This is a genomic window from Sphingomonas bacterium, from assembly GCF_028289855.1.
GTDB lineage: Bacteria > Pseudomonadota > Alphaproteobacteria > Sphingomonadales > Sphingomonadaceae > Sphingomonas.
Genome location: NZ_JAQGKZ010000067.1, coordinates 1 through 57671 on the forward strand (window position 1 = coordinate 1; position 57671 = coordinate 57671).

Genomic DNA, 57671 nt, shown 5'->3' on the forward strand with positions numbered 1-57671 from the left:
TGCGACCAAAATTGTTGCCGATGCCCGCTCGTGAAGCGGACCGGGCGCGGATTGGCGAGCGGGGTACCTTCGACATTGGCGAGCAGCAACGCGCTCGCCTCATCGACCGACATGAATTCGGAGCAGAAGACGTGGCCATTGCCGGTCCGGTGTTGCAACGGGATGCGCCATTGCCATCCCGCTGGTCGCGCGAGCGATTGGGTGTAAGGCCGAAGCGTGGGAGGATTCTCGCTCGGCACGGCCAGCGCGGTGTCGCACGGCAGCCAGCGACGCCAGTCGACGAACGGCACGCCGAGCGTGTCGCCCAGCAGCAGGCTGCGAAAGCCCGTGCAATCGATGAACAATGCGCCTTCGACGGTTCGGTCGCGGTCGAGCCGCAGCGCGCGGATGTCGCCGCTTTCCGCATCGCGTTCGACGCTCTCGATCAGCCCCTCGACGCGTCGCACGCCGCGATCTTCCGAATAACGCCGCAGCATTTGCGCAAACAGCGTTGCGTCGAAATGATAGGCATAAGCGAGATCAGGCTGGACGCCCTCGCCATTGGCGATCGCGAAGCGGCCAAGTCGCATCGCGGCGATATTCACGCTGTAATCGCCGTAATCCCCTGCCTGGCCCAGCGCCCGCGCGCGTAGCCAGAGCTGGCGGAACGGAATCAGCCCGACGCCGCGGCCGACTTGCCCGAAACTGTGAATGTAGGAGTGGCCGGGGCGGAGCCAATCGACGAATTCGATGCCGAGTTTGAAGGTGGCGTTGGTCGCCCTCAGGAACTCGGCCTGGTCGAGACCCAGCCCAACGATCAGGTTGTGGATCTGCGGGATCGTCGCTTCGCCGACGCCGACGGTGCCGATCGCGTCGGATTCGACGAGCGTGATCGTCGCGTGATTGCCGAGGAACCGGGCGAGCGTCGCCGCTGCGGTCCACCCGGCCGTCCCGCCGCCCGCGATGACGATCTCGAGGGGGGGCCGCTCACTCATTGACTGCCTTCACAACCGACGTGCCTCGCCGGTTACCCGGCGAGGCGGTTCGTGTCATCAGAACTTGAAGGTCGCCCCGGCGACGAAGCGGCGACCGTAGGTCTGATATTTCAGGTAAGACAGCGGTTGGGTGACGATGCCCAGCGTCGCCGACCGCGTGTTGGTCAGGTTCTGACCCGACACGTAGACAGACAGACCCTTGAGCGAGCCGGACGAGAAATCGTACCCGACCTGTGCGTCATAGGTCGTCTCGCCCAGCACGGTCTGGCGATCCAGCCCGCCGCTGTAGAGCGAGAAGTCACCAAGGAAGGACGACCGGTAGCGCATGCTGCCGCGCGCGCTGAAGCCGCTCTTTTCGAAGAAGGCGGTGATACTGCCGACCCACTTCGAATAGCCCGGGATGACCGTCACGTTGTGGTTGAAGTCGTAGACCTTGGTCTGGGTATAGCCGACGCCGCCGGTGATGCCGAAGCCGGACAGCGCGCTGGAGAATACCTCGAACGGCAGGGTGCCGGCGAACTCGGCACCATACATATGGCCACCGTGGGTGTTCGCGTTGCCGTTGATGATGCCGATCGGCGTCGACGGAACGATCTGGTTGGCCGGTACCGGCAGGCCGGAGAAGTCGAAGATGCCGTTCCCGTTCGCGATATAGGTATCGATGTTCTTGTAGAACAGCTGCAGCGCGACATAGCCCTTCGTGCCGAAATACTTTTCGAAGTTCAGGTCGAACGCGGTCGCGCGATACGGCCGCAGCTGCGGGTTGCCGCCGCCGCCCGAGTAGATCTTGAGCTGTGGGTCGTACCCGAACGAGATCACGTTGTTGAGGTCGGGCAGGCGCGGCCGCATCATTTCCTTTGATGCCGCGAAGCGGATGACGAAGTCGCTGGTCGTCCGCAGGTTGAGGTTGAGGCTGGGCAGAACCATCCAGTAATTGTCGCGGACCGTCGGGAAGAGGACGCTGCTGGATGCGATGCTGGTGTGAACACCCTGCACGCCGATATTGCCCGTCAGCTTCGCCCCGCCGAGATCGCCATCGAGCGTGAGCATCGCATAGGGCGTCCAGACGTTCTCGGTGACGTTATAGCCCTTTTCCGTCCCGTAATTGACGCCTTTGGCGCCGTCGATATTGGGCGAAAAGACCAGTATGCCGTTACTGACGATGGCGCGGGGATCATAGGCGATGATCCTCCCCAGGCCGCGGTCGAGCGTGACTGGTGCCAGAAGCAAATTCGACGGGATGGCCGCGGTCGCCGCGCCACCCGGCGGGCTCAGGAAACCTTCGAACCCACTCAGCGCCTTGGTGCGCGACGTGTAATCCGCGCCGACCTTGATCGACTTGAGGAAACCGCCGATGTCGCGTTCGATCTCCGCCTTGGCTTCGACCAGGTCGTCCTTCGTTTTGCGAATGTTGTCGTATCCGGCCTGAACCGGCGAACCGCTCCAACCCTCGACGTCGGTCAGCACGAGCGCGGAGTTCGTGCCGTTGTAATTGCTAGTGAACTGCGGCCCGGTCGGGGTCGCCGTGTAGCTGACGACGCCGGTCGCGTTGGGCAAGGCGCGGCCAAGGCCAGCGGTCGTCTGGATCGACGTGTCCGTGCGATCGGTGCGCGACCAGCTGAAGTCGCCCATCACACGCCAGCCGTTGGCGTTCTTCCACGTCGCGTTCCAGCCGACCGAATATTGGTCGGCCGTGCGGTCGTTGGCGTAATTCTCGATGATCGGCGTGCCCGCGATCGTCGCGGCGGTCACCAGACCGTTCGACGCGGTGACGTTGCTGATCGCGTCATGCCCGCAGCCGCCGCCGCAGTTGAACGGCATTTCGAACCCGCGCTGGTCGATCCGGTCGATGAAGCGCGAATAGAAGGTATCGATCGTCACCGTCAGATTGTCGTCGGGGCGCACCTCGAACGTCCCGTTGAGGCCGAAGCGCTTGAGCTTGTCGGTTTCGGACCACGTCTTGATGCCGTTCATGCCCTGCGCGCCGCCGGGATAGCCGCCAAAGCCCCACGCGTTGAAGTCGCGGGTCTGATACGGGTCGTCGGTATAGGCGGCGGACAGCGCGATGCCGGCCTTGCCGTCGGCGAAGGTGTCGATGTAGGTCGCGAAGGCGTTATAGCCCTTGTCGCTCGAATTCGGATCGATCTTCTGGTCGACATAGGTGCCGCGCACGCCGACCGCGAAAACGCGCTTGCCGACATCGAGCGGGCGAACCGTGCGCAGGTCGATGCTGCCGACCACGCCGCCGGCGGTCTTGTCCGCCTCCGCCGATTTGTACACGTCGACCCCGGCAAGGATCTGCGACGGATATTGGTCGAATTCGACCGCGCGGCTGTCGTTGGTCGTCGTCTGCTGGCGGCCGTTCAGCGTGGTGGACGAGAAATCGGGGCCGAAGCCGCGGATCGAGATGATCGTGGCACGGCCGGCGTTGCGTTGCGCGGCCAGGCCGGGCAGGCGCGCTATCGATTCACCGATGCCGTTGTCGGGCAGCTTGCCGATATCTTCGGCCGACACCGATTCGACGATCTGTTCCGAATTCTTCTTCTTCGCGGTCGCGGTGCGCAGCGCATTGCGGAAACCCGAAATGACGATGTCGGTGCTGCCGTCGTCGGCGGCCGCTTGGTCGCTCGGCGTGGGGGCTGGCGTCGTCGCGGTCTGCGCGAAGGCGGGCGAGCCAGCCACCGCCAATGCCCCGGCGAGTGCGATGCCGCTCACGCGCAGCGCGAGATCGGTACGACGGAGCGAACGAGAAGCAGTCATGAATTCCTCCCCTTGCGACCGCGCCACGTTTGGCCACGGCTCGCGCCCACACGGCGCGTTGCAGATATGTTGCGCTCTATGGTGCGCGCGATAAGCGGCCAAGGCGGCCACATACGTATTCAACGATATGCATCCCCGGTGTTGCGCGGCTGCATCGCTGCCGATTCAACGCGGTGCCGCCAAGATGCGATAACTCCACGGCGCGAGCTTGATGCTCGTGGCCCGCGAGATGGCGATCGGCGCGCTGTCGGCGAAATCGACATAGGCGCCATCGCTCGGGCCGTCGGTGAAGCTGACCGTCTGGCTGTCGCCGGAGAGGTTGAACAGCGCGAACACCTTGTCGCCGTCCTTCGCGCGGACGAACGACAGCACCTTCGTGGGCGCGGTGTTGACCACCGGCGTCATCGCCGCGCCCCAGGGTGCATTCCATAACGCCGGATGGCTCTTGCGAAACGCGATCAGCCGCTTGAACAGATCGTTGTTGGGATGGTCGCGCCACTCGATCGGGTCGCGCTCGAAGAATTTGAGGCGCTTCCGGTTGCCCGCTTCCTGGCCGTTATGGATCAGCGGGATGCCTTCGCCGACGAACGACAGCACGATCGCGTCGGGGAGTGCCTTGCCAAAACGTTCGAACTCGGTGCCTTCCCATGCATTCTGGTCGTGGTTCTCGGTATAGGTCATCCGCATCGCTTCGCGCGGCCAGGCGCTGTCGGTTTCGGAATAGTATCCGAACAGCGCGCCGACATCGGCCTTGCCCGCCGCGATGTCGGCCAGAGCGTTGTTCCATTTCCACGCATAGCTCGCGTCGAACGCCGCGCGGTGGACGTCGCGCTGGTCGAATTCGGCGAGCATGAAGACCGGCTTGATGCGGTCGAGCTCGGCGCGCGCATTCTCCCAGAAATCAAGCGGGACATAGCCCGCGACGTCGCAGCGGAAACCGTCAATCCCGGCCTCGCGCACCCAATATTTCATCGCGTCGGTCATGTAGCGGCGCAGGCCCGGCTTCGCATAATCCAGGTCGATGATGTCCGACCAGTCCCACCACGGCGTCGGCCGGTTCGCGCCCTTCCAGTCGTGCTCGTACCAATCGGGGTGCGCCTTGTGGATCGGGTTGTCCCAGGCGGTATGGTTGGCGACCCAGTCGAGGATGACGTGCAACCCGAGCTTGTGCGCGGTTGCGACGAACGATTTGAGGTCGGCGAGCGTGCCGAACTCCGGGTTCACGCCCAGATAGTCCTTCACCGAATAGGGGCTGCCCAGCGTGCCCTTGCGGTTCTCCACCCCGATCGGATTGATCGGCATCAGCCAGATGATCCCGACGCCGAGCGCCTTCAATCGCGGCAATTGCGCTTCGGCCGCGCGGAAGGTGCCCTCGCGGGTGAACTGGCGGGTGTTGAGCTGGTACAGCACCGCGTCCTTCGACCAGGTGGGATGCGTGATCGTCACGTACGGTTTGGGTGTGTAAGGGTCGGGCGCCTTAGTCGCCGCCGTCGCGGGCGTCGTCGTCAGGCTCGCCAGCAGCGCCAGCACGATCGGTTTCAGCATCGCCCTCTCCCTTTTGCCGCCCCTGTGCCACGCCGCGGCGGCCGCGCCTCCCGAATACGTATGCGGCGGCGTATCGGGTCGCGACAGGCTCGCCTAGCATCGCCGCGACCGCTCCATCCAGCGAGGGCGGATGGAGGGGAAAGTGTCAGACACCCGTTTCGCGCGCGAACCCTATCGCCGCGCCGACCGCCCGGCTACACATGGCCCCCACTGGCCGCACCAGACGGCCGCCAGCGGGAGAATCCGGCGCGCGATGCTGACCGACAAGCCGACCTCGTTCGACATCGCGCAGCGCGCCGGCGTTTCGCAGCCGACGGTCAGCCGGGCGTTGCGCGGCGACCCCACGGTCAGCGAGGCGACGCGCAAGCGGATCGAGGCGATCGCCGCGCAGCTCAATTACAAGGTCGACAAGAACGCCTCGTCGCTGCGCAGCCGGCACACCAACACGCTGGCGCTGCTGTTCTTTGAGGATCCGACCCCCGACGATTCGCTGATCAACCCGTTCTTCCTGTCGATGCTGGGGTCGATCGCACGGACCTGCTCGCTGCGCGGGTACGATCTGCTGACGTCGTTCCAGCAGCTCTCGTCGAACTGGCACGTCGATTACGAGGACAGCCACAAGGCGGACGGCATCATCCTGCTCGGCTATGGCGATTACGAAACCTATCGCGCGCGGCTCGAACAGCTCGAGGCGCAGGGCACGCATTTCGTGCGCTGGGGCTCGGTCCAGCTGGGCCAGCCGGGGACGACGATCGGCTGCGACAACGCGCGCGGCGGGCGCGATGCCGCCGAGCATCTGATCGCGCTCGGACGGCGGCGGATCGCGTTTCTCGGCGAGGCGTCGAGCCATTCGCCCGAACTTGAGGAACGCTATCGCGGCGCGTGCGAGGCGATGGCCGAGGCCGGGATTCAGCCCGATGTCGGGCTTCAGGTCGATGCCATTACCACCGAAGCCTCCGGGTACGAGGCGGCGCAGCGATTGCTGGCGCGCTGCGTTGCCTTCGACGCGATCTTCGCTGCGAGCGACCTCATCGCGATCGGCGCGATGCGCGCGCTGGAGGAAGCCGGGCTCGACGTGCCGCGCGACGTGTCGATCGTCGGGTTCGACGACATTCCCGCCGCCAGTCTGTCGCACCCGCCACTGACGACGATCGCGCAGGATTACCGCAAGGCCGGCGAGATGCTGGTCGACACGTTGCTGCGCCGCGTCCGGTCCGAGCCGACCGAGGCGGTGGTGCTGCCGCCGCGGCTGATCGTCCGCCGCTCGACCGCCGAGGCCAAATAATGGACGCGGTGACAACCGCCAAGCCGCGGCAGAGCTGGCGCGGGTTGTGGAATATCTCGTTCGGCTTCTTCGGCATCCAGATCGCGTTCGGGCTGCAGAACGCCAACGTCAGCCGCATCTTCCAGTCGCTCGGCAGCGACGTCGGCAGTCTGGCCTTGCTGTGGATCGCGGGCCCCGTGACGGGGTTGCTGGTGCAGCCGATCATCGGGCATTTCAGCGACCGCACCTGGGGGCGGTTCGGGCGGCGACGGCCCTATTTCCTGGCGGGCGCGACACTCGCCGCGCTGGCGCTGATCGGTATGCCCAATGCGGGTGTGCTGCTTGCGGCGGCGCTGATGCTGTGGATGCTCGACGCGTCGATCAACGTGTCGATGGAGCCGTTCCGCGCCTTCGTCGGCGACATGGTCGCACCGTCGCAACGCACCGCCGGTTACGCGTTCCAGACCGCGTTTATCGGTGCGGGCGCTGTCATCGGAAGTTTGGCGCCGTTCGCGATGGCGAAACTGGGCGTCAGCAACGTCGCAGCGGCGGGCGGCATCCCGGACTCGGTGCGCTATTCCTTCTATCTCGGCGCGGTCGCGATTTTCGGCGCGGTGCTGTGGACCGTGCTGACGACCTGCGAATATCCGCCCGAGCAAATGGCGGCGTTCGGCGATGCGGCGGACGACCATCGCGCAGGCCTTGTCGCGGGCGGCCTACCGACCGTGCTGATCCGGGCCGGCATCGCGCTGTTGGTGCTGGGCGTCGCGCTGATTGCGGCGATCTATCATTGGTCGCTGGAGCGCGATCTCTACGTGCTCGGCGGCATTCTGAGCGGGGCCGGAACGCTGATGTTGATCGCCGCCGCGATGATCCGGGGCGGGCAGGACAATGCGCTGGTCCAGATCATGAGCGATCTGGTGCGGATGCCGGGCCAGATGTGGCGATTGGCGCTGGCGCAATTCTTCTCGTGGCTCGCGCTGTTCATCCTGTGGATCTACACGACGCCGGTCGTCGCGCAGTATGTGTTCCATTCCACCGACACCGCGGCAAAGGCGTATAACGACGGCGCCGATTGGGTGGGGGTGCTGTTTTCGGTCTATAACGGCGTCGCGGCGCTAGCGGCGTTCGTACTGCCGCTGTTCGCCAGGCGGATCGGGACCGCGCGGACACACATGGTCTGCCTGCTGATCGGCGCTGCGAGCTTCGCCTCGCTGCTGGTCATTCGCGATCCGCAGATGCTGTTGCTGCCGATGGTCGGGATCGGCCTGACCTGGGCATCGATCCTGACGATGCCGTACGTGATCCTGGCGAGCGTGCTGCCGCCGCGGAAGTTCGGCATCTACATGGGCATTTTCAATTTCTTCATCGTGCTGCCGCAGCTGGTCGTGGCGACGGTGATGGGCGCGATCATCCGTGCCTTCTTTCCGGGCGAGCCAATCTGGACGATGGCGGTGGCGGCCGGGGTGATGGTGCTGGCCGCGGCGGCGATGCTGCTGGTAACGGAAACGCCCGCCGCCTGATCAGCGCGGCGTCTGGTTCTGGCGTTCGAGCGCGGCGATGATCGACCGGCGCATTTCCGAGAGGTCCGCAGGAGAGTCGGCGCCGAGGATACCGCGAAATGTCTCGGGCAAATGCGCGGCTGGATCGCTGTCGGTCATGAACACGTAATGGTCGAACATCGCCCGCCATGCCCGGCGTTGATCGGACGGCAGCTGGCGGAGCGCAACCATCCCGTGCATCAGCGCGTCCCACGGCGAGCCGACGTCGCGGCGCGCCGGGTTCCACCAGTAATTGACCAGCAGGTTGAGCGGCGCGAGCGCCTCGACATGGTGATACCAGCCGTACGGAATGTAGATCGCATCGCCGGGCTCCAGCTCCGCGGTCCGCGCGGCGGCCAGGGCGTCGGCAAAACGGGGAAAGCGGTCGAGATCGGGGTCAGTGATATGCACCATGCTCACCGCCGTCCCGGCCGGCGTGAGATGGAACGGGCCCATGTAAAGGTTGGCGACTTGCTCGGGCGGAAACAGCGTGAAGCGCCGCCGGCCCGCCGCGATGCAAGCGATATTCTCCACCGTGTCGTGGTGCGTCGCAACGACAGCCGGCGTGCCGAGCCAGAAGCGCGGCTCGACATCGTCCGGCAGCAACGGCATCGGGTGCGACCGCGCGAAATCGGGCACGACCTGCGCGGCGGGCAGCGCTTGAATCGCGAGCGTGTCAGGGGCGAACAGATCGGCCTGCCGTGCGGCGTCGGCAAGAAAGCCGGCGATCGTGACCGGTTCGCGATCGAAATTCGGGCGGTCAAGGGCGGGCGCGTAATGTAGCCGTCCATGCTCGGCCGCCGCGGCGCGTATCATCGGCACTTGGTCGTTGCTCGCGCGTGCCGAAAGCCACTCGGCGAACGTTCCCGCCCGCGCAGCTTCGACTATCGGCCAGTCGGCGACCAGACCGCGCATGACGACCGGCTCAGCAGCCTGCCGGATCAGGGCAAAAGCGGCCTCGTCGGGAGGCGAACACTCGGCGATCGCGCGCATCGTCGCCGGGTCAGCCTTTGCCGACGCGCTGTCAAGCAGGCGGGTCTTTCCATTGAACGCGCGAAGCGATCAGGGCTAAGCCTTGCTTGCCATGCCGGGCAAAGCGTCATCAGGAGGCAGAGTGCATGACTGGCCTGTTGCGGACCGCCGCGCTCGCGATCGCCTTCGTTCTGACGCTGCAACCCGCCGAAGCGCAGGATCAGGGGCGCTTTGTCGAGATCGCCGCGGCGCCATCGACCCAACCCGAGATCAAGCCGCCGCACGTCGTCGTCTGGCTGCCGCCCGATTACGACCGCAGCAAAGAGCGCTATCCGGTCGTCTATATGCACGACGGGCAGAACGTCTTCTTTCCGCAACGCTCGGCCTTCAACAAGGTGTGGGCCGCGGACAAATCGGCGCTACGGCTGATAGCGGCGAAGAGGGTCCGGCCGTTCATCATCGTCGCGATCGATAACCCGCTCGGCGCGCGCTATCGCCAGTATTTCCCGCAGGCGATTTACGATTCAGCGCCAGCCGGTGTTCGGGCGGTATTCGATGCCAGCGCGAAGGGAGCGATCACCGGGGATGCCTATCTGCGCTTCCTCGCGCGCGATCTGAAACCGCTCATCGATCGCAGCTACCGCACGCGGAGCGATGCCGCGCATACCGCGATCATTGGCTCAAGCATGGGCGGGCTGATCTCGTGCTACGCGTTCGTGCAATATCCCCGCACCTTCGGCCGGGCGGCCTGCGTATCGACGCACTGGCTGCTCGCGATGCCCAATGAGTTGCCAAAGGATGCCAACGTGCTCGGCCTGTGGGAAAGCTTCTTCTCCGCCCACCTCGGCAAACCCGCCGGGCGCAAGCTGTGGATGGACCATGGCACCGAAACGCTCGATGCCAATTACGGCCCGTGGCAAGACGTGATCGACGCGCGGCTCGTGAAGCTCGGCTGGCGGAAGGGCCGCGACTTCGAGAGTCGGACCTATCCCGGCGCGGCGCATGAGGAGAATGCCTGGGCGGCCCGGCTCGACGACATGATCGGCTGGCTGCTGCGATGAGCATGGACCAGCGCATCGTCGTCCTGGGCGGCGGCACCGCCGGCTGGATGGCGGCCTGCCTGTTCGCGCACGCCTGGCCGCGCACGTCGGTGACGGTGATCGAAAGCCCCGACATCGGCATCATCGGCGTCGGCGAAGGATCGACGCCGCAACTGCGCGCCTTCTTCGCGAAGCTGGGCATCGCGGAGGCCGAGTGGATGCCGGCGTGCAACGCCACCTACAAGGCCGGGATCGAGTTTCGCGGCTGGTCCGACCGGCCCGGTCACGATCGCTATTTTCACCCGTTCGCGAGCGAGCTCGACGTCCACACGCAACCGCAATTCCACTACAATACGCTGGCGCGCCGCCGCGGCGCCGATGCGCCGGCGCATCCCGACCGCTTCTTCGTCAACACCGCCATCGCGCGCGCTGCGCTCGCGCCATTACCGGCGGACAATTTTCCGTTCGACATCGGCTATGGCTATCATTTCGACGCGCATCTGGTCGGCGCGTTCTTGAGGACGCACGCTGCGACACTCGGGGTTACGCATGTGCCCCGCCGCGTTGTGGAGGTGGCCGTCGACGAGGCCGGCGACGTCACGCAGCTCGTCATCGAGGACGACGCGGCGATCGGCGGCGATCTGTTCGTCGATTGCAGCGGTTTCCAATCGGTCATTGCGCAAAAGGCGCTCGGCGTGCGCTTTCTGCCGTTCGCCACAAACCTGTTCAACGACGCCGCGGTCGTGATGCCAACGCCGCGCCCCGAGCGCGCGATCGCGCCGCAGACCGTCTCCACCGCGCTGTCGAACGGCTGGGCGTGGTCGATCCCGCTGACCAATCGCACCGGCAACGGCTACGTCTATTCGACCCGCTATTGCAGCGCGGAAGCGGCCGAAGCCGAATTGCGCGCGCATCTCGGGCTGGGAGAGGAGGTCGCGGCCCGGCATCTGACGATGAAGGTCGGGCGGGTCGAGCATAGCTGGTCCGCCAACTGCCTGGCGGTCGGGCTGGCGCAGGGCTTCATAGAACCGCTCGAAGCAACCGCTTTGCACATCGTCGAAGCCACCGTCGAAACGTTCATCCGCGCCTATGAGGAGGGCGGCTTCACCGCTGCGCACCGCGATGCCTTCAACACGCGCATCGCGCGCCGGTATGAAGGCGTACGCGATTATATCGTCGCGCATTACAGGCTCAATCGGCGCAGCGACACGCCCTATTGGCGCGAGAACGCCGCCCACGACCATTTGTCCGACGACCTCAAGGCCATCATGACCGCGTGGTTCACAGGCGGCGACGTGCCCGCGCTGATCGTCGAGCGCGATCTCGCCGCTTACTATGCGCCGGCATCGTGGGAATGCCTGTTGGCCGGCTATGGCACCTTCCCCGACAACGCACAGCTCACGCCCGCGCGCGACCAGGTCGATCTGCCGCGGCTCGACGATTTCATCGCACGATGCCTGCTCAATTTTGGCGATCACGGCGAAGCACTCGATCGGCTCTCGGAAGGCTGAATACGCCGATCATTAGAGCTGGCAGGCGACGCTGGGACTCGGCACTGGCCCGACGGCGGCGCAAGTGACAGCGTGTTCGTCATTCCGACGATGGGGTGATAGGTTTCGAAGATCGGCGACGGACCGGGTAGACGGGGAGAGAGATGTGCTGAAGGCATTCGCGACGGGCCCCGACCTGCCGGTCAGGACGGATATCGACATCGACGCCACGTATCGCCGTCAGCGCCTGCGCACGATCATCGCGATCACGCTGGGCTATGGCCTTTCCTACACGTGCCGCTTGTCGATCGACATGGTCAAGAAGCCGCTGATCGACGCACACATCTTCACCGCGACCAACCTCGGCACGATCGGGTCGGCGTTCTTCTTCAGCTATGCCGCCGGCAAGCTGATCAACGGTTTCGTGTCCGACCATGCCAATCCGCGCAAATTCTTCGCAATCGGGCTGATCCTGTCGGCGCTGTGCAACATCTGGATGGGATTTTCGGTCACCTTGATCGCCGCGACGATCGGCTGGGGGCTCAACGGCTGGTTCCAGAGCTATGGCGCGCCGGGCAGCGTGGTTGCGCTGGCGGGCTGGTTTTCCAACCGCGAGCGCGGGCGGTTCTATGGCATCTGGTCGACCTCGCATTCGATCGGCGAGGGACTGACCTTTTTCGTCGTCGCGGCGCTGGTCGGCTGGTTCGGGTGGCAATGGGGGTTTTGGGGTCCGGCGATCGTCGTATTGCTGGCGGCGGTGGCGAGCTATGCGATAATGACCGACCGGCCCCGCACGATGGGCTTGCCTGCGGTCGCCGACTGGAGGCACGACTATCTTTCGCCCGCCGCAGCCGAAGCGCTCGCAGCGCAACCGCCCAGAAGCGTGCTCAGGACGCAATTATCGATCCTGGCGATCCCGTCGATGTGGGTGATCGCGCTGTCGAGCGCGTTTATCTACGTCACGCGCTACGCGATCAACAGCTGGGGCATCCTCTATCTGCAGGAAGCGCGCGGTTACAGTGTGCTTCAGGCCGGATCGCTACTGACCGTCAACACGCTCGCGGGGATCGTCGGCGCGGTCGCGTTCGGCTTCATTTCCGACAAGATGTTCGGCGCGAGGCGGCCGCCAGTAAACTTGTTGTTCGGCGTCGTCGAGATCATCGGTTTGCTGCTGTTCTTTTACGGACCGCAAGGGTTCGGCTGGGAGATATTGGCGATGATTCTGTTCGGGCTGGGCATGACCGGGCTGGTCACCTCGGTCGGCGGGCTGTTCGCGATCGATATCTGTCCCAAACGCGTCGCCGGCGCGGCGCTCGGCATGGTCGGGGTGTTCAGCTATGTCGGCGCGGGTATCCAGGACCAGGTCAGCGGCATCCTGATCGACGCCGGCAAGACGACCGTCAACGGCGTCGTCCACCACGATTTCACCGCAGCGATCCTGTTCTGGGTCGGCGCGTCGTTCGTCTCGCTGGTGCTTGCCGCAAGTCTGTGGCGCGCGAGGCTGCGCGACTGAGAAAACATGCTTGGTAAGTTGCCTCGGACGCGCGGCGGCGATCATCGGCACCGCAGGCCGTGCATCAAAATCAACGCAAGTTGATATGGATCAACCGGCAAATGCGCTACACGACATGCCAACGTTAGGCGATTGAACGTCGCCGCACGACGCAATATCATGGATTCTTAAGGCCTTGCAAAGAAGGGTATGATGACAATTCTCAGCGCGGAGCGGTTGCGTGAGCTCGATACGGTGCTCGGCCCGGAGCAGCGCAACCAGCTATTATCTGCGCTCGCTACGCAGGCTGCGGAGGCGCGTGGCACGCTGCGCGGGCATCGCAATGGTGGCGACGATCGTGTGTTGCGGCGCGACGTGCATCGATTGAAGGGCGCGGCGCAGATCGTTGGCGCGGACGATTTGATCGAGGCGCTTCGCGCGATCGAGCAATGCCAGCCCGGCGGTGTCAGCGAAAAGCTGTTCGACGCAGCGGACGCGCAACTCTCCGCGCTGATCGACGCGACGTCCCTTCTCGGCGCGCGCTAACGACCGATAGGTTCCAGTTCGCGCAACGCCAGCACTGCCTGCGTGCGGTTCGACACGCCCAGCTTGCGAAAGATCGCGTTCAGATGCGACTTGATGGTCGGCTCCGACAAATTGAGCGCGTGCGCGATATGCTTGTTCTGACCGCCATCGGCGATCGCGCGCAACACGCGTAATTGGGCGATCGACAACTCGCCGATCCTGGTCGAGATGTCGGGTCCGGCGTCGGCATTCGCAAGCGCGCGATCGGGGAACCATTGCCCGCCGGCGAGCAGCACCCGCAACGCGGCGACCATCTGATCGATCGACGACGCCTTTGAAATGAACCCGCGCGCGCCAAGGCCGATCGCCTTGCGGATCGTATCGTCGTGGTCGAGGCTGGACACGATCGCGATCGGCGTGTCGGGGCGGATTGCGCGGATCAGCGCCAAGCCGGCAAACCCCTCGACATCGGGCAGCAGCAGATCGAGCAGGATCAGCGCGAGCGGGCCGCGCCGCGCGATGTCCTCCGCTTCCTGCAATGTTGCCGCGGTTTCCGCGATGATGGCGGTGTCGGCAACGTTGACCGCCATACCCAAGGCAGCCGAACACATCGGATGATCATCCGCGATTAAAATCCGTCGAATCATGTACTCCCCCCGCCGCCCCAATAGCATCGAATCGACCGGATTCTACCGTCGGCGAGTCTCACTTTGGGTCGGCGCCCCAAACAGCTCTACTCAACCTAAAGTACGGCGGGGGCATCGGGTCGGGTTCAACTCTTGGTATGAAGCAAGAACTTGCTTAGCCTCAGATTAACCCAAGCGCCCCTGCATAAGGGGCATGAACACGCAACCGACCCTGTTTGGCCACCACTTGCCGCTGTTGCTCGCTGGAGCCGCGGCGGTGACGTGCATCGCCGCGTCGCCCGCCGCCGCATCCGGCGTGCGTGCCGGCACGGTGATCCGTAACGTCGCCACCGCGACGTTCGACGACGGCGGCGGCACCCGCACAGTCAACTCGAACTCCGTCGATCTGACCGTCGAAGAGGTGCTCGACGTCACCGTCGCATCGCGCGACAGCGGCTATGCCAGCGTCAGCCCCGGCGGCACCGGCCAAATCCGCTCGTTCACGCTCACCAATGCCGGCAACGGCCAGGAAGCGTTCTCGCTCGCGGGCGTCGGCGCGGTGAGCGGCAACGATTTCGGTCCCGCAGTGACCAGCATCGCGATCGATACCAACGGTAACGGCATCTACGATGCGGGCGTCGATCAAGTGATCGCAGCCGGCGCGACGTCGCCACTGCTCGATCCCGATGCGGCGATCACGGTGTTCGTTCTTTCGACTATTCCAGCCGGCGCGGGCGATGGCAAACACGGCCAGGTTCGGCTGACCGCGACCGCGGCGACCGGCACCGGCGCGCCAGGCACGGTATTCACCGGCCAGGGCACCGGCGGCGGCGACGCGATCGTCGGCGCGACGCACGCCCAGGCCAATGCGACCGGCGGCTTCGTTGTGCAGGCGGCCACGCTGGCGCTCGTCAAGACGGCGACCGTCGCCGATCCCTATGGCGGGACGCGCGCGGTGCCGGGGGCGCTGATCACCTATCGCCTGGTCGCGACCGTCGGCGGGTCGGGCAGCCTCGCGGGGGTGCACCTGAAAGACGCTATCCCAGATGGCTCGATGTACCAACTCGGTTCGCTCACGTTGGACGGCGCCGCACTGACCGATGCCCCCGATGCCGATGCTGGGGTCGCCGCCAACGCGACCGGCATCGACGTGACGCTCGGCACGCAAGCCGCTGGCGCCAACCATGCCGTTACCTTCATCGTCAAGATCAACTGAGGAGTACGATCGTGAACAAATATCTCATGCTGCTGTCCGCGCCGATGGTGCTGGCGGCGACGCCTGCGCCGCAGGCGGTGCAATTGTCGAGCACCGTGATGGTCGAAAAGACCGTCAGCGTCGGGGGGCGCGAGCAGGTCGAGTTGCAGAAACCGACCAACGTGCTGCCCGGCGACAAGCTAATCTTCCAGACCAATTATCGCAACGCGGGCGGCCAGCCGGCGACGCAATTCGTTGTGACCAACCCGGTCCCCGCCGCGGTCGCCTGGACCGGCGAAGCGACCCCCGGCGCGGTCGAATCGGTCGATGGCGGGCGCAGTTATGCACCGCTCAGCCAGTTGAAGGTGAAGGGCGCCAACGGCGCGCTTCGCCCCGCGCAACCGGCGGATGTCACGCACATCCGCTGGACCCTCGCCTCGATCGCGCCCGGCGCGTCGGGTCTCGTCAAGTATCGCGGCATGGTTCGGTAACCGCGGCCCGTCGCGACGCGCCGGCGACCGAAGCGCGTCATCAAAACACTGAGATTGGAGCAAATCATGAAACGTGTCAGCCATTGGCTTGGCGCGGCGAGCATCCTTGTGCTCTCCGGCCTGGCCGCCACTCCCGCATCCGCCTCCGGCGTCACCGCGGGCAGCACCATCACCAATACCGTTACCGTCAACTACAATGTCGGCACTGTCGCCCAGACGGCGATCTCGGCGTCGGATACTTTCACGGTCGACCGCAAGGTCAACGTGACGGTCACCGAAGTCGGCAGCACGACGACGAGCGTGTCGCCGGGCCAGCTGGCCGCGGTCGAGGCCTTCACCGTCACCAACCTGTCGAACGCGACGCTCGATCTGGCGCTGACCGCCGCCCAGCAAACGGGCGGTGCCGGCGCGCATTCGAACACCGACAATTTCGACGTGACCAACGTGCGCATCTATGTCGATACCAACGGCAACGGCAGCTACGACGCCGGCGATACGCTGGTGACCTATCTCGACGAACTCGGTGCGGATGCGTCCAAGACCGTGTTCATCGTGTCGGACATCCCGCTCGGCCGCGCCACCGGTGACGTCGCCGCGGTCACGCTGACCGCGACCGGCCGCGAAGCCGGCACGTCGGGCAGCATGGGTATCGCGCTGGTCCAGACCGCCGGCGCCAATACTTCCGGCATGGACACGGTGTTCGCCGATGGCGCCGGTGCAACCGACGCCGCGCGCGATGCGGCGTTCTCGGCGAAGGGCGACTATACTGTCCTGGCCGCGGCGTTGACTGTGACCAAGGTCAGCTCGGTGATCAGCGATCCGTTCAACGGCACGACCAATCCCAAGATGATCCCGGGGTCCGTGGTGCAATATTGCATCACGGTGAAGAATGCTGCCGGCGGCGCGTCCGCCTCCGGTGTGGCCATCTCCGACTTGCTGCCGACGACGACGACCTATCAGTCGGCGTTCGGCATCCTGCTCAACGGTACGGTCACCGGCACTACCTGTAACCTGGATGGTACAGCGGGCGGCGCCTATGCGTCGGGTACGGTCTCCGCGACCATCCCGACCGTCGTGGCGGGCGATTCGCGCACCGTCGTGTTTCGCGTCACCGTGAACTGATCGGAGCGTCGGCGGCCCCTCCCCCCATTTGGGACCGCCGGCCCCGTCGGGCGCCATGATCCGTCAACTCTCCTCATTGTTGCTGACGATCATGGTCGTCGCCGCGCTGGTGGGTGTGCTCGTCACGCCCGCCAGCGCGGCGACACTCATTTCCAACACCGCGCACGCAACGTGGACCGATAACGGCACGCCGCGCACCACCGATTCGAACCCGGTCGATATCGAGGTCGATCCGGCGACCTATCCTCCCGCGACCATCACCGCGTACCGCCCCGATCCTGGGCCCGGCCAGATGACTTCGATCCGCCTGCCGGGCTGCCAGCGCGGCGGAACGCAGACGGCGAGCGCGGGGCCGCTCACGGGAACCGTTTCAACCTATTCTAGCGTGATCGTGCACACCGATATGGTTCGTTCCGGCGATCAATTCATCTTCAGCATCGATGCCGCCGCGGCGAACCGCGATCCGGCCGCGATCGATACCGTCCTCGCGACGATCACGACTCCCGGAGGGGATCGCGAGACGCTGACGGTATACGAGACCGACGTCAATTCGGGCATCTTCAGCGGGACGATCGCCACGCGAACGATGAATGTCGTGACCGGCGATTGCATCCTAGCGCTCGCCTCCGGCGACACCGTCACGATCGACGGCCGCATGCCCGGTCAGAATGCGATCCTCGTTACGAAGACGTTGGCAGTCCGCGTCGAAACGCAGGCCATTGTATTCGACAGCGGCACCGGCGCACCGGTATCGGGCGCGCGCGTCAGCCTGATCGATGCCGATACCGGCCGCCCCGCCACGGTCTACGCCCCCGATGGCGCGACGCCGTGGCCGTCGACGGTGACGACCGGGCAAAGCGTGACCGATGGCAACGGTGCGGGCTATGCGCAGGCGGCGGGCGAATTCTATTTCCCGACAGTGCTGCCCGGGCGCTACCGGCTGATCGTCCAACCGCCGTCGCCCTATGGGGCGCCGTCGGTTACGACCAACGCGCAACTCGCCGGGCTGACACGGCCCGACGGGTCGGCGCTCGCGCTGGCGAGCGGATCGCGTGGCGAGATCTTCACGCTGACCGCGCCGACAATCCTGCGGATCGACGTGCCGGTCGACCGGCCCGCCGGCGCGCTCGGCCTGACCAAGACCGCGTCGCTGGCGGTCGCTCAGCCCGGCGACCAAATTCTCTATACGGTTGCCGTGACAAACCCCGACGGCTCGCGATTGCGCCGCGGCGTCGCGATCACCGATACGCTACCGATCGCGATGCGTTTGCGAACCGATACGGTTCGCATCGATGGTTCAAAAAACCCGACCTCGGTCACGACCTCCGCAGATGGCCGTCGGCTCACAATCGCGCTCGGCACGCTGGCGCCAGCGGCGAGCCACATAGTCAGCTATGTCCTTACCGTCCTCCCCACCGCGCAGGCTGGTCAGGCGATCAATCGCGCGAGCGTCACCGATGCGCTCGGCGTCGAGACCAACGCCAGCGCGACCGTGCGGATCGATCGCGACACGATCGCCGCGCGGATGACGCTGGTCGGGCGGGTCGTCGCGGGACCGTGTACCGCGGATTCCGCCAAGGCCCCCGGCATCCCCGGGGTTCGCGTCATGCTCGAAGACGGCGGCTACGCGATTACCGATCGCGACGGGCGGTACCATTTCGAAGGGCTGATCCCGGGCAGCCACGTCGTTCAGGTCGATCCCGGCACGCTGGCCTCCGGCGGCACGTTCGTCGATTGCGTCCGCAGCACGCGCTCCGCCGGCAGCGCGACCTCGCGCTTCGTCGAGGGGCAGGGCGGCTCGCTGGTCGTCGCCGATTTCCAGGCGGTTCTGCCCGAGGCCGCCGCGACGGTCGAGACCGACCCCGCCATCCCCACGCCGCTCTCCGACAAAGCGGCCGCCGGCGGCGAGCGCAGCTGGTTCGAAGGCGGCGGCCCGAGCATCGCCTGGCTGTTCCCCGAGGCCGACTACAACCCGCGCCAACCCGCGGTGCGCGTCGCGATCCGCCACCTGGTCGGTCAAAAGATCATGCTATTCCTAGGCGGCAAGCCGGTCGATCCGATCACCTTCGACGGTACACGCAACGATCCCGCCAACAGTTTCACCGTCAGCCTGTGGCGCGGTGTGCCGGTGACCGACGGGCTCAACCGCTTCACCGCCGAGGTGCGCAACGCCGACGGCACCGTCGCCGAAAAGCTGACCCGCGACGTCTGGTACACGACCGCCCCGGCGCGCGCCGAATACCTTCCCGCCAGGTCGCGGCTCACCGCCGACGGGGTCAAGCGCCCGGTCATCGCGGTGCGCTTCACCGACCGTCAGGGCCGCCCGGTCCATGCCGGCACGACCGGCGACTTCGTCCTGCCCGCACCGTACGAGGCGGCGATCGAGGTCGATGCCGAACAGGCGCGGCTCCTGTCGGGGCTCGACCGCGCGGCGCCGGTGTGGCGCGTCGCAGGGGACGACGGCATCGCGTACATCCAGCTCGCCCCGACCACCACCAGCGGCGCGCTGACGCTCGACTTCACTTTCCGCGACCGCGATCAGGTCCGCCGTCAAAAGCTCGAAACCTGGCTATCGCCGGGCGATCGCCCGTGGACGATCGTCGGGTTGGCCGAGGGCCGGCTGGGCTTCGGCAAGCTCGCCAACCGCGTCGAGCCGCTTAATGAGCCGACCGACGACATCACCGCCGACGGCCGCATCGCTTTCTACGCCAAGGGCCGGATCAAGGGATCGTGGCTGCTGACCGCCGCGTACGACAGCGCCAAGCGCCGCCGCGATCAGCGGTTGACCGGAGAAATCGACCCCAACACCTATTACACCGTCTATGCCGACCGTTCGGAGCGGCGCTACGACGCGGCGAGCACGAACAAGCTGTATCTCAAGCTCGAGACGCGGCAATTCTATGCCTTGTTCGGCGATTTCGAGACCAATTTCGTCGATACCGAGCTCGGCCGCTACGTCCGCTCGGCGACCGGCGGCAAGGCGGAATATCGCGGCAAGCGCATCGCAGCGTCGGCGTTCGTCGCCAAGTTCCCGACCACGCACCGCCGCGACGAAATCCAGGGCAACGGCTTGTCGAGCGGCTACACTTTGTCGTCGCGCGACATCCTCGCCAACAGTGAGGCCGTAACCATCGAGGTTCGCGACCGGCTGCGCTCCGAGCGGATCGTCGAACGCCGCACGCTGGTCCGCTTCACCGACTACGACATCGACTATGCCACCGGCACGATCCGCTTTTCGTCGCCCGTGCTCAGCCGGTCGAGCGCGCTCGACCCGCAGTTCGTCGTGGTCGATTATGAAGTCCTGTCGGCGTCGGGCGGCGACATCAACGCCGGCGCGCGCGCGACCTGGACCAGCAAGGACGATCGCGTCCGGATCGGCGCGACGGCGATCCGCGACAAGGGCGATAACGGCGGCACGATACTGGGCGCCGCCGACGCGCGAATCCGGCTGGGCAAGACGATCGAGATCCGCGGTGAAATCGCCGGCAGCCGCCGCGACGGCAAAAGCGACATCGCAACCGCTTGGCTGGTCGAATACGAACAGCATACTCAGCGCCTCGATCTGCTCGCTTACGCGCGCAGCATCGCCGCCGATTACGGCACCGATCAGCAGAACGGCGTCGAGCTCGGCCGCCGCAAGGTGGGCATCGACGCCCGCTATCGCCTGTCCGACCGGCTGGCAATCGCGACCAGTGCTTGGGTGGACGACGACCTGACGGGCGACGCGCGCCGTCGCGCGGTACGCGCGCGCGTTGAGTATAAGGGCGACAAGACCGATTTCCGGCTGGGCGTCGCCTACGCGCAGGATCGTACCGACAGCGTCTCCTCGGCGACCTCGACGCTGATCGAGGGCGGCGCGACGCAACGACTGTTCGGCGGCAAGCTCGAAATCGACGCCGCCGCCAGCGTCGCGATCGGCAAGGCGCAAAGCGTCGATTTCCCGGCGCAATACCGTTTGGGCGCGCGCTATCAACTGTCGTCCGACGTGATCCTGACCGGCAGTTACGAGATCGCCAAGGGCGAGGGCCTCAACGCCCGCACCGCTCGTGTCGGGTTCGACCTCAAGCCATGGGCGGGCGCGCGGCTGACCACCGGATTGGGCAGTCAGAATTCGGTCGAATACGGCCGCCGCGCCTTCGCCGCCTACGGCCTCGCGCAATCGTTCCAACTCGGCAAGCGCTGGTCGGTGGACGCGACGCTCGACGGTAACCGCACGCTGTCGGGCGTGGACGCGTCGAAAATCGTCAACCCGTTTCAGCCCGTGGCATCGGGCGGCAATGTCGGCGCGGGCGACCAGATCACCGAGAATTTCACCGCGCTGACGCTCGGCGCGACCTATCGCGCCACATGGTGGAGCGGTACCGGGCGTGTCGAATATCGCTTCGGCCAATTGGGCGACCGCGCCGGCGCGACCTTCGGGCTGATCCACCGCCTCGGCGAGGGCGCGTCGTTCGGTGCGCTCGCGACCTGGACGCGCGCCGAGCAGAAAGGCGCCGCCACCACCGAGACGCTCGACCTCGCGATGTCGGGCGCGTGGCGGCCCGCGTCCAGCCCGTTCGCGGCGCTCGGCAAGCTAGCCTGGACCGAGGACCGTGTAACCAATGCGGTTGCCGGACAGGCCGGGCCGGTCGGCAATCTGCCGTTGATCGTCACCGGCGACGCCAAGTCGCGGCGGGTCGTCGGCAGTCTCTCGCTCGACTGGGCGCCGCGCGGTCGGGATGCCGACGGGCAATACCAGCGCAGCGAAGTCAGCCTGTTCCTCGGCGCGCGCTACGTGTTCGACCGGATCGACGCCTATGACCTTGCGGGGTTCACGATCATGGCGGGCGCGGATGCGCGGGTCGGGATCGGCAGCAAGGTCGAGGTCGGGGTGTCGGGCACCGTCCGCGGCGCGGTCGGCAAGGGCAATTTCGCTTATGCCTATGGCCCGACGATCGGCGTGCGGCCGGCGAAGAACATGCTGGTCACCGCCGGCTGGAACGTGCGCGGGTTCGCCGACCGCGATTTCGCCGCCGCCCGCACCACGCGCGCCGGACCGTTCGTGTCGATGAAGCTGAAGTTCGACCAGAACAGCTTCGCTTTCCTGGGACTTGGCCGCCGATGACTCGCTTGCTCGCCTTCCTGATGCTCGTGATCGCGACGATCGGCGCATCGCCGGCGGATGCCGGGACGTGTACTGCCGTCAACCAGTTCAACTTCACCTTCGCTAGTCAGGCGGCGGCCAATCTGGCGTACGGATCGAGCTATAACTATACCGCGACGACGAGCGGCGGCGGCAGCCGTGCCTTTACGATGCAGCTCACGCAAAACGGCTTGGCCAGCACCACGGTCAACGGCACGCAATTGCCCGCGATCAGCACGCTCATCACCGGCACCGACACAACGCTGCGCGACCTCGTGCTCGGCGGGATCTTCGGCGGACGCACGGCGAGCATTACCGGCACCACCAACGTCGTGACCGCGACCTTCACCTTCGCGGTGCCGATCCGCGACTTCACGATGACCGTCCATGACATCGACTTCGCGGCGAACCAGTATCGCGACCTGATCCAAGTCACCGGCGTCGGCAGTGCGGTGACCTACACGCCCGCCCTGTCGAGCCCCGCTGGCAACAATAACGGTAGCGGCAGCCGCACCGCGGCGGCATCGAGCCTGAGCTTCGGGCCGGTTGCCACGCCGACCACCATCACCGCGGCGCAGGCGGTCGGCGTCGGTGCGTCGGACAACAATTCGAACGACGGCACCATCACCGCCAGCTTCGCGCAACCGGTCACAACGGTGACCGTCCGATACGGCAACGCCCCCTATACCTCGGGCGAGAACACCACCGGGCAACAGGGTATCGGCATCGCCGGGATCAGTTTCTGTCCGATGCCCCAGTTGACCGTCACCAAAAGCTCGTCGCCGATGTCGGGCACGTTCGGCGCCTACAATCTGCCGGGCAACGACGTGCTTTACACGTTGACCGTGACCAACAGCGGCGCCAGCCCGGTCGATGCGAGCAGCATCGTGCTGACCGACATACTCCCAACCGGGATCACGTTTCGTAACACCGCGCTCGCGCCATCGAGCACGCCGTTTTCGATCGTTGCCGGGTCGAGCGGCGTGGCGTTGTCGGCGAGTTCGCCGGCCTATTCGAACAATGGCGGATCGACCTACACCTACACGCCTGCGTCCGGTTACGACGCCAACGTCAGCGCCGTCCGCGTCACGCCCACCGGCACGATGGCCGCCAATTCAAGTTTCGCGATAACGTTCGTCGCCAGAATCAACTGACTCTAACCCCACGAAAGGATGCGATTAAATGCACGGCCTTTTGGACTTGGATAAATATGTTGCCCACGTGCACCGCTGGATTCCGCGCGGCCGCAGGTACCCGACCGCCACCACCGTGACCGTCAGTTGCCCGCAACGCGGCGTGTTCAAGGCTGCGTTGGTGGATTTGTCGGCCAAGGGCGCCCGGCTTCGCGTTGCGGTCAATCTACCGGTCGACACGCCCATGATCCTGGAGATCCCGGAGATGCGACTTCTCAGTGGATACGTCGTTTGGTCGAAAGCCCGGGAACTAGGCATATGTTTCGACGAACCGCTCGACGAGGCCGAACTCGGGCGCCTTGTGGTCAGGACCTGGATCAAGCGCGTCTAAAGGCGCGCGCCACCGTCAATCAACACGTCGCCCTGCGGCTCGCTCCGACTAGCCGCGTCAGGAACCCACCGCGCCAAGGCGGCTTCGAGGTCGGCTAGCGTCAACGGTTTCGAGTAGTGATCCTGCATGCCGGCGTTGAGACATGCCCTGATGCTGTCGGCGAAAGCATTGGCCGTCAGCGCAACGATCGGTAGCTGGTCGGGTTGAATTCCCGCAGCGCGGATCAGCCGTGTTGCTTCTATCCCGTCGAGATTCGGCATCTGAACGTCCATTAGCACCAGATCGAACGGCTCGCCGTCGCGCGCGGCATCGAGGACCGCGGTCACTGCTTGCTCGCCGTCGGTCGCCGCTACGACGTCACAGTCGAAACGCTTGAGCATTGCGGTCAGCAATAGTTGGTTGACGTCATTATCCTCTGCAACCAGCACACGGACGCCGTCGGTGATGACAGTCGGAGCAGGCAAGGCGGCGGCGGGGGCCGGCCGCGCGGGCGCGACCTCGAGCGGCAGTCGCAGGAAAAAGCTGGTTCCCGTGCCGGGCGTACTGTCCAGCGTCAGATCGCCCGCCATCAGCTTGGCCAACTGGCTGCTGATCGTCAGGCCAAGCCCGGTGCCGCCAAAATGCTGTGCGATCGTCACGTCTGACTGGACGAATTGCTCGAAGATCGCGGCCTGGCGATCGGGCGCGATACCGACGCCCGTATCGCTCACTTCGATCTCGAGTTGCTCGCCGTCCGCGGTTTTGAGCACTCCACCGAAAATCGTCACTGAACCTTTTTCGGTGAATTTCAGAGCGTTGACCACCAGGTTCAGCACGATCTGGCGAATCCGCAGGCCATCGCCAATCACCAGATCGGGCAAATCGTCGTCGATGTCGCTGTACAGGATAATGCCCTTCGACGCCGCGATCGGCTCCATCAGCTTGACGCAGGCGGACAATTCATGGCGCAGATCAACCGGCTCGCGAATCATCTGCATCTGGCCCGCGTCGATCTTGGAGACGTCGAGGATATCGTTGAGCAGGCGCATCATGGCCCAGCCCGAATCGGCGATGAGCGTTGCCTGCCGCCGTTGCTCGGCGTCTAGCTCGCTGGCCAGCAGCAATTCAATAAACCCGATCACCGCGTTCATCGGCGTCCGGATTTCGTGACTCATATTGGCGAGGAAGGTTGCCTTGGCGTCGGCGGCGTTTTCCGCCGCATCGCGCGCGGCGGCGAGTTCGATCTCCAGCTGCTTGCGTTCGGAGATGTTGCGGATCGATGCGATGATCTCCTGCGGCTGATTGGTGCCAGGGTGGCGGACAAGCCCGCAATGCGCCTCTAGCCACGGCCAGGTCCCCGGTCGGCTGATCGAATCGACGCGGTAAGCGGTGACCATCCGGTCCACCTCGCCGCGCGCCAGCGACCGATAGGCCTCTAGCGCGTGGCCGGCATCCTCCTGATGGAAGCGATCAAGCATTTGCTGGCCCAGCAACGACTTTGGGTCGACGCCGATGATGTCCTTGACCGACGGCGACGCGTACAGACAGGTTCCGTCGAGATCGAGACGGAAGACCGCGTCGGTCGCATTGTTGGCGAGCAATTCGAGCAGCGCGCCGTTTTGCGCCAGCAATTCCTCCGCATTCTTGCGGTCGGTGATATCGAGTGCGATGCCGATATGCCCGACAATCTCGCCGTCCACGTCGACTTCGGGTGTACTGATGCTGTCGATCCACACCACCGTGCCATCGGGCCGCGTGTACCGAAACTCACCGCGGCGGGTCTGACGGTCGCTCATCATCGTGGCGCGCACAGCCTTGACGCGATCACGGTCGGCTTCCGACAGGCCGGCGAGCCACCCGTTCCTGGCGGCTTCCTCGTCGGCCAGCCCGGTCAGCTCCGACCAGGCGGCATTGAAGTAATTGCCATACCCCAGCGCATCGGTGCGAAAGATGCCGACTGGCGACAGTGCCGCGAGCGTTTGAAAGCGTGTCTCGCTTTCGCGCAATGCGGTTTCGGCCGCACGGCGTTGGGTAACGTCGCGAATATTGCCGATCGTGCCGGCAAAGCGCCCGCCATCGTCGTGCAGGGCGCGGCTGCTGACTTCGATGTTATGAATGGCGCCATCGGCCGAATGTAAGCGCACTTCGACCAGGCATTCGTCGATCTCGCCGCTGACGATCCTCTCGTACAACGCCATCGCCTGCTCACGATCGTCGTCATGCATGTGAAGCATCGCATATTGGCCGAGACTGTCGGCGACGCTGTATTTCGACAATTGCTCCCACGCGTCGTTCAGGAACACCCAGCGCCCGTCGTGATCGGTGCGGAAAATCACCTCACGCAGATTGTCGAGCATCGATCGCGCGAAATCGCGGCTGGCATGAAGCTCGCGCTGAGTCCGCGCCACGCCGGCCAGCACCGCGGCGACGGGCAGGCCGATCGTAAAATTCACCGCAACGAATGCCTGGACGACGAGGATTCTGGTCGGAAGATCGCCATGGATCCAAGTGACCGGACCGACGCCGCGCGTCGTAACGGTAAAGGCCACTGCCAACATCAGCGCGATGGACGCAGCGGTGCCGACCGAGCCCAGCCGGAACGCGGCAATGAGCACGAGCGGGCAGACGAGGAACAATAACGGGATCTGTGCCTCGGCAAATACCCAGATAGCGGCAATCAGCGTGAGGCCGAGGATAAGGACCGCTTCGCGCGCCAAACGATGGGTAAGCTGGTGCCGCCTCTGCCAGCCATCGATGAAGATCATGATCAGCGCGGCGCCGACCATCATGCCAAGCCCGTGCGCGAGAGACCAAGCTGCCCAGGCACTGAGCTCGAAGCGCCCGAGCTGGGCAAGGCGCAGCGTCGTCGCCAGCAGACCAGAGACGAGCGGAACGAAACATCCCGCGATTACGGCGAACCACGTCAAATCGCGAATGTTGCCGAAGTCGGGGTGATCGACGCGCGCGCGGCGTAACGCCCAACACACCGCCAAGACCTCGATCGTGTTGATTGCAGCGAAACTGGCAATTCGAGCCGGAGGGCTGCCGACCAATAGCCCCGCGGTAACGTTCGCCAACCAGCCGACCATCAGGAACGCGGGCATCGTCCAGCCCCGCGCGCGCAGGACGATGATCACGAGAATGGCGTTTGGCAGCCACAGCGCCGCGATTTTCTGTGCGTCGCGGGACCAGCCGAGGCCAAGCCAGCACGCGACAAACAATACGCCATAGGTTGCGGGGAGCAGAAGTGCGGGACTTCGAAGCCACAAATTTATGCGCGACATCGACGCTTCCCCCATTACCATTTCATGAAAGGGAATAGTTAACGAGAAGTAAACGGCAGTGTGCGCTGTGGCACGCGTTGCGGGTCCACGGAAGTGACGTCGGGCGAACGCCGGGGCGGGGATTGACCGTCGCCTTGGACGCCGCCCGGGAAAACGGAGATGGAGCTCTGCACACCCGAATTCATCCACATGGATGAACATTCCGATGGATTGGCTCAACACTTAGTATGGTTAATGCATACGGTTAACTTTTTCGGCAGCGCCTCGACGTCAATTCCTCTCCGACCGCCAAACGCGGAACATACATTCGGGGTTGGGCCAATGTTGATCGACACTCACAACCAATTTGCCGGAGCTGCATCCACACCGCTTCTGGGTAACCCGGTCGTGCCCGTAATAGGCGCGCGCGCGCGGCACGCGATCGACTGTTTGAACGCGGACGAAATCGACGGGCCGGGTGGTGACGCGCTGGCGCGGGTCGCTGACCAGGTACGCCTCACCCCGCTGGCGATCGATGCCCGCTCGGCACGATGGCATGCGGGCGCGAGCGATTGCGATGGCCGGCCGGGGCTCAAGGTCGAGGTGGTATTGGACTATAGGGGCGATCGCAGCTTGTTCGCGGTACTGCCGTGGGGCGTGGACAGTGCGCCGGTGACAGTCGCGATTACCGACACAAGCTTGATTGTAACTGCATTTGGCGTGGTGGAGAATCCCGAAGACCTGATCGCTCCGCTGCGCGAGGCAGTCGAGCGGATTGAAAGAAGCGTCGCGATCCAAGCGCTCCATGTCGCCCAGGCCAACGCCGCATTGATGTCGCTCGCCGTGATACTATTGCGCCGGCGCGTGCGGCGCGACGCGGCAGCGGCGCCCGCGGACCAGTTTCAACGCCCCGGTCTCGTTCACGCCGGTTAGAACAAGTGCATCGGTCGCCCTGAGCCGGCCGATGAAGCGCCGCTAAAACTTCGCGCCGAACCGTAGCCCTATCGTCTGTGGCGTGATCGGCACGATGTACGGCCGCTGGCCGCAGCTGCCGCATTCCTGGAACCGCGACAATTGCCCGCGCGCATCGAACGCGTTCTGCAGATAAAGCTCCAGGCTGAACTTGCTCCATTCCGCGCCGATCGCGAAGTCGGCGGTCGTGAAGGAAGGCAGTCGGCCCAGCTGCGCCGCCGGATTGATGACGTTGCCGCTGAAGGTTTCGAACACCGCCGTACGGATGTCGGTCGATGCCGAGCTCTGATACGCCACCACCGCTTGGCCGTAGAGTTTCGCCCCGCCCATCGGCACGGAGTAGCGCGCCGACCCGTTCAGCTTGACCTGCGGCGTCACCGGCAGCCGCGTTCCCTTGGGCGCCGACACCAGATTGCCCGCGCCGGTACAGGTGTAGGTCGGATCGTCGACGATGCACAGATTCTTGGTCGTCTTGGCATCGGTGTACGACCCCGAAGCCGTCAGGCTGAGTGGCCCGAGCGTCAGCGCGCTGTCGAACTCGGCGCCCCAGATTCGCGCGTCGGGCCCGTTATGGATCTCGGTGAAGCTGTTCTGGCCGAGGAACGAGAATTGAAACTTTTTCCAATCCTGCCGATAGAGCGCCGCGTTGAAGCGGAACTTGCCGCCGAACCCGGTGAACTTCCCGCCGACCTCGTAATTGGTCAGGAAGTCCGCTGCATAGGGTGCGACGTCGGCGCGTCGGTTGATCCCGCCGGGACGGAACCCACGCGACATCGTGCCGTACAGCAGCACGCCGCTGACCGGCTTCCAGCTCAGGTTGAAGCGATAGGTGACCCCCTGCCCCGACGCCTTCACCGGCAGGATCGTCCCACCCGAATACACGCCAAGATCGGTGCACGGGCTGCCGGCGACCGCAGCCGGCAACAACGTCGTGTTCGCCTGCCCCACCAGCTGGGCATCGCGCAGGCGCACGCCACTCGTGGTAAAGCATCCCGCGACGCCAGTGCGCGTCGAATAAGCGGCGTTGGGCGGCGGGCCACCGGTGAGCTGGTTGAACGCCGGATTCCGCCCGAAACCGAAGAACCCGATCAGGCTGTTATCGTAGATGAACGCGCGACCGCCGGCGGTGAAGGTCAGCGTTGGGGTGAGGTCGAAGCTCGCCTCCCCGAACATGGCGTAATCCTTGTCCACGCGATGCTGCTGGGTCAGCCACAATGTTCCCGGCGATCCGTTGACCGACAGCAACGGCGCCAGACCGGCCACCTGATAATCCTGATGAATGTCGTTCGACTGACGCTGATAGAATAGACCGGCGACGATCCGGAAGCGGTTGGTCGAGGGCGACGCGACGCGGAATTCCTGGCTCATCTTCTTGAAGTGATCGGTACCGATCACCTTCTGGCGCGGGTCGATTGTATTGCCCGCCGCATTCCGGAAATAGAAATAGCCGGCGATACCGCCGACCGAGGAATAGAGATTGTCGTATGCCTCGGCATAATCGGTATAATCGCTCGACGCGTAATCCTTGCGGTCGAGATACGCACCGGCATAGGTCAGGTCCCAATTGCCCAGCCTGCCCTCGATCGTCAGCCCGGCCTGCCAGAAGCGGTCGCGGCGGAATTCGGGGAAGAAGTGCTGGACCTTGAGATCGCCTAGCCGCGGGTCGTAGCCGTACGAACCATGGCTGCGCGTGTCCTGAACCATGATGCTCGGCGTGATCGTCCAATTGCTGTCGAGGTCGACCTTCAACGCGGCGCGGCCGCCGGCGATCTCGGTGTCGTTATAGTCCTTCTTGACGAAGGCAGAGTTGTTCACCGTCCCGGTGTAGCCGGCTGCGAGCGGTGCGAGCGGTGCGGACACGTCGAAACTGCGCGTGCCCGGAACGTTGTCGATATAGCCGGCATCGCGCTGGTAGAAGGCGACGCCGCGAAACGCGATGCTGGCCGACAGCGGGATGTTGATCATCCCCTCCGCCTTGCCGCCATAGCCGCCCTTGCTGACCTTGTTGCCCTCAAGATCGATCCGTCCGTACAGACTCGATGTATCGGGCTTGTTGGTGATGATGCGGATCGTGCCGGCTTCGGACGACGCGCCGTACAGCGTGCCCTGCGGGCCCGACAGACTCTCGATCCGCGCGATGTCATAGATGTGGACGTCGAGGTTCCCGCCGATCGTCGTCACCGGCTGTTCGTCGAGATAGACCCCGACCGACGGCAGCGATCCCGAATGGTTGCCGTCGCCGCCCGACGCCACGCCGCGCATGTAGACGACGTTGGTCCCCGGCGTGCCGCCCAGCGCCTGGAACGACACCGAGGGCAGCATCTGGGCATATTGCGAGAAGTTGGTGATGTTGAGGTCGTCGAGCTTCTTGGTCGTCAGAACGGAGACCGCGATCGGCACGTTCTGCAAGCTTTCGGAGCGCTTGGTCGCGGTGATGACGATATCGCTGCCGTTCTGGTCGTCGGTCTGCGGCGCCGGCGCGTCGGCGGCGGGCGGCGCGGTCTGGGCAAAGGCCGGATAGGCGACCAAGGCGGCGGATGCGAGCAGGGCCGACAGGGCGGCACGACGGTACAAGGGTTTCATTTCGTAGAGCCCCTTTAATCGTTTGTTGCGCTCAAACTGTTCGCGTACGCAACAATCGTCAAGGAAGTGTTTTAGCCCGGCAATACAAAGCTTGAGAGTCGTTGCGAAATTACAACGAAAACGCCGCGGGCACGGCGGGGTAGGGATCGAGCACATCGCCCAGCGCACCCTTGAGTGGAGCGAGCCACGGCTCGAACGGCTTCCACGCCTCGGTCGCGTCGCGGAAGATCGGCTGGCGAACCTGTTCCGAGCTTGCCGTCCGAACCGCGCGCTCGGTCTCGTGAAACGCGAGACACGCCGGTTCGAAATCGAGTCCGCAATATTCGAGCAACGCGCGCACCTCGCGCTCGGTATGATCGACCATGTCCTCGTAGATCACGCGGTGAACGCGCCCCGGCAGCATCGCGTCGACATGCGCCATCAAACGCACATAGTCGCGATAGTAACGCCCCAGGTCGGACAGGTCGTAACTGAACGCCTGGCCGCGCGCGAAATGCTGTTTGAAGTTGGAAAAGCAGCAGCCGAGCGGATGCCGCCGCGCATCGATGATTTTCGCGTTGGGCAGGATCAGGTGGATCAGCGGCACGTGCGCCCAATTGTTGGGCAATTTGTCGATGAACAACGGCCGGTCGGTGCGGCGCTGGATGCGCGTGCGCCGGAGATATTCCTCGCCCAGCGCGCGCAGCGTCTCGCCGGTAAAATGACCGACCCCGTCGGGATAATTGGCGTCGCGCCGCGCGAGCGCCGGAATGTCTGGCAGCTCCGTCGTGCCCTCGACTCGGCCGTGGCTCGCCAGGATCTGTTCGACCAGCGTCGATCCCGCGCGCGGCATGCCCAAGATGAAGATCGGGTCGGGCGCGTCGCAGCCAAGGCCGGCGCCCGCGGCAAAGAAATCGGCGGAGAATAGCGTGATACTGCGATCGACGAAGCGCTCGGTCTCGTCGGCGTCATAGACCTGCCTAGTCTTCCGCAGCGCATTGCCCGCGGCGTAGTGCCGGAACGCCGGCTCGGCCTGCCCGCGATCCTCGAACGCCTTGCCGAGCGCGAAATCGAGGTGAAACCGGTCCTCGTCCGACAGCCCCGGCGCGGCGAGCGCCGCTTCCATCGCGGCCATGTCGTCGTCGTCGAACTTGACCGTTTTGAGGTTGGCAAGACTCCACCACGCCTCGCCCAGCGCCGGGGTCAGGTCGATTGCGTGACGATAGGCGTCGACCCCTTCCTGCCGGCGGCCGACGGTCTTGAGCATATGGCCATAACTCATCCATACGCGCGGCTGGTCCGGCGCATCGCGCAGGACGCGGTCGTAAAGCAGGATCGCTTCGTCGAAATCGCCCACACGGCCCAGCGCCGCCGCCTGGAGGTTGGCATGGCCGGGATTGTCGGGATCTTCGGCAACGACCCGTTCTAGCTGCTCGATCGCCTCCGCCGGGCGGTTGAGCCGGTAAAGCACCAGCGCCAGATTGGCGCGCGCCGCGGTGAAGCCGGGCGACAGCTCGACCGCGCGCCGCAACAGGCTTTCGGCATCCTTGTAGCGCCCGATCCGCCCGGCGAGCTCGGCCAGCATGCGGATCGCCGCGACGTCGAACGGGTCATCCTGCAGATGCTGCTTGAGCAACGGCTCGGCGACGTGGAGCGCATTGTCGTTGAGCGCCAGCGCCGCCTCGACCAGCCGCGGTGGATAGCGGCCGGTCGCCGCCATCCACGATCCGTCGCTCGCCACCCCCGCCACTCGGCTATTTCGACAGGTCGGCGAACAGCGACAGATAATAAGTGATGCCCGGCGCGATGTTCATCACCGGGGTGCGCTCGTTGAGGCCGTGGCTGAAATCGTCCGATTCCTTCAGGAAGGTCGGGCTGGCGCCGTAGCTCGGCACGTTATGATAGCGGAACCACATGCTGTCGCTCGCGCCCGACGCCTGGCTCGGAAACACTGGCACGCCCGGGTAAATCCGTCCCATCGCCTTGGTGATCGCGGCGATGAAATCGGCGCGCATCGGCGATGCATCATTGGGCACGGATCCTTCGGTGACGTCCTTGAATGTTGCGCCGGGATCGCCGCCGACGCGCTGCAGCTCCGCCATGATCTCCGCGGGCTTGTGGCCGGGAAAGATGCGGCAGTTGATGTTCGCCGTGACCTTTTGCGGCAAGGCGTTGAGCGCATGGCCGCCGTTGATCATCGTCGCCACGCACGTCGTGCCGATCCGCCCGACCGTCGCGGGATTGGCGACGAGCGTGGCGATCGCCTGCTGATCGGTCGGGTCGGCGACGAACGCCAGCAGCGCCTTGCCGATCGCGGGCTCCTCGTATGGCGCGGCGGCGGTCAGCGCAGCGCGCGTCAGCGGGCTCAGCTCGGGCGTGAAGCGGTACGCGCCGATCCGGTCGAGAATGCGCGACATCTGCACGATCGCGTTGACGGGGCGCGGCGCCGACGAATGGCCGCCGGGATTGGTCACCGTTATCTCGAAATCGGCATAGGTCTTCTCGGCGCCCTGCCAGGTGAAATATTCAGGTCTACCGGTCTTTTCGTCGAGCACGCCGCCGCCGCCGTCGATGTTGAGCACGAGGTCGGCGTTCTTGAGTTTCTCCGCGATGATTCCGGAGGTCTTCATCCGGGTTTCCTCGTCACCCGAAAATTCGATCACGATGCTGCGGCGCGGCTTGTAGCCTTGGCGGCGCAGCTCGGTCAGCGCGGCGATCGCGATCGTGCCGTCGAGCTTCATGTCGGTCGCACCGCGGCCGAACAGATAGCCGTTCGCGACCACCGGGGTGAACGGATCGCGCTGCCAGTCGGACGGCTTGGCCTCGACCACGTCCATATGGCCCGAAATGACCAGCGGCTTGAGCTTGGGGTCGGTCCCCGGCCAGCTGCCGATCAGATAGGCGGTGTCATCGACGCGCGTGATCTCGACATCGCGATCGGCAAACCCGCCGGCGACCAGCGCCGCCTTGTACAGCGCCGCGACCTCGGGGGTCCTGTTACCGGGCCCGGCGACCGAGCGCAGCGCGATGGCGCGCATCGCGAGATCGAGCGCCTGCGCATCGGCGGCGGGGTGCGCCGAGCGAGTCTGCGCGGACGCCGCTACCGCGACCATCAATCCAATTGCCGCGACCCAACCGAGCTTGTTCATGTTCGCCCCTTTTCGTGACCAAAACTTTTCGGGCAGGAACGCCGCCGACGCAAGCCAATAGACCGAAGTCACTCAGAGCGGGGAGGAGCCGGACGCTATGCGGTGCAAGTCGGCTGGCGTATTCACGTTCGCGAGCTCACCGGCGTGGACCGGATGCGCGCCCGCTACCGTCGCCCAGAACCGCATCGAGCGGTCCGCCGAGGTCGCGAGATGATGGTCCAGCAACGCCGCCAGCGATGACGGCCAACGACCGATCACCGGGAGATTGGGCAAATAAGCGGACGCTCCGGCACTCGCCAGCCGAACGGCCAGATCGCTCGGTAAAAAAGGGACGTCGCACGGTACCGCGACGACGGTCTCAAAGTCGTGCTCGCGGGCATAATGCATCGCGGCATTGAGCCCGCCCAATGGCCCTAGGTCCGCCGCAGGGCAGTCCGGCACGCTAACATATCCTGGCACCTCGCGACCGCAGACGATGACCGCATCGACTTGCGGCGCCAGACCATCGATTGCCCGGTCGATCAGGCGGCGTCCGTCGAGCCGCGCATTGGCCTTGTCGCTGCCGAAGCGGTGCGATCGACCGCCGGCAAGGACGGCCCCCAGCACGCGGCTCATGTCGCCATCGCCAGCACCGCGTCGGGCCTCGCCAGCACGCGGAGCGGCAGGCCGGCGGCGGCGGCGTGATCCATCGCTAGGCTGGTCGGTGCCGAGATCGTCGCGAGCATCGGACAGCCTGATAACACCGCCTTTTCGACCAGTTCGTACGAGCAGCGCGAGGTCAGCAACGCGAATCCGCCTTCCCACGAGACGTGGGTCCGAAGCATCGCGCCGATCAGTTTGTCGAACGCGTTGTGCCGACCGACATCTTCGCGAACCAGCCTGACCTCGCCTTGTTCGGAGCAGAGCGCGGCGCCGTGGACCGCGCGGGTGGCGTGGTTGAGCGGTTGGGCAGAATCGAGTTCGGCCAACGCCCGAAATATCGCAGAATCATTGCCGCGCCACTTGGTCCGGATGGATGGCAGCGGACGAACCGCCTGCTCGAGATTTTCGATCCCGCACAGCCCGCACGACGAATCCGACGCGCGATGCCGCACGCGGTCGAGCACTCGGTCGGCGACATTTGCCGCGAGCGTGACACGAACGACGATGCCCTCGCTCATGCGATGCTCGTCGATGTCGAGAATGTCTTCCGCGCGGTCAACCAACCGCTCGGATAACGAGAACCCCGTCGCAAGATCGTGCAGGTCGGCGGGGGTCGCCATCAACACGGCATAGCCGATCCCGTTGAACTCCAGCGCGACCGGTGTTTCGATCGCGATATCCCGCTCGATCGCGACGTTGCTGCCGTCCGGGCCGATGCGCGACAGCGAACGGCGCACCGATCCCGGCTGTTCGTCCGTGCTCAGGCTGCGATCCTGACGGGGACCGATTTGGCTGCGGGGACGTGGCTCTCCTCGGCATGATGCTCGACCGGCATCAGCACGTTGCACTCGGGATAGTAAGCGCCGAGACACCCGCGCGGGATCGCATATGGCGTGACGATCAATCCGTCGCGGCGCCGCAGCTTGCCGTCGCCGGCATCGCTTTCGAGCGCGACGATCTGGCCTTCCCGCAGCCCGGCAGCGGCGATGTCGGCGGCGTGCATGAACAGTATGTCGCGCGTTCCCTTCACCCCGCGAAAACGATCGTGATAGCCGTAGATCGTCGTGTTGAACTGGTCGTTCGAGCGAAGCGTCATCAACCGGTACCGCCCCTGTTCGTCCGCGAACCCTGTCGCGGAAAGACCACTCGGCGCCAAAAACTCGGCCTTCCTACTCGGGGTCTGCCAGATCCGCTCGGCGGCTTTGTTGCCCTTCCAAAACCCGCCGGGCGTGAACAGCCGTTGGTTATAGTCCTTGAATATCAGCGGATACGTCTCCTCGATCGCGTCGCGGATCAGCGCATAATCGGCGACCCAGGCATCCCAATCGGCCTTCGGATTAGGCGGCAGGATCTGCTTGGCGATCCCCGCCACAATCGCCGGTTCCGACAACAGAAACTCGCTCGCCGGCTTGGCCTTGCCGCGCGATCCATGGATGCAGCTCGTCGAATCCTCGACCGACACGGCTTGCGGCCCGCTCGCCTGAACGTCCTGCTCGATCCGCCCGAGGCACGGCAGCAGATAGGTGACCTTGCCGGGAAACAGGTGATTGCGGTTCAACTTGGTCGCGACTTGCACCGACAGGTCTAGCCGCGGCCAGGCTTCCTCCATCGCCGCCGTCTCGGGCACCGCGCGCAGGAAATTGCCGCCGACCGCAACGAACGCCTTGACCGACCCGTCGATCACCCCGCGGCACGCCTCGACCGTGTCGAGCCCTTTCTCGCGCGGCGCGGTAAAGCCGTATTGCTCTTCAAGCTTGTCGACCGGGACCAGTTCGGTCTTCTCGGTGATCCCGACCGTGCGCTGGCCCTGCACGTTGGAATGACCGCGCACCGGGGTCGGCCCCGTTCCCGGTCGGCCGATATTGCCGCGTAGCAGCAACAGATTGACGACCATACGGACGTTCTCGACGCCCTTTACGTGCTGGGTCAGCCCCATGCCGTAAATCGCCATCACCGCCTTGGATGTGGCGTAGACGCGCGCCGCTTGCTCGATCTCGGCCTTGGCCAACCCGGACTCGCGCTCGATATCGACCCATTCGGCGGCGCGCACGACACCGACGAATTCGCCGAACCCGCTGGTATGCGCCTTGATGAAATCGAGATCGAGCACGGGATTTTCGCCGTTCGCCACCGCCGTGTCGTTCCATTCGACCAGGAACTTGGCGATCCCCATCATCGCCGCGATGTCGCCGCCCGCCTTAACCTGATGGTATTGCGTCGAAATCGCGGTTTCCCTGAGCGTCGCCATCTCGAACGGGTTTTGCGGGTCGGTGAAGCGTTCCAATCCGCGCTCCTTGAGCGGATTGAACGTAATGATCTCGACCCCGCGCTTGCGGCATGAGCGCAGATCGTGAAGCATGCGCGGCGCGTTCGAGCCGACATTGTGGCCGAAGAAGAATATCGCGTCGCACTGTTCGAAATCGGCCAGTTGCGTGGTGCCGACGGGCACGCCGATCGCCGCCTTCAGCCCGACCGAGGTCGATTCGTGGCACATGTTCGAACTGTCGGGCAGGTTCTGGTTGCCGTACATCCGCGCCATCAGCCCGTACATGTACGACGCTTCCAAGCTCATGCGTCCGGACGAATAGAAAACCACCGATTTGGGGTCGAGCGGCCGGAGCCGATCGCCGATCTCCGCGAACGCATCCTGCCACGAACACGCGACGTATTTGTCGGTCGCGGAATCGTAACGCAGCGGATGCGTCAACCGGCCATGCTGTTCGAGATCGTAATCGCGCCAGCTACGCAGCTCGCTCAGCGTATGCTCTTCGAAGAAGGCCGGGGTCGTCCGCCGCGAGGTCAGTTCCCACGCGGTCGCCTTGGCGCCTTCCTCGCAGAATTCGGCTGGGTGGTGATCGGCCGGCTTCGGCCAGGCGCAACTGACACAGGCGAAGCCCTCGGGCTTGTTCTGCCGCGCCAGTTCCCGGATTACTTCCGGCGAAACACGCTCGCGCGGCAGGATTTCGGCGACCGACCGAAGCGATCCCCAGCCGCCCGCCGGGCCCTTGAACGGCTTTACTTCGGGATCGTCCGACTTCTGCTTCGCCATTTAACGGCCCCGGTGGTTCGTGCTCACGCATACGCCCAACGGGCAACAAATAGAAATGTTCACGCTGGCGGCCCGCGCCGATTCGTTAAACGCCGGCGCCCGTTTTATTACAAGATTCCGGCCGCCGTCCCGACGCAGGCAAAAAGTATGATGGCGACGACGAAAAGAGCCTCCCGCATCAAACCGTGAGTGAGAAAATCGAACGCTTCGGCATCTTCCGGAAACACCCTGGCGAAAACCCACATTGGAATGAGCGCGAAAATGCCAATTGGCCAGATCAGGGCTAGCGCAAAAATCTTGACCCGCTCGTTCGCGCAGTGTGGCACGCTAAGGCTTGAACCGGACAGCGCGCGATAGAAAATCCCGACGAAGATGAAGTAGAAGACAATCAGGTCTTTTGTTGCCGTATACAACTCAAGCCCGAAGACGTTGGCCAGCCGTCCAAACGTCATATCGATGGGCGGGTATACGATTTCGGCGTACGCATGCAGTAAAACAGCAAGCAGGCTATGCGGCGACTGGCCGATCATGTGTTGCACAAACCTGATCGCGGACAGAACGCCGGTGCCTTTTGCGAGCGACTCGGCGCCGTCCGTGATAGTATTTAACGCAGATTTCTCGCTCTTCGATTCCACGGGCCGTTCTTAAGAGCGATGCCGTATCTGGCCAAGCACCCTGCATAATGAATGGCGGCGTGGCTGGCACCTCTTCGGTGCCCAGCTTGCCGCGACATTGCGCGCGTTTTCCGGTGACCCCCATCGATCGGATAGATCGATCGGCTCGACCTGGATCCAACGATCGCCCCACACATCGATCGTCGTGCCGAGGCCATGACTAGCCCTCCACGGTCGATGCCGCGCCGGTAATGCCGCGCCTATCCTTCCCGCCGGAGGGAGGATCGCCGCATTGGACGTCACCCAAGTTTTGATCATCAAGGACGGCGCCGACGACCCGGTCGACGGGATCGTGCGCAGCCTGGCGGACGACCCGGCGATCGTGCTGGCGACACCGGCGCCGGTCGATGTGGATGCCGGGATTGCGACGGTTCGGCTTGACGCGTCGATCGAAGTCGTCCTGATCATCAGCCGCGAGGCGCGCATTCCCGGGATCGTCAGCGCGATCCGCGCGGTGCGCGCCAACATCCATCTGATCGCGCTGGCGCTGGAGACCGGCACCGCCAATCTGTCGCTGCGCGACCCCAATTTCGCGGAGCTCAACAGCGTCATCCATACGCTGGCGCGACCGGCGCGCGGGCTGTTGCGCGAAAAGGGCAAGGTGCTGCGCTTCACCGCGCGGTTGCCCGCCAACGATACGCGTGCCGACCCGGCCGAGGCGACGGCCGATCCCGCCCCGCGCCGCAACTTGCCTGTCGTCACCATCGTCCAGCTCGACCCCAAGTCGGTCGATGCGATCGACCTCGCGCTCGAATGGGTCGAAGCCGCGACTCGCGTGCTGGTCACGATGTGGTCCGACCATAAGGATGGCGCGGTCGGCTTCGCGCTCAGCTGGGGCGCGCTCGAACGCTGGCTGGGCGACATCGTCGGGCTGATCGAGTCGGCCGACGACCGGCCCGAGCGCAGCTTTCGCCGGCTGACCGACCTGCTCGACCAGGACGATTACACGCATGTCCCGCTGGCGACGCTATACCGCCGGGTCGAGCGCGATCCGCTGGCGCTGAAGATCGCGTTGATCGCCGCGGCGGCCGATCTCGACATCCGTTTCCATCGCCTGTTCGGCGCGCTGCACGACGATTTCGCGCGGCGCTATCCGTCGGTCGGGCTGGCCTGCGCGATCATCGCCGCGGGGGACAAGGGCGTCTCGCCAGCCAAGGTGCGCGGTCGGCTTGCGACCAACGCGCATCTGCGCCGGCTCGGTCTGACCAGCGCGACCGGGCCGCTGGTCGACAGCGCCGAGGCGCCGCTCAAACTGGCTGCAACCGTCGTCGACTGGCTGCTGACCGGCGATGCCGACGCGCTGATCGGGGCCGACGCGCGCCAGTTGCGGCGGGCCTTGCCGATCGAGGCGGGGCAATTGCTGTCGGCAGAGCGCTTGCGCCGAGTCCGCGCCGCGGTGCGCCACGCGCTGATCGGGCGCGACGGCGACCGCGTGTCGGCGATCATGCTCGACGGTTCGGCACCCGACTGGATGCGGGTCGAAGCGGCCGAGATCAACGATCCGGCGCTGATGATCGGCCCGGCGGAGCATCTCGCGCCCGAGCCGCTGGCCGCCGCGCTAGCCGATATAGCCGCTGCCGCGTATCTGTCGGAGCGGCGCGTGGTCGCCGATCTCGACGGCGATGGCCCCGCCGGCGACGCGCTGTGGCAAGCGTTGACCGCGTCATGGGCATTGTTCGACCAGCCGCCCTTCATCATCGCCGACAATCCCGCGCGCCGCCTCGCCGCCGCGCCGCAGCCGCACATTGTCGTCGCCGATTTGCCCGCGCCTGCGCGCAAGGAGCGCCGCGACATGGTCGCCGCCGCGCTCGCCGAACTGGGCGGCGGCGACGCGGCGCTGATCGACCGCATCGCCGATGGCTTCCCCGTGCCGATCGATGCGGTGCCGCAGGCGGTAGCGATCGCGCTGGCGCAGGCCGCCGCCAATGGCCGTCCCAACCAGCCGGATGCCGCCGATTGGCTAAGCGGGTTCCGGCGCATCGCCGGGGCGCGGCTGCCGACGCTGGCGCGGCGGATCGAGCCGCCCGCGCTCGACCCGGATCAGGAGACTGCGCCGCTCGACGCGGTGGTGCTTCCCGCCGCGCAGCGCGACCAGCTGGCCGAGCTGGTCAGCCATGTCCGCCATAGCCGTACCGTGCTGGAGGATTGGGGCTATGCCGCGCTGACCGATGGTCAGGGCATCGCAGCCTTGTTCTCGGGCGACAGCGGGACCGGCAAAACCACCGCGGCCTACGCCATCGCCGCCGAACTGGGCGCCGACCTGTACGCGATCGACCTCGCCCAGGTCGTCTCCAAATATATCGGCGAGACCGAGAAGAACCTCGACCTAGTGTTCGACGACGCGCAGCGCGCCGGGGCCGTTTTGCTGTTCGACGAAGCCGATGCCTTGTTCGGCAAACGCAGCGCGGTCAGCGACGCGCGCGACCGCTATGCCAACATCGAGGTCGCGCATCTGCTGCAGCGGATCCAAAGGTTTACCGGGCTGGCGCTGCTGACCACCAACCATGCCGACAATCTCGACCCGGCGTTCACCCGGCGCTTGCGCTTTTGCGTCCAATTTCCGCGCCCGACCGCCGCCGACCGGCTGACGATCTGGGAACAATCCTTCCCCGCGCCGCTCCGCGCCGAGCCGCTCGACCTGCGCGCGATCGCCTTCGCGTTCGACCTGACCGGCGGCACGATCCGCCAGATGGCGGTTCACGCCGCGATGCTCGCCGCCGAGCAGGGCGGGCTGATCCGCTTCGACCATGTACTGTCCGGGGTACGCAGCCAGCTGGTCCGGCTCGGCCATTACACCGACATCGCCAAGCTCGACGCGATCGTTGCCGGCACGCGGGCGAAGGCGGCGTGATGGCGATCGATACCGTCACCAACGCGATCATCGACATGTTTCGCGAGTCACTCGGCAATCAGGAGGGCATCCCGCCAGGCGCCTATGTGATCAGCCTCGCCTCGCCCGACGAAGGCGCAGCCAATGCCGATCTGGTGCTGTTCCTCTATCTCGTCACCCCCGCGCCCGAACTGCGCAACGCCGAACGAATCCGCCCCTGGCCAGGACCCAGCGACCCGCCGGTGCTGCTCGATCTGGCGGTCCCACTCGAGCTCCATTTCCTGCTGACGGTCGGGCAAGGCGCGCCCGCCGGGGCTGCGGGGCTGGGCCGGCTGGCCGACGCCGTCCGCGCGATCGAGGCGGCGTCGCCGATGGCGGTGCCGGCCGCGTTCCAGGAGGCGGTGTGGCTGTCGCTGCTGCCGCTGTCATCGGACGAGATGGCGCGGATCTGGGGGCTGTTCCCGAACGAGAATTGCCGGTCGTCGATCGCCTTTCGTGCCAGCCCCGTGTGGATCGACCCGCGCAGCCCCCAAATCGCGGCGGCGCCGGTCACCGACGGGGCTACCCGCGCCGGGCGGATGCCGGAGGCGGCATGACCGCGATGCTCGCCTTGCAGTCGCCCGACACGATCACGCATCGCATGATGATCGCGCTCGAGCTGGTCGACCCGGTGACCGGGCGGGCGGCAGGGCAGGCGATGCGCGTGCACGCGCCCGATTTCCGGCCGGCGACGGTGACACGCGCCGGACAGATCGTGTGGATCGACACCGCGCCGTCCGAACCGCGCAAGCTGGTCGTCGAGGCGGTTGCCGATCGCGGTCAATTCGCCCCTTATGCCGATATCCTGATGATCCCGCCGCGGCTGCCGGGCGCGGCGGCGATCGTCCATCGTGTGACTCTGACGCCGACCGGGCTTTATCAGGCCCCGCCGGGACGGCTGTCGGTTGCGGGCATGCTGATCGACACCGTCGCCGCGCGCCAGCCGCTCGCGGGCGCAAAGGTCAGGATCTGGCTGCAGTCGCGCAACGACGCCGCGGTCCTCGACAGCAATTACGAAGGGCTGAGCGACGATCGCGGCGGGTTCGTCGCGGTCGTCGGCGATCTGGGCGGCGATACGCCGATGCTGCTGAAGCCGCCCGCGCCCGACGGCGGGCTGGTCGGCTGGCTGGCGGTCACCGTCGGCGCGACCACGCGCCACAGCCCGCTGCTGCCGCTGCGCCAGAGCCGCCCGTACCGTGCGCCCGCGCCGTTCGCCTGGGCCGATCTGGCCCCCAACCCGCCTGCATTGCCCATCTGACCGTCACAATTTTCGAGGAGACACGATATGAGCCCCGCACCCATTGTAGAGCCTGACGTCGACGCCGGCCCGGTCGACGAACCGCCGGCTCCGCCCCCGCCGCCGGCAGCCCCCGACGCGGATTGGACCAGCGATCCGCAACGCGTCATCGCGACGCAATTGGCGCTGGCCGAGGCAATGAAACCGATCGAAGCGGCGGCGAGCGACCTGTACGCGCCCGACCGCGCAGCAGCACGCCAGGCGGTCGCCGACAAATACGCCAAGGCAGTCGCCGCCGACGGCGACGTGCGCAAAAAGATCGACGTCGCCAGCGACAAGTTCAACCGCACCGCCGCCGACATGGTCGCTCGGCTCGACGATTGGGTGAAGAAATTCACCAGCGGGCCGCTCTACGACCTGCTCGAACAGCGCAAGAAGACTCGCGCCGCGCTGGCCACCAAGCTGGGCGGCAACGAAAGCGCGCGCGACGCCGCCGTGGATTCCGCAAAGTCATGGGCGGCGCGTTTCGCCGACTGGTCGGCGCCGGGCGATGCGATCGGCAAGATCGTCGGGGGCTATGTCGATCAGATCGACAAGCTCAATGCCGACATCAACAACGACGTGGCGGCCGACACCGCGACGCTGAGCTTCTGGTTCGATGTCGCGCCAAAGCATCTCCAGGTGTCCGACAAGGCATTGTCGACCGACGCCGCGGCAGCGCGTGACAAGGTCAAAAAGGCGCTTGGCGACGCGGGCTATACCGACCTCGCCAACGCGCTCGACCCGGCCAAGGCGCGCGCGACCGGCGCCGTCTATATGATCCCCGCCGGCGACCTGCCCGGCAAGCGCAAGTCGGTGCTCGCCAGTTGGAAGGACTCGGCCAAGACGCTGGCCACCGCGCAAGCCGCCTTCAAGCTCGACCCCGACGATGCCGCCACGCTCAAGGCGCGCTGGGACAAGCTCAAGGACGACGCCTGGCTCAAGGACGCCAAGGCAGCACTCACCGCAACCGCATCGTGACGACGCACGCAATCCCGAACGGAGGACGACATGGCTGAATATCTCGCACCCGGCGTGTTCATCGAGGAGATCGAGCGCGGTCCGCGGCCGATCGAAGGCGTTTCGACCAGTACCGCCGCGTTTCTCGGCGAGACCGAACGCGGCCAGACCTGGCCGCGGCTGGTCACCAATTTCAACGACTATCGCCGCTATTTCGGCACGTCGTTCGCCGACGGCAAATTCATGCCCGACGCGGTGTCGGGCTTCTTCGAAAATGGCGGGCAGCGCGCGTATATCTGCCGCATCGTCGGCGCGGGCGCGACGCCCGCGACGGTCGATCTCGGCGGGCTGACGATCACCGCCAAGGGCCCCGGCGACGCGGGCAACCGGATATTCGCCAAGGTGGTCGACAGCAGCACGACGCGATCGACCGGCCCGGTCGGCTTCCGCCTGCAAGTCGCCTATTTCCAGACGCCGCTGACATCGGGCACCTATCCCGATCCGTTCGATCCTACGTCGCCGCACTTTCCCGCACCCACCGTGCGCGAGGATTTCGACGATCTGGTGTGGGACGATCCCACCTCGCCAGACTATTTCGTCAAGCGGCTGGAGACGGCGAGCGCGTTGGTCGCGGTTACCGCGGCGGTCGCGCTGGCGGCGCAGCCGACGGGAGCTTTCACGCAATTGGCCGGCGGCACCGACGCCCCCGCCGCGCCCGGCCTGCCCGAATTCAAGGGTGAGAATGCCGACACGAGTCTCCGGACCGGCCTGTCCGCGCTCGAACTCGACGAGTTCCGCGACGTCGCGTTGGTCTATGCGCCCGCCGCCGACGATACCGTCGCGAAGGAAGTCTATGAGCATTGCGAGCGCAGCAAGTTCCGCTTCGCGGTGATCGATCCGCACAAGAGCAGCGCCGACGTCTCGCTGATCACGCCGCGCGACAATTGGGACACCGAATATGCCGCTTTCTATTATCCGTGGATCGGCGTCGCCGATCTGCGCAGCGGGCAGAAGAAGATGGTGCCGCCGGGCGGGCACGTGCTCGGCCTCTACGCGCGCACCGACGTCACGCGCGGGGTGTGGAAGGCGCCGGCCAACGACACGCTGAGCGGCGTGTTCGACCTCGAATATCTGGTCAACGACCAGATGCAGCAGATGCTCAACCCCAACGGGGTCAACGCCATCCGCAAGTTTCCGGGGCGCGGCATCCGGGTGTGGGGTGCGCGCACGCTGTCGTCCAATTCGCTGTGGAAATATGTCAGCGTGCGGCGGCTGTTCATCTTCCTCGAACGGTCGATCTACGAGGGTACGCAATGGGTCGTGTTCGAGCCCAACGACGAGCGGTTGTGGGAACGCGTCAAGGATACGATCCGGCTGTTCCTGCGCACCCAGTGGCGCAACGGCGCGCTGATGGGGGTGACCGAGGACCAGGCCTTCACCATCGCGTGCGACCGCTCGACGATGACGCAGGACGACATCCTGAACGGCCGGCTGATCTGCGAAATCGGCATCGCGCCGGTCCGCCCGGCCGAATTCGTCGTCTTCCGGATCTTCCAGAACACCGCCGAAGCGCAGAGCTGACGGCGCCAGCAGGAGACGTTTCATGGCACGCAACGACCCTATCCGGAACATGAAGTTCCGGGTCGAGATCGACCAGATCACGCAAGGCTATTTCAGCGAAGTGATGATCGGCGAAACCTCGAACGAAGCGATCGACTATCGTGAAGGCACCGACCCGACGCATGTCCGCAAGCTGCCGGGGCTGACCAAGTACGGGAACATCACGCTCAAATGGGGCGTGACCGATTCCACCGAGCTCTACGACTGGCACAAGAAGGTCGTCGGCGGCGGGATCAAGGACGCGCGCAAGACGGTCAAGATCGTCGTCATCGACGAATCCGGCGCCGACAAGGCGAGCTTCCTCGTGTCCGAGGCGTGGCCGACCAAATACGACCCGAGCGACCTCAACGGCAAGGGCAACGAGGTCTTCATCGAGCTGCTCGAGCTGGTCAACGAAGGCATCGAGCGCAGCAAATAGCCGATAGCCAAGCAACCGTAGGAGGCCGCCATGGACCGTATTTCAACGGCCGGGTTCAAGACCGAAATCGACTTCACGCTGCCCAAGGGGTTCATCGACGAGACCGGCGTGCTGCACAAACGCGGCGTCATGCGGCTGGCAACCGCAGCCGACGAGATCCTGCCGCTGCGCGACCCGCGCGTGCAGGCCAACCCCGCCTATCTCACGGTCATCGTGCTGGCGCGCGTGGTCACCGCCTTGGGCAGCGTGGCGCATATCGACACCCAGTTGATCGAATCCCTGTTCGCCTGCGACATCGAATATCTTCGCCGGCTGTACGAGGAGATCAACGCGGCCGAGGAGCCCGATGCCGCGCTCGTCCAGCCCGCCGCGGCGGCCAGGGCCAATGGGCGGACGGCGGGGGGCCTGACCGTCCTGGGGGAAGCTTGATGGCCTACCCCGTGGCCGATCTGTACGGGGAAATGGCGTTCATCGCCGCGCATTTCCATTGGAGCAGCGAGACGCTGCTGACGATGGAGCATGGCGAGCGCCGCCGCTGGTGCCGCGAGATTTCGCGGATCAACCGCATGCTCGGCGCGAGCAGCGATAACCCGTTCGCAGGGATCTGACATGGGCGGCCCCTATTCCGGCTTTCGCTTCGTCGTGCTGGTCGACCAGCTCGAAGCCGGCGGCTTCGCCAAGGTCCGCGGCCTTACGCGCGAGACGAAGGTCGAGAGCTTTCGCGAGGGCGGGGTCAACGACCATGAGCACAAGCTCGCCTCGCTCACCACCTACGGCAACCTCGTGCTCGAACGCGGGCTGGCCGATCCGTTGCTCTATGTCTGGCACCAGGCGGTGGTCGAGGGCGTGATCAAGCGCGCCGTCATCACGATCTCGCTGCGCGATGCCGAGGACAAGACGGTGTGGAGCTGGAACGTGCTCAACGCCTATCCGGTCAAATGGTCGGTGACCGATCTGGACGCCAATTCGGGCCAGGTCGCCGCCGAATCGGTCGAATTCGCGCATACCGGCTTTCTGTTGCGGCCCGGGCTCGGGAGTATCGGGCTGTGACGCCGCGCGCGCCGCTCGGGCTGGTCAGGCCGCTCGCCGCGACGATCGCGCCGCCGGGCTCGCCCGTCCCCGCCGCGCGGCGACGTGGCGAGAAACTGTCGTGGCGGCACGCGCTGGCTGCGGCGGCGAGCGCCCCGACGAACCGCCTCGAGGTCCACCATCACTGGCCGCTGACCGTCACCTTATTGTTCGGCGTGGCGCGGGCAGAGCCGGCCGCGCCGCCGAGCCGAGCCGCCCCCCACGCGGTGCCGACGCCGTTCGCGCGACCGACGCCGGCCGGGACGCTCATGGTGTGGGAGCGCCGCACGCCGCGCGATACCGCAAGGCCCGCGCGCTCGGGCGACGAGACGCCATCGAGCCGGCCAGCCCTTGCATCGCCATCGGCTCTCGCTTTGGCGCCGCGTGCGGCCGTGGTTGACGCTATACCGGTGTTCGCCCGCACGTTGCATAGGCTGGTCGAGCAGCGCTGGCGGCACACGCGGACGGTGCGGCACTTGCCGTCCGACCTGCGCGAGGGCATTGCTCCCGTGTCGCCGGCTGGCCGCGCGGCGGCGGCAATCCACTATGCGCGGCACAGCGACACCGCCGCACTTTCTGTGCCTGCCGCACGCCGCCGGGCGGCACATTTCTCCGCGCCGATGCGTCCGGCGGAGCGGCCGCTATTCGCCAGCGATCCGCTGGTGCATCGCTCGCTCCGCCGTATCCCGGTCACGCCGCTGGTCGCGCGTGGCCGCTGGACCGCCGCGGCACCGATCGGCATGCGCGCGCCCAGCCCGGTCCGGGCCGCCGCCGAGATCGTCCAATCGCGCGGCGTCCGTCCAGCGCGCGCGCGCGTCGCTGAGCAGGTCTGGCACGGTGGCAGGAGCGGCGCCGACGCGACGGCGTTGGCGCAGCCCTTCGCGCCCGTTTTTTCGGCGCCCGGCGCGGCGGCCCCGGCAATCGCTTTCGCGCCTGCGTCGCCAGCCGCGTCGCCCGCGCCGGCCGCGCCCGACGTCAACCGGCTGGTCGACGAGGTCATGCGCCGGATCGAGCGCCAGACTCGCCAAGACCGCTTGCGCAGGGGGCTGTAATGTTCGGCAAGAGCCTCGAAAAAGCCTATATCGAAGTGCTTGCCGGCGACAATGCCGGCAAGCAGATCAAGGTGTTGTTCAATCCGGCGGAATACAGCCTGGAGCGCAGCAACGCCTACAAGACGACCCCGCTTCCCGGGCTCGGCGGGCCGCTGATCCAGTTCGTCAACGGCGACGCCGCTACCCTGTCGATGGATCTGTTCCTCGACGATTGGACCGATCCCAACGGCCCGCCCGGCGATTTCCTGCCGTTCGCCTCGGGCAGCGGCAAGAGCGTCAAGGATCGGATCGACGAGATCACCTTGCTGCTCGACATCGACCCCCAATTGCATGCACCACCGCCGGTGCGGTTCGTGTGGGGGCCGCTGCGATTCAGGGCGGTGGTCGAGAAGCTCAGCCGCAAACCTTCGCTGTTCCGCCCCGATGGCACGCCCGCGCGTGCTCACCTGACGATCTCGTTCAAGGGTTTCACGCCGTATGACGAAGACGCCCCCAAGGTGCGGCTGGAATCGGCGGACAAGACCAAACGCCGCCAGATCGGTGCCGCCGAGACGATCTGGGAGATTGCCGACACCGAATATGGCGACCCGCGCCATTGGCGGGTGATCGCCGCCGCAAGCGATGTCGACGATCCGCGCGCGCTGGTCCCGGGCGACTGGCTGAAGGTCCCGCCGCTGGAGGTGAGCAATGCTCTTAACCGGGCCAACTAGCGCGCAGAACAGTCTCTACGTCCCCGGCGCGTCGATCGCGATCGGCGGCGGCGACGTCGACATGCGCGAGCAACACGGGCTCGATTTCACGCAGGTCGAGGTCGACCTGGCGGTGAGCATGCCTGGCGCGTTCCGCTTCACCATCCCGCACGCCTTCGACGTGCAGAAAAGCGATTTCTTCACGCCCAGCGGTAAGCCGTTGATGCCGCTGCTCGGACTCGGCCAACCCGTCCGGGTCAAGATGGGCTATGGCGACCGTGCGGGCCAGACGCTGCTGATCTCGGGCTTCATCAACCAGATCTCGACCAGCTTCGCCGAAGGTGGGGCGCCCGAGATCGAGGTGTCGGGGCTCGACATCCTCCAGGTCATGACGTTCGACACGACCGAGCATCGGCTCCAGGATAAGTCGATGCGCGACGCGGTCAACGAAGTCGCGCGGGCCTATAGCGTCAACCTCGATTTCTCCGGCACCGCGCCGGAATCGATCACGCTCGATGCCAACCTCCAGAACGACCTCGAATTCCTGCGCAAGGTTGCCGAGCAATATACCGCCAAGTCCAAGCAAAAATGGGAATTCTTCATCCGCGCCGGGTCCGGCCGCGATACTTTGGTGTTCCGCCCCCGCACCGACCCCAAAACGTCGCCCGTGGAGCTCCACTGGGGCAGCGACCTGATCAGCTTCAAGCCCGACATCGACCTCGGCAAGCAAGTCAAACGGTTCGAGATCCTCGGCTGGGACGAGGTCAAGAAAGAGAAGATCGTCGGCGTCGCCACCGCCGATAAGGGCAATAAGGGCGAGCCGTCGGGCGGCGATATCATCGCGCAGGCGTTCGGCCGCACCGCCGTCCGCCGCGAGCGGCGCGCGGTCAAGTCGAAGGACGAGGCCGACAAGATGGCGCAGACCGAGCTCGACAAGCTGACCAACAATTTGATGAAAGGTGAAGGCGAGACGTTCGGCCTGCCCGACCTGCTGCCCGATACCAGCGTGAAGCTGAGCGGGATCGGCAACCAGTTCAACAATTGCTATTACGTCACCAAGACCACGCATCGTTACGATGGCGCGGGATACCGGACCAAATTTTCGGTCGAGCGGCCGGTGTCATGACCGCGTTGATGGACCAGCTCGAATCGCATCGCGAGGTCGGCGGCGCGATTGTGGGGGTTGCGGTCGGGACCGTCACCGCCAATGACGATCCGCAGGGGCTCGGCCGGGTCAAGCTCAACTTTCCGTGGCGCGAAGCGAGCTTCACGACCGACTGGGTGCGCTGCGTCGCGCCGATGGCCGGGGCGGGGCGCGGCGCCTATTTCATCCCCGAGGTCGGCGACGAAGTGCTCGTTGCGTTCGAGCGCGAAGACATCCGCAAGCCCTATGTGCTGGGCGCGCTGTGGAGCGATACCGACAAGCCGCCCGACGCCAATGACAGCAAGAAGAACGACCACCGCGTGATCAAGTCGCGCAAGGGCCACATGCTGCAGTTCGACGACAGCGCCGCCAAGGGTGTCATCACCGTCCAGTTAAGCGACGGCAAGAAGGTCGAGATCGACGACGACGGCATCCGCATCACTGACACGACCAACAGCATCAAGATCGACACCAAGAGCGGCGCGATCAGCATCGAAGCGACAGCCAGTCTGTCGCTCAAGGCGCCCCAGATCACGATCGAGGCGTCGGGCACGCTGGAGCTTAAGGGCGGGGGGTCGCTGAGCGCGTCCGCTGGCGTGGTGAGGATCAACTGATGGGCCAGCCAGCCGCCCGCGTCGGCGATCCCACCAGCCATGGCACCCCGCTCGGCCCCGGGCCTGGCGCGCCGACCGTACTAATCGGCGGCCAGCCGGCCTGGCGGGCGGGCGGGGATACGCACGTCTGCCCGCTGGTCGATGGGGTCAAGCCGCATGTCGGTGGGGTCGTCGCGGTCGGCAGCGCGACCGTGCTGATCGCTGGCATGCCCGCGGCGCGGCAAGGCGACATGGTGGTCGAGGCGGGCGCCCCCAACGCAATCGCGATGGGCGCGCCCACCGTGCTGATCGGAGGCTGAGCATGGACGCCCAGGGACAGCGCGACTTTCTCGGCGTCGGCTGGCGGTTTCCGGTCGCGACCGATCCCGCCAACGGCGATGTCGCGCTGTCGGGCTATGGCCGCGACATTAAGGAAGCGATCCGCATCATCCTGCAGACCGCCCGGGGCGAACGCGTGATGCGCCCGCGCTTCGGCTGCGGAATCCACGATCTGGTGTTCGAGGAAATGAGCACCACCACGCTCTACGCGGTCGAACAGGCGGTGCGCGACGCGCTCCACACGTACGAGCCGCGGATCGAACTGCTCGGCGTCAAGGTCGATCCGATCGGCGCGCTCGACGGCGTGCTGCTGGTGGCGATCGACTATCGCGTGCGCCGCACCAACCAGACCGACAATCTGGTCTACCCGTTCTACTTCAAGGAGAGCGGCGCGCCATGAGCGGGAAGCTGGACGGCCGCAGCCAGGAGATGCTTCGCGCGCAATTGATGCGCCGGGCGGCGGCGTTGCTCGGCCCCGACGGTGCGCCGGTCGAGCTGGGCAAGATCGAAGGCGCGCTGATCGCCGCCGCCGCGCGGATGTTCGAGGAAGTCACGCGCCGGCTTGACAAGGTGCCCGAAAAGCAGGCCGACAATTTCTACACCGCGATGGGGATCGGCCGCGACCCGGCGCTCCCCGCGCGGGTGCCGGTGGCGATCGCGCTCGCCGACACCGCAGCAGTCGGGCTGATCGCGCCGGCGGGTACCAAGCTGACCGCCGACACCGGCGCCACGCCGACCATTTTCGAAACCGAACGCGGGATCGCGCTCGTCCGCGGCAAGGTCGCCGCCTTGGCCGCCGCCGATCTGGACGGGGACGCGATCTTTCTGGCGCCCAGCAGCGTGGTCACACCATTGCTGCCCGTCCCCACCGCGGTCGCGCGCGTCGTGCGCGGCGCTGCCGGAGCGGGGGCGACGATGGTGCAGGTCGATCCGGTGATCGGGCTCGCACCCGGCATGACGATCCGCTTCACCGCCGCCAGCACGCCCGAATACGACATCATTGAGGTCAAGAACGACGTCGTCAGCTTCACTCCCGCGCTGGCGGGCACGATTGCGCAGGGCGACGCGGTACTGGTCGCCGACCGCTTCGGGCCGTTCGCCGCCGGGGCGCGCAACCGTCAAAGCCACGCGCTCTATCTCAGCCATCCGACGATGCTCGACGTGGCCGGCGCGCTGACGATCACCGTCGCGGGAGTCGAGCCGCCCCAGGCGATGACCTGGGAGTGGTTCGCACCGGGCGCGGACGGCGCGCCGGCAAGCTGGCAGAGCTTCACCAATGCGGGGTTCAGCGCCGGGCGCTGGGCGCTCGAAAAGCCCGCGGGCAAGCCCGAAAAGACCACGGTAGACGGCCGCGAGGCGCTGTGGATCCGCGGGCGGCTGGACGCCAGTTCGGGCGGGTCGTCGCTCGCGAACAATATCACCCTGGCGGTATCGAGCGGCGGGCTATGCAGCCGCGAGCACGACCAACGCTGTACTGCGGCGAGCGGCACCGACCTGCCCGCGATCGACTATGACGCGGTCGCCGTCACCACGCCGGTCGTCCCGAACAAACCCTATTACCCGTTCGGCCGCGAGCCGCGTTTGTACGACTCCTTCTACGTCGGCTGTAAGGAAGCGTTCGGCAAAGCCGGCGCGGAAGTCAGCCTTTGCCTGTCGCTCGGCGGCGCCTCGCTCGAGCGGATCGCCGCGGTCGCCGGGCGCGAGATGAGCTATCTGTTCGGGCTCGGCACCGACCACCAGCTCTATGCCGCGCGGTTCGGCAGCGGCACGCCGACCTTCGCAGTCATGCCTGGGCCGCACGACGGCGGCCGCCCCGCCGATTTGCCCGACCAGCCGCATCTGTCGGCGCGGATCGACGGTGCGTTCGTCCGGCTCGCGATCGGCGGGATCGGCGCAGTGTACTACACGCAATTCTTCGTCGGCACGCCGCTGGTCGAGGGCGCGTTCACCTGGCTCAAGCTGTCCGCCGCGCCCGACGATGCCACGACGCCGGTGGGGCCCGTCTTCGCCAGCGCGGATGAGCACGACACGATCCACGCGATGGTCGGCCCGCAGCTGCAGAGCTGGCAGCGCGACTTTACCGGCGCGTTCCAGGCGCTGGCGGCGGAGGACGCGCACGACCTGATCCCGATCCAGGGCGTGGATGCCGTGCTGATGATCGTCGAGGAAGCCGGGCAATGGCGCGTCCGCGTCAAGCAGGGCACCGACACGAACGTCGAGGACGGCGCGTTGCTCGACCCGGCGGACTTGCCCGCGGTCAACCGCGCCGCCTGGAAATCGGCCGAAAGCACCGCCGGCGGCCGGATCTACATTGCCGGCTATGACGGCGCGGCGGGGGCGGACGGCGAGGCCAAGCTGGAGCTGGTCGTGCTCGGGCCCACGCATACCGGCGCGATCGTCACGGTGGGCTCGTGCCCGCCCTTGCCGATCACGTTCGAGCCGCCGGCCCGGCCCGATGTTAATGCGCCCGCGCCGTGGCCACCGCACAACCCCCCGCCGATCCTGCTGGTCGCGACCGCGACGCCGACCCGCTTCGCGCTACGCGGCGATGATTTCGAGGATATCGGCGGGGTCGACGATATCGGCGACGGCACGACCAATGTGCGCCAGATCGTCTTCGCCGGCGGACGGGCGCTGGTCCAGCATTGGGATCACGGCCTGCTCTATCGCGCTGCGCCGGGTAACCGGCTGTTGTGGCCGATCGCGGTCGACGGCGTCGAACGCCAGGTCGCCCCGGCGCATGAGGTTGCCGCGGGTGCGGTCTATTTCGTCGACGACGACGAGGACAATGGCGGCGGCTATTTGATCGCCAATCCAAGCGGCGACCGGCTGCTGCTGCCGCTGACGCCCGACGCCGCGACGATGAGCCAGATACGCAACGGTGCGTTCTTCGCGCTGGGCAGCGAAACCGGCACGCTCCACTCCAGCGGCGGATCGATCACGCTCGACACGGCACCCAATGTCACGAGCCTGTCGCAGCACGACGTCGACCTGTTCTTGAGCATCGCCGGCCAGCCGGTCGGGATCTGGCACCTGCGCTACGACAGCGGCGCCGCAGTCTGGAAGCGGCCCGCGGGTTCGCCGGCCTTGCCCGTTCCCCCGACGGGAAACGATATCGCCTATCAGCTACTCGACCGCGTCGCCGACGCCGATCTTCAGCTCCAGGATTATTTCGCGGTGCAGCCGAACGAAGCGATCGGGCTGGCGCGGCTGCTTTCGACCGGCCCGCTGCAGTCGTTCTACGGCGACGCCGTGGTCACCGAAGTCGACTATTTCGGCAGCTTCCCCGCGATCCGGCTCGACCAAGATCTGGTCGATGCCAACGTGGCGCTGCTCGCGCCGCCGCCCGCGCCGTGGACATCGCTCGGTCCGAGCGAACCGGCCAATCCCGCCTTGTCGTGGGAATATTGGAACGGCGCGTCGTGGTGGGCGCTCGACACCGAAGCGTTCGGCTTTACCGACCGCACCGCCAATCTGCAGATCAGCCAGGGCGTGTTCTTCAAGGCGCCCGCCGACGTGCGCGAGACCGAGGTCGGCGGGCGCAAGAATCTGTGGATCCGCGCGCGGCTGGTCGGCGGCGATTACGGCGAGGCGCGAACCACCGTCAGCACGGCCGACGCGGGCGGCAAGACCGAGCAGACCGTGACGCGCGACTTGAGCGCGATCCGCGCGCCCTATGTCATCAGCCTGAAGATCAATTATTGCGTGGTCGAACCGGTCAAGCCCGCGATCGTCGTCACCGCCGACAATCTCGGCACGATCGACCAGACCAACGCCAACGACGCCGGTTTGCCGGTGACGATCTTTCCCACCGTCGCGCAAGCGCTGGCGCGGCAGGCGCAGCCGGCGGCGGTGTCGAACGCGGTCCCCGACTGTTGCCGCATCGAACCGGCCGCGCCGGACGCGGCTGAACATGACAAGGATGCGGACCAAGCGGCGCCCGCCGCGCCCCGCGCCTTGCTGATCGGGTTCGACCAGCCGATCGACGGGTCGCCACTGTCGCTGTTCGTCGATGCCGTGCCGAGCGGCGACTGGTCCATCGAGGCGGCGATCTATCGCGCCGGCGGGTTCGAGCCCGCCCGCGTGCTGAGCGACGATAGCAGCGGATTGGGTGAGAGCGGCGTCATCGCGATCGAGATCGAGCGCGCGCCAGACCGCGCAGCGCTGCTGGGGACGAGCGCCTATTGGGTACGGCTGACCCCGGCGGGCGATGCGAAGGTGTGGTCGCCGCAAGTGCGCGGTATCCACCTCAATGGCGTGGTCGCGGCATCGGTCGAGACTCGCACGGTCGAGACGGTCGGCACGTCGTCGGGCGCACCCGACCAGCAGTTCCGGCTGTTCGCCGCGCCGATCGCACCTGAAAGCCTGATCCTGCATGTGGCGGAGCCGGTCGGCGAGGATGAGGCGCTCGCGCTCGGGGCGGCGCCAGCGATTTCGGGCATGCCCGGCCCATGGGTTCCGTGGAAACTGGTCGCCGAATTTCCCGCCGGGAACAGCGACGACCCGGCCCGGTCGTTCACGCTCGACGCCGAAAGCGGCACGATCGGCTTCGGCAACGGCCGCAACGCGCTGGTCCCGCCGATGGGCAGCGCGGTGCTCGCGCTGGGCTATCAGCACGTCGCCGGCGCCGCCGCCAACGCGGTCAAGCCGGGCGACAAGCTCCAGCCGATCTCGCCGATCGCCGGAATCGATAAGGTGGTCGCGCTCGACGGCGCGGCCGGCGGGGCGGATGTCGAGCCGGCCGCGGCGGCGCGCGGCCGGGCGCCGGCGAAGCTCGCCAATGGCGGCCGCATCGTGACGCTCGCCGACATCGAGCATCATGTCCTCGCGCGCACTCCGACCATCGCCCAGGCGCGCGCGGAAAACCGGCACGGCGCCATCCGGCTGATCGTGGTGGGGGCCGGCGATCGGCTGATCCCGCCGCCATCGGCGCTCAAAGCGATCGCGCGCGAACTGCACGATGTCGCGAGTTACGGCAGTACCGCAAAGGGGCGGCTGACCGTCGTCGGCCCACGGCTGTTGCCGATCGCCATCGAGCTGCGTGTCGAACCCGATCCGGCGCTGGATTTCGTCGGTGTCGCCGATGAGGCCAAGGCCAGGATCGCCGCGTTGTGCGATCCGGAGCGCGGCGGGTTCGACGGCGATGGCTGGCCGGTCGGGACGCCGCCGACGGTCGACGACATCGCCGCCGCGCTCGCCCCGCTCGGCGACCGTGCGGTGATCAGCGACATCGCGATCACGCGCGCCGATCGCACGCAGACGATGCCCGATCCGTTTCCCGCCGACGTGCTGGTACGGGTCGATCCGGCCGATATCGACGTGCGCGCGTACGAAGCGGCAGTGGCGGCATGATCCCGCTCGCGCCCAACCTCGACGATGTAAATTTCGACGACCTGCTCGCGGTCGCGCGCGCGCGGCTGCCGGCACTGGCGCCGCAATGGACCGACTACAATTATCACGACCCCGGCATCATGCTGGTCGAGTTGCTCGCGTGGCTCGCCGACAGCCAGGTCTATTCGCTGTCGCGCAACCGCCAGGACGAGCAAGCGGCGATGGCGCGGATGCTCGGCGTATCGGCGCGCGGCGCGGTGCCGGCGCAGGGCATGCTGTTCCCCGCCGCGGCGCCAGCCACGGTCCAGGCGATCGCGTCGGGCGCGGTACTCAAACCAGCGCGCGAGGCGGTGCCGCGAGTCGAGGTCGCGCACGATATCCACGTCCTGCCGGTCGAGATCGCGCGCGTCGCGACCGATTTCGCCGATAGCCATCGCGAGGATCACACCGCGATCAATGCCCGCGCCCGCGCCACCTTCGCGCCGTTCGGTGAGGGCGGCGACGGCACGCTGCGGATCGAGCTGGAACGGCTGCCCGCGCCCGCTTGGCCCGGCGGGCCGGTGCTGTTGTCGATCGGTGTCGAGGTCGCGGGCGCCGGACCGGCGGAGCCGCCGCACGCCGACGGCCGAATCCACGCCCGCGATTCGAGCGGCCGACCGCTCGACCGGCGCCTCGACGACACGTACGGGCTCCAGCGCAGCGGCGTCATCGTGCTCGCGATCGATTCCGCGACGTTCGGCGACGTGATCGAATTGCGCCCCGCGCATCATTACGCGCTGTCGCCCCGGTTGGTGCATCTCGCGGTCAACGCGCTGCCGGTCGTCCAGCGCGCGACGATCGCGCTGCCGCTCTATTACGGGAACGACCGGGCGGGGCAGACGATCGCGGTGACGCCGGGCGACCTGTTCCTCGCCGACGAAATGGTCGAGGATCGCGTCTGGCGGATCGCCACCGGGAATGCGGTCAGCGTCACGACACTCGGCGCGAGCGACACGCCGTGGACCGCCGGGCGGCTCGACCCGGCCGGACCCGACGACCGTCGCTATGCGATCACCGAACAGCCCGACGGCAGCAGTATCCGATTGCGCTTCGGCAACGGTATCAACGGGCTCAAACCCGCGCTCGACGAGGATATTCAGGCGACGCTGACGCTAAGCTGCGGCGCTGGCGGCGACGTGCGCCACCCGATCGAGTGGGAGCTCGACGCGCCGTCGATGCGCTGGCGTAACCGCACCGCGATCGAGGGCGGCAAGGACGCGCAGTCGGTCGCGGTCACGCTGGCCGCGGTGCGCCCGCAACTGGCGAGCGACCGCGTGCTCGCGACGGCAGACGAGATCGAGCAGGCCGCTCTGACGCTCGACCCCGCGCTCGCGATGGTCCGCGCGACGGTGATCGAGGGCTGGGAGCCCGGTCGTGCGCGGCCTGCCATTCCGGCGACGCGCACGCTGATCGTCGGCCACCGCTTCGCCGGGCGCGAAACACGCGACTGGCTGACGCGGATCCGGCGCGCGATCATACCGCGCATCGCCATCGGCGAGCGACTGATCGTCGTCGCCCCGGTCTATCGCCCGTTCACCGCCGCGGTAACGCTGCGCCTCGTCGCCGGAGCGGATCGCGCCGCGGTGATCAAGGCCGTCCAGACGATGCTTGCCGACCGGTTCGACACCGCCAAGGCGGCCTGGCCGCTCGGCCGCGACGTCGATCATGAGGCGCTGGCTGGCTGGATCCGCCGGGTCGACGGGGTGAGCGGGGGCGTGACAGTGCAGCTCACCGCTGCGGGTCGCGCAACGGCGCGGATCGTGGTGGGGCCGGGCGACCTGCCGCAGCTCGCCGCCCCCGCCGACGTCACGGGTCCGGAGGGCGGGCGATGACCGACGGCGCGCGCTATCTGTTCGCCAGCCCCGAACAATGGGCGCGCTGCCTGATCGTGGCGGTCGCCGAGCGCGGCGATCTGAAGCCCGAAGACGGTGTCGAGGTCGCTAGCATGCCCGGGCCGGTCACAGGCTTCGCGGTCGCGCCCGATGGTGGCTTGTTGTGGATCGACCCCGATGGCGCGCTGAGGAGCGATGGCGGCTGTGCCGGCCCATTGCTCGGCATGGTGCTGCGGCTGGTGGCCGGGCGGCGCGTGGTCTGGGTGCTCGACGACACCGGATTGCAGCGGTTCGATGCCGCAACCCTGCAACGGCTGGGCGGCATCGACCTGGACGACGTTCGCGACATTGCCGGGGCGGAGCATGACGGCCTGTGGGCGCTGACCGCCGCGGGGCTGTTCCATCTCGCCGACGATGGCCGGATCCTGAACGGCCCGGTCGCGGTTCCGCCATGCGACCAGCTGGCCA

At 66.2% G+C, this 57671-nt stretch carries 44 protein-coding genes (1 of these 44 running past the window's edge); 31 read left to right on the top strand and 13 right to left on the bottom strand.

The window, feature by feature from the left end:
* From JWM94_RS07530 to JWM94_RS07540, 3 genes are all read right to left on the bottom strand, one after another.
* On the bottom strand, positions 1-974 hold a 974-nt coding region (locus JWM94_RS07530), incomplete at its 3' end, for a tryptophan halogenase family protein (RefSeq protein WP_299424448.1).
* A 57-nt stretch (positions 975-1031) separates the two neighbouring features.
* Positions 1032-3734 carry a TonB-dependent receptor gene (locus JWM94_RS07535; protein WP_299424451.1) on the bottom strand — a complete coding sequence of 901 codons (2703 nt, stop codon included), beginning with the start codon at positions 3732-3734 and terminating at the stop codon, positions 1032-1034.
* Positions 3735-3899: 165 nt separating this feature from the next.
* Positions 3900-5279, bottom strand: a complete 1380-nt coding sequence (locus JWM94_RS07540; protein ID WP_299424454.1) for an alpha-amylase family glycosyl hydrolase — start codon at positions 5277-5279, stop codon at positions 3900-3902.
* Between the two features lie 253 nt (positions 5280-5532).
* Here JWM94_RS07540 and JWM94_RS07545 point away from each other — a divergent pair, with 253 nt between their 5' ends.
* Both JWM94_RS07545 and JWM94_RS07550 read left to right on the top strand, forming a co-directional pair.
* Entirely contained in the window at positions 5533-6564 is a 1032-nt protein-coding gene (locus JWM94_RS07545; RefSeq protein ID WP_299424585.1) for a LacI family DNA-binding transcriptional regulator, read from the top strand.
* Complete coding sequence (locus JWM94_RS07550; protein ID WP_299424457.1) at positions 6564-8066, top strand: MFS transporter; 1503 nt, start codon at positions 6564-6566, stop codon at positions 8064-8066. The genes JWM94_RS07545 and JWM94_RS07550 overlap by 1 nt, the downstream gene beginning before the upstream one ends.
* Here the strand turns inward: JWM94_RS07550 and JWM94_RS07555 are convergent, their stop codons facing one another.
* A complete protein-coding gene (locus tag JWM94_RS07555; RefSeq protein WP_299424459.1) occupies positions 8067-9077 on the bottom strand; it encodes a cupin-like domain-containing protein in 1011 nt (336 codons plus the stop codon). It lies immediately after the preceding gene.
* 125 nt (positions 9078-9202) lie between these two features.
* Here JWM94_RS07555 and JWM94_RS07560 point away from each other — a divergent pair, with 125 nt between their 5' ends.
* The 4 genes from JWM94_RS07560 to JWM94_RS07575 all read left to right on the top strand — a co-directional run bounded on the left by JWM94_RS07560 (position 9203) and on the right by JWM94_RS07575 (position 13624).
* Complete coding sequence (locus tag JWM94_RS07560; RefSeq protein ID WP_299424462.1) at positions 9203-10117, top strand: alpha/beta hydrolase-fold protein; 915 nt, start codon at positions 9203-9205, stop codon at positions 10115-10117.
* Positions 10114-11607, top strand: coding sequence for a tryptophan halogenase family protein (locus JWM94_RS07565; RefSeq protein ID WP_299424465.1), 1494 nt, complete (start codon positions 10114-10116; stop codon positions 11605-11607). Before JWM94_RS07560 ends, JWM94_RS07565 begins: the two co-directional genes overlap by 4 nt.
* Positions 11608-11752: 145 nt before the next feature.
* Positions 11753-13099: an MFS transporter gene (locus JWM94_RS07570; protein WP_299424468.1), complete on the top strand. Its 1347-nt coding sequence runs from the start codon at positions 11753-11755 to the stop codon at positions 13097-13099.
* 192 nt (positions 13100-13291) lie between these two features.
* Positions 13292-13624, top strand: coding sequence for an Hpt domain-containing protein (locus JWM94_RS07575; protein WP_299424470.1), 333 nt, complete (start codon positions 13292-13294; stop codon positions 13622-13624).
* Here the strand turns inward: JWM94_RS07575 and JWM94_RS07580 are convergent.
* The gene (locus JWM94_RS07580; RefSeq protein ID WP_367185872.1) at positions 13621-14277 is read right to left on the bottom strand and encodes a response regulator; all 657 of its coding nucleotides are present in this window, start codon (positions 14275-14277) and stop codon (positions 13621-13623) included. The genes JWM94_RS07575 and JWM94_RS07580 overlap by 4 nt on opposite strands.
* Positions 14278-14443: 166 nt before the next feature.
* On the opposite strand from JWM94_RS07580, the gene JWM94_RS07585 reads away from it, so the two are divergent.
* The 6 genes from JWM94_RS07585 to JWM94_RS07610 all read left to right on the top strand — a co-directional run bounded on the left by JWM94_RS07585 (position 14444) and on the right by JWM94_RS07610 (position 23683).
* Entirely contained in the window at positions 14444-15445 is a 1002-nt protein-coding gene (locus JWM94_RS07585) for a hypothetical protein (RefSeq protein ID WP_299424479.1), read from the top strand.
* A gap of 11 nt (positions 15446-15456) precedes the next feature.
* Entirely contained in the window at positions 15457-15915 is a 459-nt protein-coding gene (locus JWM94_RS07590; protein WP_299424482.1) for a hypothetical protein, read from the top strand.
* A gap of 66 nt (positions 15916-15981) precedes the next feature.
* Positions 15982-17037, top strand: coding sequence for a hypothetical protein (locus JWM94_RS07595; RefSeq protein WP_299424485.1), 1056 nt, complete (start codon positions 15982-15984; stop codon positions 17035-17037).
* Positions 17038-17092: 55 nt separating this feature from the next.
* The gene (locus JWM94_RS07600; RefSeq protein ID WP_299424487.1) at positions 17093-22141 is read left to right on the top strand and encodes a hypothetical protein; all 5049 of its coding nucleotides are present in this window, start codon (positions 17093-17095) and stop codon (positions 22139-22141) included.
* Positions 22138-23313, top strand: coding sequence for a hypothetical protein (locus tag JWM94_RS07605; protein WP_299424490.1), 1176 nt, complete (start codon positions 22138-22140; stop codon positions 23311-23313). The genes JWM94_RS07600 and JWM94_RS07605 overlap by 4 nt, the downstream gene beginning before the upstream one ends.
* Before the next feature lie 28 nt (positions 23314-23341).
* Positions 23342-23683 carry a PilZ domain-containing protein gene (locus JWM94_RS07610; RefSeq protein WP_299424493.1) on the top strand — a complete coding sequence of 114 codons (342 nt, stop codon included), beginning with the start codon at positions 23342-23344 and terminating at the stop codon, positions 23681-23683.
* On the opposite strand, the gene JWM94_RS07615 is transcribed toward JWM94_RS07610, so the two are convergent.
* Positions 23680-26946 carry a PAS domain S-box protein gene (locus JWM94_RS07615; RefSeq protein ID WP_299424496.1) on the bottom strand — a complete coding sequence of 1089 codons (3267 nt, stop codon included), beginning with the start codon at positions 26944-26946 and terminating at the stop codon, positions 23680-23682. The genes JWM94_RS07610 and JWM94_RS07615 overlap by 4 nt on opposite strands.
* Positions 26947-27267: 321 nt before the next feature.
* Here JWM94_RS07615 and JWM94_RS07620 point away from each other — a divergent pair, with 321 nt between their 5' ends.
* Positions 27268-27858 carry a hypothetical protein gene (locus JWM94_RS07620; protein ID WP_299424499.1) on the top strand — a complete coding sequence of 197 codons (591 nt, stop codon included), beginning with the start codon at positions 27268-27270 and terminating at the stop codon, positions 27856-27858.
* A 42-nt stretch (positions 27859-27900) separates the two neighbouring features.
* Here the strand turns inward: JWM94_RS07620 and JWM94_RS07625 are convergent, their stop codons facing one another.
* From JWM94_RS07625 to JWM94_RS07655, 7 genes are all read right to left on the bottom strand, one after another.
* Entirely contained in the window at positions 27901-30480 is a 2580-nt protein-coding gene (locus tag JWM94_RS07625) for a TonB-dependent receptor (protein ID WP_299424502.1), read from the bottom strand.
* A 109-nt stretch (positions 30481-30589) separates the two neighbouring features.
* Positions 30590-32179, bottom strand: coding sequence for a sulfotransferase (locus JWM94_RS07630; RefSeq protein WP_299424587.1), 1590 nt, complete (start codon positions 32177-32179; stop codon positions 30590-30592).
* Between the two features lie 34 nt (positions 32180-32213).
* Positions 32214-33608 (bottom strand): M20/M25/M40 family metallo-hydrolase, encoded by a 1395-nt coding sequence (locus tag JWM94_RS07635; RefSeq protein ID WP_299424505.1) that lies wholly within the window; start codon positions 33606-33608, stop codon positions 32214-32216.
* A 72-nt stretch (positions 33609-33680) separates the two neighbouring features.
* Positions 33681-34223, bottom strand: a complete 543-nt coding sequence (locus JWM94_RS07640; protein WP_299424508.1) for a molybdenum cofactor guanylyltransferase — start codon at positions 34221-34223, stop codon at positions 33681-33683.
* Positions 34220-34987 (bottom strand): formate dehydrogenase accessory sulfurtransferase FdhD, encoded by a 768-nt coding sequence (gene fdhD / locus JWM94_RS07645; protein WP_299424511.1) that lies wholly within the window; start codon positions 34985-34987, stop codon positions 34220-34222. Before fdhD ends, JWM94_RS07640 begins: the two co-directional genes overlap by 4 nt.
* A gap of 23 nt (positions 34988-35010) precedes the next feature.
* Complete coding sequence (locus tag JWM94_RS07650; RefSeq protein WP_299424514.1) at positions 35011-37299, bottom strand: FdhF/YdeP family oxidoreductase; 2289 nt, start codon at positions 37297-37299, stop codon at positions 35011-35013.
* 107 nt (positions 37300-37406) lie between these two features.
* On the bottom strand, positions 37407-37934 hold the full coding sequence (locus JWM94_RS07655; RefSeq protein ID WP_299424517.1) for a hypothetical protein: 528 nt from the start codon (positions 37932-37934) through the stop codon (positions 37407-37409).
* Between the two features lie 271 nt (positions 37935-38205).
* Between JWM94_RS07655 and JWM94_RS07660 the strand changes: the two genes are divergently transcribed.
* The 18 genes in view from JWM94_RS07660 to JWM94_RS07745 are tightly spaced (at most 30 nt apart) and all read left to right on the top strand, a layout consistent with a single transcriptional unit that may run on beyond the window.
* Positions 38206-40824 carry an ATP-binding protein gene (locus JWM94_RS07660; RefSeq protein WP_299424520.1) on the top strand — a complete coding sequence of 873 codons (2619 nt, stop codon included), beginning with the start codon at positions 38206-38208 and terminating at the stop codon, positions 40822-40824.
* Positions 40824-41399, top strand: coding sequence for a Pvc16 family protein (locus JWM94_RS07665; RefSeq protein WP_299424523.1), 576 nt, complete (start codon positions 40824-40826; stop codon positions 41397-41399). Before JWM94_RS07660 ends, JWM94_RS07665 begins: the two co-directional genes overlap by 1 nt.
* Positions 41396-42100: a hypothetical protein gene (locus JWM94_RS07670; protein WP_299424525.1), complete on the top strand. Its 705-nt coding sequence runs from the start codon at positions 41396-41398 to the stop codon at positions 42098-42100. Before JWM94_RS07665 ends, JWM94_RS07670 begins: the two co-directional genes overlap by 4 nt.
* Positions 42101-42127: 27 nt before the next feature.
* On the top strand, positions 42128-43099 hold the full coding sequence (locus JWM94_RS07675) for a hypothetical protein (protein WP_299424527.1): 972 nt from the start codon (positions 42128-42130) through the stop codon (positions 43097-43099).
* 30 nt (positions 43100-43129) lie between these two features.
* A complete protein-coding gene (locus JWM94_RS07680; protein ID WP_299424529.1) occupies positions 43130-44659 on the top strand; it encodes a phage tail sheath family protein in 1530 nt (509 codons plus the stop codon).
* Between the two features lie 22 nt (positions 44660-44681).
* Positions 44682-45116, top strand: coding sequence for a phage tail protein (locus JWM94_RS07685; RefSeq protein WP_299424532.1), 435 nt, complete (start codon positions 44682-44684; stop codon positions 45114-45116).
* Between the two features lie 30 nt (positions 45117-45146).
* Positions 45147-45545, top strand: a complete 399-nt coding sequence (locus tag JWM94_RS07690; protein WP_299424534.1) for a hypothetical protein — start codon at positions 45147-45149, stop codon at positions 45543-45545.
* Positions 45545-45724, top strand: a complete 180-nt coding sequence (locus tag JWM94_RS07695) for a DUF6760 family protein (protein WP_299424537.1) — start codon at positions 45545-45547, stop codon at positions 45722-45724. Before JWM94_RS07690 ends, JWM94_RS07695 begins: the two co-directional genes overlap by 1 nt.
* 1 nt (position 45725) lies before the next feature.
* Entirely contained in the window at positions 45726-46166 is a 441-nt protein-coding gene (locus tag JWM94_RS07700) for a phage tail protein (protein WP_299424540.1), read from the top strand.
* On the top strand, positions 46163-47236 hold the full coding sequence (locus tag JWM94_RS07705) for a hypothetical protein (RefSeq protein WP_299424543.1): 1074 nt from the start codon (positions 46163-46165) through the stop codon (positions 47234-47236). The genes JWM94_RS07700 and JWM94_RS07705 overlap by 4 nt, the downstream gene beginning before the upstream one ends.
* Entirely contained in the window at positions 47236-47946 is a 711-nt protein-coding gene (locus tag JWM94_RS07710) for a LysM peptidoglycan-binding domain-containing protein (RefSeq protein WP_299424546.1), read from the top strand. Before JWM94_RS07705 ends, JWM94_RS07710 begins: the two co-directional genes overlap by 1 nt.
* The gene (locus JWM94_RS07715; protein WP_299424549.1) at positions 47924-49051 is read left to right on the top strand and encodes a hypothetical protein; all 1128 of its coding nucleotides are present in this window, start codon (positions 47924-47926) and stop codon (positions 49049-49051) included. Before JWM94_RS07710 ends, JWM94_RS07715 begins: the two co-directional genes overlap by 23 nt.
* A complete protein-coding gene (locus JWM94_RS07720) occupies positions 49048-49683 on the top strand; it encodes a phage baseplate assembly protein V (RefSeq protein WP_299424552.1) in 636 nt (211 codons plus the stop codon). Before JWM94_RS07715 ends, JWM94_RS07720 begins: the two co-directional genes overlap by 4 nt.
* Positions 49683-49982 carry a PAAR domain-containing protein gene (locus tag JWM94_RS07725; RefSeq protein ID WP_299424555.1) on the top strand — a complete coding sequence of 100 codons (300 nt, stop codon included), beginning with the start codon at positions 49683-49685 and terminating at the stop codon, positions 49980-49982. Before JWM94_RS07720 ends, JWM94_RS07725 begins: the two co-directional genes overlap by 1 nt.
* Positions 49983-49984: 2 nt before the next feature.
* A complete protein-coding gene (locus JWM94_RS07730) occupies positions 49985-50401 on the top strand; it encodes a GPW/gp25 family protein (RefSeq protein WP_299424558.1) in 417 nt (138 codons plus the stop codon).
* Positions 50398-55353 carry a baseplate J/gp47 family protein gene (locus tag JWM94_RS07735; RefSeq protein WP_299424561.1) on the top strand — a complete coding sequence of 1652 codons (4956 nt, stop codon included), beginning with the start codon at positions 50398-50400 and terminating at the stop codon, positions 55351-55353. Before JWM94_RS07730 ends, JWM94_RS07735 begins: the two co-directional genes overlap by 4 nt.
* The gene (locus JWM94_RS07740) at positions 55350-57203 is read left to right on the top strand and encodes a hypothetical protein (RefSeq protein ID WP_299424564.1); all 1854 of its coding nucleotides are present in this window, start codon (positions 55350-55352) and stop codon (positions 57201-57203) included. Before JWM94_RS07735 ends, JWM94_RS07740 begins: the two co-directional genes overlap by 4 nt.
* Positions 57200-57671, top strand: the 5' portion of a protein-coding gene (locus JWM94_RS07745; RefSeq protein WP_299424567.1) for a phage tail protein. It continues 1559 nt past the right edge of the window; only the first 472 of its 2031 coding nucleotides appear in the window; the start codon lies at positions 57200-57202; its stop codon lies beyond the right edge, outside the window. Before JWM94_RS07740 ends, JWM94_RS07745 begins: the two co-directional genes overlap by 4 nt.

Coding starts and splice junctions, on each gene's coding strand:
- JWM94_RS07535 (WP_299424451.1), bottom strand. CDS start 3,734: ATGACTGCTTCTCGTTCGCTCCGTCGTACCGATCTCGCGCTGCGCGTG.
- JWM94_RS07540 (WP_299424454.1), bottom strand. CDS start 5,279: ATGCTGAAACCGATCGTGCTGGCGCTGCTGGCGAGCCTGACGACGACG.
- JWM94_RS07545 (WP_299424585.1), top strand. CDS start 5,533: ATGCTGACCGACAAGCCGACCTCGTTCGACATCGCGCAGCGCGCCGGC.
- JWM94_RS07550 (WP_299424457.1), top strand. CDS start 6,564: ATGGACGCGGTGACAACCGCCAAGCCGCGGCAGAGCTGGCGCGGGTTG.
- JWM94_RS07555 (WP_299424459.1), bottom strand. CDS start 9,077: ATGCGCGCGATCGCCGAGTGTTCGCCTCCCGACGAGGCCGCTTTTGCC.
- JWM94_RS07560 (WP_299424462.1), top strand. CDS start 9,203: ATGACTGGCCTGTTGCGGACCGCCGCGCTCGCGATCGCCTTCGTTCTG.
- JWM94_RS07565 (WP_299424465.1), top strand. CDS start 10,114: ATGAGCATGGACCAGCGCATCGTCGTCCTGGGCGGCGGCACCGCCGGC.
- JWM94_RS07575 (WP_299424470.1), top strand. CDS start 13,292: ATGACAATTCTCAGCGCGGAGCGGTTGCGTGAGCTCGATACGGTGCTC.
- JWM94_RS07580 (WP_367185872.1), bottom strand. CDS start 14,277: ATGCTATTGGGGCGGCGGGGGGAGTACATGATTCGACGGATTTTAATC.
- JWM94_RS07585 (WP_299424479.1), top strand. CDS start 14,444: ATGAACACGCAACCGACCCTGTTTGGCCACCACTTGCCGCTGTTGCTC.
- JWM94_RS07595 (WP_299424485.1), top strand. CDS start 15,982: ATGAAACGTGTCAGCCATTGGCTTGGCGCGGCGAGCATCCTTGTGCTC.
- JWM94_RS07600 (WP_299424487.1), top strand. CDS start 17,093: ATGATCCGTCAACTCTCCTCATTGTTGCTGACGATCATGGTCGTCGCC.
- JWM94_RS07605 (WP_299424490.1), top strand. CDS start 22,138: ATGACTCGCTTGCTCGCCTTCCTGATGCTCGTGATCGCGACGATCGGC.
- JWM94_RS07610 (WP_299424493.1), top strand. CDS start 23,342: ATGCACGGCCTTTTGGACTTGGATAAATATGTTGCCCACGTGCACCGC.
- JWM94_RS07615 (WP_299424496.1), bottom strand. CDS start 26,946: ATGTCGCGCATAAATTTGTGGCTTCGAAGTCCCGCACTTCTGCTCCCC.
- JWM94_RS07620 (WP_299424499.1), top strand. CDS start 27,268: ATGTTGATCGACACTCACAACCAATTTGCCGGAGCTGCATCCACACCG.
- JWM94_RS07625 (WP_299424502.1), bottom strand. CDS start 30,480: ATGAAACCCTTGTACCGTCGTGCCGCCCTGTCGGCCCTGCTCGCATCC.
- JWM94_RS07630 (WP_299424587.1), bottom strand. CDS start 32,179: ATGGCGGCGACCGGCCGCTATCCACCGCGGCTGGTCGAGGCGGCGCTG.
- JWM94_RS07635 (WP_299424505.1), bottom strand. CDS start 33,608: ATGAACAAGCTCGGTTGGGTCGCGGCAATTGGATTGATGGTCGCGGTA.
- JWM94_RS07640 (WP_299424508.1), bottom strand. CDS start 34,223: ATGAGCCGCGTGCTGGGGGCCGTCCTTGCCGGCGGTCGATCGCACCGC.
- JWM94_RS07650 (WP_299424514.1), bottom strand. CDS start 37,299: ATGGCGAAGCAGAAGTCGGACGATCCCGAAGTAAAGCCGTTCAAGGGC.
- JWM94_RS07665 (WP_299424523.1), top strand. CDS start 40,824: ATGGCGATCGATACCGTCACCAACGCGATCATCGACATGTTTCGCGAG.
- JWM94_RS07670 (WP_299424525.1), top strand. CDS start 41,396: ATGACCGCGATGCTCGCCTTGCAGTCGCCCGACACGATCACGCATCGC.
- JWM94_RS07675 (WP_299424527.1), top strand. CDS start 42,128: ATGAGCCCCGCACCCATTGTAGAGCCTGACGTCGACGCCGGCCCGGTC.
- JWM94_RS07680 (WP_299424529.1), top strand. CDS start 43,130: ATGGCTGAATATCTCGCACCCGGCGTGTTCATCGAGGAGATCGAGCGC.
- JWM94_RS07685 (WP_299424532.1), top strand. CDS start 44,682: ATGGCACGCAACGACCCTATCCGGAACATGAAGTTCCGGGTCGAGATC.
- JWM94_RS07690 (WP_299424534.1), top strand. CDS start 45,147: ATGGACCGTATTTCAACGGCCGGGTTCAAGACCGAAATCGACTTCACG.
- JWM94_RS07695 (WP_299424537.1), top strand. CDS start 45,545: ATGGCCTACCCCGTGGCCGATCTGTACGGGGAAATGGCGTTCATCGCC.
- JWM94_RS07700 (WP_299424540.1), top strand. CDS start 45,726: ATGGGCGGCCCCTATTCCGGCTTTCGCTTCGTCGTGCTGGTCGACCAG.
- JWM94_RS07710 (WP_299424546.1), top strand. CDS start 47,236: ATGTTCGGCAAGAGCCTCGAAAAAGCCTATATCGAAGTGCTTGCCGGC.
- JWM94_RS07715 (WP_299424549.1), top strand. CDS start 47,924: ATGCTCTTAACCGGGCCAACTAGCGCGCAGAACAGTCTCTACGTCCCC.
- JWM94_RS07720 (WP_299424552.1), top strand. CDS start 49,048: ATGACCGCGTTGATGGACCAGCTCGAATCGCATCGCGAGGTCGGCGGC.
- JWM94_RS07725 (WP_299424555.1), top strand. CDS start 49,683: ATGGGCCAGCCAGCCGCCCGCGTCGGCGATCCCACCAGCCATGGCACC.
- JWM94_RS07730 (WP_299424558.1), top strand. CDS start 49,985: ATGGACGCCCAGGGACAGCGCGACTTTCTCGGCGTCGGCTGGCGGTTT.
- JWM94_RS07735 (WP_299424561.1), top strand. CDS start 50,398: ATGAGCGGGAAGCTGGACGGCCGCAGCCAGGAGATGCTTCGCGCGCAA.
- JWM94_RS07740 (WP_299424564.1), top strand. CDS start 55,350: ATGATCCCGCTCGCGCCCAACCTCGACGATGTAAATTTCGACGACCTG.